General features: G+C 64.2%; 55 protein-coding genes, 2 tRNA genes and 4 pseudogenes (2 of these 61 only partly in view). 32 read left to right on the forward strand and 29 right to left on the reverse strand.

All coding sequences use genetic code 11. The features are described from left to right. Together ACQR07_RS02350 and ACQR07_RS02355 are read right to left on the reverse strand one after the other, a co-directional pair. Positions 1–847: pseudogene (locus tag ACQR07_RS02350) on the reverse strand (SDR family oxidoreductase) (it extends 166 nt beyond the left edge of the window). 151 nt (positions 848–998) lie between these two features. Beyond that, entirely contained in the window at positions 999–1,382 is a 384-nt protein-coding gene (locus ACQR07_RS02355) for a hypothetical protein (RefSeq protein ID WP_434900753.1), read from the reverse strand. A gap of 154 nt (positions 1,383–1,536) precedes the next feature. Between ACQR07_RS02355 and ACQR07_RS02360 the strand changes: the two are divergent. Further along, positions 1,537–1,913: pseudogene (locus ACQR07_RS02360) on the forward strand (PRC-barrel domain-containing protein). Between the two features lie 225 nt (positions 1,914–2,138). On the opposite strand, the gene ACQR07_RS02365 reads toward ACQR07_RS02360, so the two are convergent. Both ACQR07_RS02365 and ACQR07_RS02370 read right to left on the reverse strand, forming a co-directional pair. Beyond that, a complete protein-coding gene (locus tag ACQR07_RS02365) occupies positions 2,139–2,411 on the reverse strand; it encodes a hypothetical protein (protein ID WP_434900754.1) in 273 nt (90 codons plus the stop codon). Positions 2,412–2,679: 268 nt separating this feature from the next. Further along, positions 2,680–2,835: a hypothetical protein gene (locus ACQR07_RS02370; protein WP_434867175.1), complete on the reverse strand. Its 156-nt coding sequence runs from the start codon at positions 2,833–2,835 to the stop codon at positions 2,680–2,682. A 1,304-nt stretch (positions 2,836–4,139) separates the two neighbouring features. Between ACQR07_RS02370 and ACQR07_RS02375 the strand changes: the two genes are divergently transcribed. Further along, positions 4,140–4,541 (forward strand): 2'-5' RNA ligase family protein, encoded by a 402-nt coding sequence (locus ACQR07_RS02375; protein WP_434900755.1) that lies wholly within the window; start codon positions 4,140–4,142, stop codon positions 4,539–4,541. 37 nt (positions 4,542–4,578) lie between these two features. Here ACQR07_RS02375 and ACQR07_RS02380 read toward each other — a convergent pair whose 3' ends face one another. Next, the gene (locus ACQR07_RS02380; protein ID WP_434900756.1) at positions 4,579–4,974 is read right to left on the reverse strand and encodes a hypothetical protein; all 396 of its coding nucleotides are present in this window, start codon (positions 4,972–4,974) and stop codon (positions 4,579–4,581) included. Positions 4,975–5,923: 949 nt separating this feature from the next. On the opposite strand from ACQR07_RS02380, the gene ACQR07_RS02385 reads away from it, so the two are divergent. The 3 genes from ACQR07_RS02385 to ACQR07_RS02395 all read left to right on the forward strand — a co-directional run bounded on the left by ACQR07_RS02385 (position 5,924) and on the right by ACQR07_RS02395 (position 9,650). After that, a complete protein-coding gene (locus ACQR07_RS02385; RefSeq protein ID WP_434900757.1) occupies positions 5,924–6,310 on the forward strand; it encodes a DUF2946 family protein in 387 nt (128 codons plus the stop codon). A 98-nt stretch (positions 6,311–6,408) separates the two neighbouring features. Then, on the forward strand, positions 6,409–8,745 hold the full coding sequence (locus tag ACQR07_RS02390) for a TonB-dependent siderophore receptor (RefSeq protein ID WP_434900758.1): 2,337 nt from the start codon (positions 6,409–6,411) through the stop codon (positions 8,743–8,745). 74 nt (positions 8,746–8,819) lie between these two features. Continuing rightward, complete coding sequence (locus tag ACQR07_RS02395; protein WP_434900759.1) at positions 8,820–9,650, forward strand: DJ-1/PfpI family protein; 831 nt, start codon at positions 8,820–8,822, stop codon at positions 9,648–9,650. A gap of 785 nt (positions 9,651–10,435) precedes the next feature. Here ACQR07_RS02395 and ACQR07_RS02400 read toward each other — a convergent pair. From ACQR07_RS02400 to ACQR07_RS02410, 3 genes and pseudogenes are all read right to left on the reverse strand, one after another. Then, a complete protein-coding gene (locus tag ACQR07_RS02400) occupies positions 10,436–11,266 on the reverse strand; it encodes a cytochrome-c peroxidase (RefSeq protein WP_434900760.1) in 831 nt (276 codons plus the stop codon). Between the two features lie 147 nt (positions 11,267–11,413). Further along, positions 11,414–11,809, reverse strand: coding sequence for a DUF2946 family protein (locus tag ACQR07_RS02405; protein ID WP_434900761.1), 396 nt, complete (start codon positions 11,807–11,809; stop codon positions 11,414–11,416). A gap of 285 nt (positions 11,810–12,094) precedes the next feature. Further along, positions 12,095–12,535 (reverse strand): annotated as a pseudogene (locus tag ACQR07_RS02410) (TonB-dependent receptor domain-containing protein); the annotation flags it as partial. A 654-nt stretch (positions 12,536–13,189) separates the two neighbouring features. Between ACQR07_RS02410 and ACQR07_RS02415 the strand changes: the two are divergent. The 4 genes and pseudogenes from ACQR07_RS02415 to ACQR07_RS02430 all read left to right on the forward strand — a co-directional run bounded on the left by ACQR07_RS02415 (position 13,190) and on the right by ACQR07_RS02430 (position 17,089). Beyond that, positions 13,190–13,984 (forward strand): NYN domain-containing protein, encoded by a 795-nt coding sequence (locus tag ACQR07_RS02415; RefSeq protein WP_434900762.1) that lies wholly within the window; start codon positions 13,190–13,192, stop codon positions 13,982–13,984. Between the two features lie 444 nt (positions 13,985–14,428). Beyond that, positions 14,429–16,225, forward strand: a complete 1,797-nt coding sequence (locus ACQR07_RS02420) for a flavin-containing monooxygenase (RefSeq protein ID WP_434900763.1) — start codon at positions 14,429–14,431, stop codon at positions 16,223–16,225. 426 nt (positions 16,226–16,651) lie between these two features. Then, positions 16,652–16,795: pseudogene (locus tag ACQR07_RS02425) on the forward strand (hypothetical protein); the annotation flags it as partial. A 66-nt stretch (positions 16,796–16,861) separates the two neighbouring features. After that, positions 16,862–17,089, forward strand: coding sequence for a hypothetical protein (locus ACQR07_RS02430; protein WP_434901046.1), 228 nt, complete (start codon positions 16,862–16,864; stop codon positions 17,087–17,089). 217 nt (positions 17,090–17,306) lie between these two features. Here ACQR07_RS02430 and ACQR07_RS02435 read toward each other — a convergent pair whose 3' ends face one another. Both ACQR07_RS02435 and ACQR07_RS02440 read right to left on the reverse strand, forming a co-directional pair. Beyond that, positions 17,307–18,527, reverse strand: a complete 1,221-nt coding sequence (locus tag ACQR07_RS02435; protein ID WP_434900764.1) for a lytic murein transglycosylase — start codon at positions 18,525–18,527, stop codon at positions 17,307–17,309. A 50-nt stretch (positions 18,528–18,577) separates the two neighbouring features. Then, complete coding sequence (locus tag ACQR07_RS02440) at positions 18,578–19,150, reverse strand: MarR family winged helix-turn-helix transcriptional regulator (RefSeq protein ID WP_434900765.1); 573 nt, start codon at positions 19,148–19,150, stop codon at positions 18,578–18,580. Positions 19,151–19,203: 53 nt separating this feature from the next. On the opposite strand from ACQR07_RS02440, the gene ACQR07_RS02445 reads away from it, so the two are divergent. Beyond that, the gene (locus ACQR07_RS02445) at positions 19,204–19,671 is read left to right on the forward strand and encodes a carboxymuconolactone decarboxylase family protein (RefSeq protein ID WP_434900766.1); all 468 of its coding nucleotides are present in this window, start codon (positions 19,204–19,206) and stop codon (positions 19,669–19,671) included. A gap of 59 nt (positions 19,672–19,730) precedes the next feature. Then, complete coding sequence (locus tag ACQR07_RS02450) at positions 19,731–19,913, forward strand: hypothetical protein (RefSeq protein ID WP_434900767.1); 183 nt, start codon at positions 19,731–19,733, stop codon at positions 19,911–19,913. Between the two features lie 249 nt (positions 19,914–20,162). Here the strand turns inward: ACQR07_RS02450 and ACQR07_RS02455 are convergent, their stop codons facing one another. From ACQR07_RS02455 to efp, 3 genes are all read right to left on the reverse strand, one after another. Further along, positions 20,163–20,426 (reverse strand): hypothetical protein, encoded by a 264-nt coding sequence (locus ACQR07_RS02455; protein ID WP_434900768.1) that lies wholly within the window; start codon positions 20,424–20,426, stop codon positions 20,163–20,165. A 76-nt stretch (positions 20,427–20,502) separates the two neighbouring features. Then, the gene (locus ACQR07_RS02460) at positions 20,503–22,089 is read right to left on the reverse strand and encodes a M23 family peptidase (RefSeq protein ID WP_434901047.1); all 1,587 of its coding nucleotides are present in this window, start codon (positions 22,087–22,089) and stop codon (positions 20,503–20,505) included. Positions 22,090–22,197: 108 nt separating this feature from the next. Beyond that, positions 22,198–22,764 carry an elongation factor P gene (gene efp / locus ACQR07_RS02465; protein WP_015666849.1) on the reverse strand — a complete coding sequence of 189 codons (567 nt, stop codon included), beginning with the start codon at positions 22,762–22,764 and terminating at the stop codon, positions 22,198–22,200. 150 nt (positions 22,765–22,914) lie between these two features. Here efp and epmA point away from each other — a divergent pair, with 150 nt between their 5' ends. Genes epmA through ACQR07_RS02480 form a run of 3 tightly spaced genes read left to right on the forward strand, consistent with a single transcriptional unit; the run spans position 22,915 to position 25,331 of the window. Next, complete coding sequence (gene epmA / locus ACQR07_RS02470; protein WP_434900769.1) at positions 22,915–23,967, forward strand: EF-P lysine aminoacylase EpmA; 1,053 nt, start codon at positions 22,915–22,917, stop codon at positions 23,965–23,967. Beyond that, a complete protein-coding gene (locus ACQR07_RS02475; RefSeq protein WP_434900770.1) occupies positions 23,964–25,058 on the forward strand; it encodes a lysine-2,3-aminomutase-like protein in 1,095 nt (364 codons plus the stop codon). The genes epmA and ACQR07_RS02475 overlap by 4 nt, the downstream gene beginning before the upstream one ends. 36 nt (positions 25,059–25,094) lie before the next feature. Continuing rightward, positions 25,095–25,331 carry a hypothetical protein gene (locus tag ACQR07_RS02480; RefSeq protein ID WP_434867189.1) on the forward strand — a complete coding sequence of 79 codons (237 nt, stop codon included), beginning with the start codon at positions 25,095–25,097 and terminating at the stop codon, positions 25,329–25,331. 46 nt (positions 25,332–25,377) lie between these two features. Here ACQR07_RS02480 and ACQR07_RS02485 read toward each other — a convergent pair whose 3' ends face one another. The 3 genes from ACQR07_RS02485 to ACQR07_RS02495 form a co-directional block, all read right to left on the reverse strand. After that, positions 25,378–26,463, reverse strand: a complete 1,086-nt coding sequence (locus ACQR07_RS02485; RefSeq protein WP_434900771.1) for a 3-deoxy-7-phosphoheptulonate synthase — start codon at positions 26,461–26,463, stop codon at positions 25,378–25,380. 230 nt (positions 26,464–26,693) lie between these two features. Further along, positions 26,694–27,281, reverse strand: a complete 588-nt coding sequence (locus tag ACQR07_RS02490) for an HdeD family acid-resistance protein (RefSeq protein ID WP_434900772.1) — start codon at positions 27,279–27,281, stop codon at positions 26,694–26,696. A gap of 120 nt (positions 27,282–27,401) precedes the next feature. After that, a complete protein-coding gene (locus ACQR07_RS02495) occupies positions 27,402–28,430 on the reverse strand; it encodes a PrsW family intramembrane metalloprotease (RefSeq protein WP_434900773.1) in 1,029 nt (342 codons plus the stop codon). A gap of 865 nt (positions 28,431–29,295) precedes the next feature. Here ACQR07_RS02495 and hemA point away from each other — a divergent pair. The 3 genes from hemA (at position 29,296) to ACQR07_RS02510 (ending at position 31,569) form a co-directional block, all read left to right on the forward strand. Beyond that, a complete protein-coding gene (gene hemA, locus ACQR07_RS02500; RefSeq protein WP_434900774.1) occupies positions 29,296–30,525 on the forward strand; it encodes a 5-aminolevulinate synthase in 1,230 nt (409 codons plus the stop codon). A 147-nt stretch (positions 30,526–30,672) separates the two neighbouring features. Continuing rightward, the gene (locus ACQR07_RS02505; RefSeq protein ID WP_434867195.1) at positions 30,673–31,248 is read left to right on the forward strand and encodes a hemerythrin domain-containing protein; all 576 of its coding nucleotides are present in this window, start codon (positions 30,673–30,675) and stop codon (positions 31,246–31,248) included. Between the two features lie 105 nt (positions 31,249–31,353). Beyond that, on the forward strand, positions 31,354–31,569 hold the full coding sequence (locus ACQR07_RS02510; protein WP_434900775.1) for a hypothetical protein: 216 nt from the start codon (positions 31,354–31,356) through the stop codon (positions 31,567–31,569). A gap of 306 nt (positions 31,570–31,875) precedes the next feature. On the opposite strand, the gene ACQR07_RS02515 is transcribed toward ACQR07_RS02510, so the two are convergent. Next, positions 31,876–32,628: a hypothetical protein gene (locus ACQR07_RS02515; protein WP_434900776.1), complete on the reverse strand. Its 753-nt coding sequence runs from the start codon at positions 32,626–32,628 to the stop codon at positions 31,876–31,878. Between the two features lie 193 nt (positions 32,629–32,821). Here ACQR07_RS02515 and ACQR07_RS02520 point away from each other — a divergent pair, with 193 nt between their 5' ends. The 4 genes from ACQR07_RS02520 (at position 32,822) to ACQR07_RS02535 (ending at position 34,169) form a co-directional block, all read left to right on the forward strand. After that, positions 32,822–33,154 carry a Rieske 2Fe-2S domain-containing protein gene (locus ACQR07_RS02520; RefSeq protein ID WP_434900777.1) on the forward strand — a complete coding sequence of 111 codons (333 nt, stop codon included), beginning with the start codon at positions 32,822–32,824 and terminating at the stop codon, positions 33,152–33,154. 216 nt (positions 33,155–33,370) lie between these two features. After that, positions 33,371–33,445, forward strand: a tRNA-Glu gene (locus tag ACQR07_RS02525). Between the two features lie 133 nt (positions 33,446–33,578). Continuing rightward, entirely contained in the window at positions 33,579–33,836 is a 258-nt protein-coding gene (locus tag ACQR07_RS02530) for a PilZ domain-containing protein (protein ID WP_434867199.1), read from the forward strand. Positions 33,837–33,914: 78 nt separating this feature from the next. Then, a complete protein-coding gene (locus ACQR07_RS02535; RefSeq protein WP_434900778.1) occupies positions 33,915–34,169 on the forward strand; it encodes a porin in 255 nt (84 codons plus the stop codon). 13 nt (positions 34,170–34,182) lie between these two features. Here ACQR07_RS02535 and ACQR07_RS02540 read toward each other — a convergent pair whose 3' ends face one another. Next, positions 34,183–34,824, reverse strand: a complete 642-nt coding sequence (locus ACQR07_RS02540) for a glutathione S-transferase family protein (protein ID WP_434900779.1) — start codon at positions 34,822–34,824, stop codon at positions 34,183–34,185. Positions 34,825–35,142: 318 nt separating this feature from the next. Beyond that, the gene (locus ACQR07_RS02545; RefSeq protein WP_434900780.1) at positions 35,143–35,595 is read right to left on the reverse strand and encodes a VOC family protein; all 453 of its coding nucleotides are present in this window, start codon (positions 35,593–35,595) and stop codon (positions 35,143–35,145) included. Between the two features lie 1,595 nt (positions 35,596–37,190). Between ACQR07_RS02545 and ACQR07_RS02550 the strand changes: the two genes are divergently transcribed. Beyond that, a complete protein-coding gene (locus ACQR07_RS02550; RefSeq protein ID WP_006614754.1) occupies positions 37,191–37,493 on the forward strand; it encodes an HU family DNA-binding protein in 303 nt (100 codons plus the stop codon). A 500-nt stretch (positions 37,494–37,993) separates the two neighbouring features. Here the strand turns inward: ACQR07_RS02550 and ACQR07_RS02555 are convergent, their stop codons facing one another. Then, the gene (locus tag ACQR07_RS02555) at positions 37,994–38,137 is read right to left on the reverse strand and encodes a hypothetical protein (RefSeq protein WP_434900781.1); all 144 of its coding nucleotides are present in this window, start codon (positions 38,135–38,137) and stop codon (positions 37,994–37,996) included. Between the two features lie 151 nt (positions 38,138–38,288). On the opposite strand from ACQR07_RS02555, the gene ACQR07_RS02560 reads away from it, so the two are divergent. Continuing rightward, complete coding sequence (locus ACQR07_RS02560; RefSeq protein WP_434900782.1) at positions 38,289–38,564, forward strand: hypothetical protein; 276 nt, start codon at positions 38,289–38,291, stop codon at positions 38,562–38,564. 91 nt (positions 38,565–38,655) lie between these two features. On the opposite strand, the gene ACQR07_RS02565 is transcribed toward ACQR07_RS02560, so the two are convergent. Beyond that, on the reverse strand, positions 38,656–38,820 hold the full coding sequence (locus ACQR07_RS02565) for a hypothetical protein (RefSeq protein ID WP_434900783.1): 165 nt from the start codon (positions 38,818–38,820) through the stop codon (positions 38,656–38,658). Between the two features lie 305 nt (positions 38,821–39,125). Here ACQR07_RS02565 and ACQR07_RS02570 point away from each other — a divergent pair, with 305 nt between their 5' ends. The 5 genes from ACQR07_RS02570 to ACQR07_RS02590 all read left to right on the forward strand — a co-directional run bounded on the left by ACQR07_RS02570 (position 39,126) and on the right by ACQR07_RS02590 (position 42,575). Then, positions 39,126–39,887 carry an SIR2 family NAD-dependent protein deacylase gene (locus ACQR07_RS02570; protein WP_434901048.1) on the forward strand — a complete coding sequence of 254 codons (762 nt, stop codon included), beginning with the start codon at positions 39,126–39,128 and terminating at the stop codon, positions 39,885–39,887. A gap of 200 nt (positions 39,888–40,087) precedes the next feature. Further along, positions 40,088–40,741, forward strand: coding sequence for a cold-shock protein (locus ACQR07_RS02575; protein WP_434900784.1), 654 nt, complete (start codon positions 40,088–40,090; stop codon positions 40,739–40,741). Between the two features lie 224 nt (positions 40,742–40,965). Next, a tRNA-Pro gene (locus ACQR07_RS02580) sits at positions 40,966–41,042 on the forward strand. 325 nt (positions 41,043–41,367) lie between these two features. After that, positions 41,368–41,598, forward strand: coding sequence for a hypothetical protein (locus ACQR07_RS02585; RefSeq protein WP_434900785.1), 231 nt, complete (start codon positions 41,368–41,370; stop codon positions 41,596–41,598). Positions 41,599–41,822: 224 nt separating this feature from the next. Then, entirely contained in the window at positions 41,823–42,575 is a 753-nt protein-coding gene (locus ACQR07_RS02590) for a hypothetical protein (RefSeq protein ID WP_434900786.1), read from the forward strand. A 388-nt stretch (positions 42,576–42,963) separates the two neighbouring features. Here the strand turns inward: ACQR07_RS02590 and ACQR07_RS02595 are convergent, their stop codons facing one another. The 5 genes from ACQR07_RS02595 to ACQR07_RS02615 form a co-directional block, all read right to left on the reverse strand. Next, the gene (locus tag ACQR07_RS02595; protein ID WP_434900787.1) at positions 42,964–43,668 is read right to left on the reverse strand and encodes an ABC transporter ATP-binding protein; all 705 of its coding nucleotides are present in this window, start codon (positions 43,666–43,668) and stop codon (positions 42,964–42,966) included. Further along, positions 43,665–44,900 carry an ABC transporter permease gene (locus ACQR07_RS02600; RefSeq protein ID WP_434900788.1) on the reverse strand — a complete coding sequence of 412 codons (1,236 nt, stop codon included), beginning with the start codon at positions 44,898–44,900 and terminating at the stop codon, positions 43,665–43,667. The genes ACQR07_RS02595 and ACQR07_RS02600 overlap by 4 nt, the downstream gene beginning before the upstream one ends. Beyond that, positions 44,897–45,973 (reverse strand): efflux RND transporter periplasmic adaptor subunit, encoded by a 1,077-nt coding sequence (locus ACQR07_RS02605; protein WP_434900789.1) that lies wholly within the window; start codon positions 45,971–45,973, stop codon positions 44,897–44,899. Before ACQR07_RS02605 ends, ACQR07_RS02600 begins: the two co-directional genes overlap by 4 nt. 38 nt (positions 45,974–46,011) lie before the next feature. Beyond that, the gene (locus ACQR07_RS02610) at positions 46,012–46,416 is read right to left on the reverse strand and encodes a translational machinery protein (protein ID WP_434900790.1); all 405 of its coding nucleotides are present in this window, start codon (positions 46,414–46,416) and stop codon (positions 46,012–46,014) included. A gap of 169 nt (positions 46,417–46,585) precedes the next feature. Beyond that, positions 46,586–47,743 carry an OpgC domain-containing protein gene (locus ACQR07_RS02615; RefSeq protein WP_434900791.1) on the reverse strand — a complete coding sequence of 386 codons (1,158 nt, stop codon included), beginning with the start codon at positions 47,741–47,743 and terminating at the stop codon, positions 46,586–46,588. Between the two features lie 224 nt (positions 47,744–47,967). Here ACQR07_RS02615 and ACQR07_RS02620 point away from each other — a divergent pair, with 224 nt between their 5' ends. Next, on the forward strand, positions 47,968–48,273 hold the full coding sequence (locus tag ACQR07_RS02620; RefSeq protein WP_172236498.1) for an ETC complex I subunit: 306 nt from the start codon (positions 47,968–47,970) through the stop codon (positions 48,271–48,273). Between the two features lie 54 nt (positions 48,274–48,327). Here the strand turns inward: ACQR07_RS02620 and ACQR07_RS02625 are convergent, their stop codons facing one another. Next, positions 48,328–48,816, reverse strand: a complete 489-nt coding sequence (locus ACQR07_RS02625) for an Lrp/AsnC family transcriptional regulator (protein WP_434900792.1) — start codon at positions 48,814–48,816, stop codon at positions 48,328–48,330. Continuing rightward, a complete protein-coding gene (locus tag ACQR07_RS02630) occupies positions 48,813–49,460 on the reverse strand; it encodes a TetR/AcrR family transcriptional regulator (protein ID WP_434900793.1) in 648 nt (215 codons plus the stop codon). The genes ACQR07_RS02625 and ACQR07_RS02630 overlap by 4 nt, the downstream gene beginning before the upstream one ends. A 329-nt stretch (positions 49,461–49,789) precedes the next feature. On the opposite strand from ACQR07_RS02630, the gene ACQR07_RS02635 reads away from it, so the two are divergent. Genes ACQR07_RS02635 through ACQR07_RS02645 form a run of 3 tightly spaced genes read left to right on the forward strand, consistent with a single transcriptional unit; the run spans position 49,790 to position 54,342 of the window. Continuing rightward, positions 49,790–51,397 (forward strand): carboxyl transferase domain-containing protein, encoded by a 1,608-nt coding sequence (locus ACQR07_RS02635; RefSeq protein WP_434900794.1) that lies wholly within the window; start codon positions 49,790–49,792, stop codon positions 51,395–51,397. A 2-nt stretch (positions 51,398–51,399) separates the two neighbouring features. Next, the gene (locus tag ACQR07_RS02640) at positions 51,400–53,406 is read left to right on the forward strand and encodes an acetyl-CoA carboxylase biotin carboxylase subunit (protein WP_434900795.1); all 2,007 of its coding nucleotides are present in this window, start codon (positions 51,400–51,402) and stop codon (positions 53,404–53,406) included. A 24-nt stretch (positions 53,407–53,430) separates the two neighbouring features. After that, positions 53,431–54,342 (forward strand): hydroxymethylglutaryl-CoA lyase, encoded by a 912-nt coding sequence (locus ACQR07_RS02645; RefSeq protein ID WP_434900796.1) that lies wholly within the window; start codon positions 53,431–53,433, stop codon positions 54,340–54,342. 63 nt (positions 54,343–54,405) lie between these two features. Here ACQR07_RS02645 and ACQR07_RS02650 read toward each other — a convergent pair whose 3' ends face one another. Further along, positions 54,406–55,335, reverse strand: partial view of a TRAP transporter large permease gene (locus ACQR07_RS02650; protein ID WP_434900797.1) — the 3' portion only. It continues 429 nt past the right edge of the window; only the last 930 of its 1,359 coding nucleotides appear in the window; the start codon falls outside the window, past its right edge; it ends in the stop codon at positions 54,406–54,408.

The raw sequence follows: 55,335 nt of genomic DNA on the forward strand, positions 1-55,335 counted from the left end.
CGGACACCTGCAACGGGGTCCAGATCGGGCCGGGCGCGACCGCGTTGACGCGTATGCCCTTGGGTCCGAGCTGCTTGGCCAGCGACTTCACGTAGTTCATCGTGGCAGCCTTGGTCTGGGCGTAGTCGTACAGGTCAGGCGACGGATCGTAGGCCTGCTCCGACGAGGTGCCGATGATCGCTGAGCCTGGCTTGAGGTGAGGCAGGGCTGCCTTGATGATCCAGAACGGGGCATAGATGTTCGTCTTCATCGTCGCGTCGAAATCCTCCGAGGAGACGTCGAGGATGGACTTGCGCGTCTGCTGGCGCGCGGCATTGTTGACGACGATGTCCAATCCGCCCAGCGCATCGACCGCCTGCTGCACCAGCTGCTCGCAGAAGCGTTCGTCGCGGAGATCGCCCGGTAGAGCGATCGCCTTCCGGCCCTCCGCCTTGATCAGGGCGATCACTTCCTGCGCATCCGGCTCTTCGCTGGGCAAGTAGTTGATCGCGACGTCGGCGCCTTCGCGCGCATAGGCGATAGCTGCTGCGCGCCCCATGCCGGAGTCGCCGCCGGTGATCAGAGCCTTGCGCCCTGCGAGCCGTCCGGAACCCTTGTAGCTGGTCTCGCCGTGGTCTGGACGCGGTGACATCTTGCTCGCCAGGCCCGGCCATGGCTGCGATTGCTGTTCGAACGGCGGCTTGGGGTAATTGTCCGTCGGATCGACCAAGCCTGCGGTGTGTTCGGAATCGCCAACCATCGTCTCGCGTCCTTTTGCTGCTGCCGACGTCAATGAAGCCACTGCGAGTGTCGCAGTACCCCCGACCATCTGACGACGGGACATTGAGGACTTTTGATCGTCTGCCATGCAGTGCTCCCGTTGAGTGTGGTCACCAACCGGTAACGACTGCCAATGGTCCGTTATGCTGCAAATAAATGCTCATCAATGTCCCGTGACGCTGCGGCCGATTGGCTCTCCCTGATCTTCCGCGGAACGAAGGTCCCATGCGTGCGTCGTGTCAGAGCGCGATGATAAGCGCGTCGCGGCTTAATGCGCGTCGCAAGGCTCGAGCAGGATGATGCAGTTCTATCACTTTGATTTGACGAACAATGAGCCGATCGCGGCTGAGCGCTATGTCGAGCTGCCTGGCGACGTCGAGGCCATGGACTCGGCCGATGTGATCGCGCGGCAACTGATCGCAGATCATCCTGAGCTGCGCCACCGGAACTACGTCGTACTGGTCACAAACGAGGAGGGAGACGAGATCTGCCGTGTCCCGCTCGACGTGCTTCACTAGCAATGATGAGAGGAGAGGCGGATGACGAAGGACACTCAGGGTATCGTAAGGACGGAGCGCGGCGAGGAACAGCCGGCCGACAAGGAACGCGCGCAGCAGGTTCATCAGACGACGTCTCCCCAATCGCCCACCCACGAGGCGACGCGCCATCCGGAACGGGAGAGCGGTGACCGGTCCCGATCCGAGTGACCAACGGCCGCTGGCTGGGAACATCACGGCCGGGCAGCACGTTTCTTGCCCGGTAGAAATGGAGGCTGACATGACGCTCGACAGATCCATGCTCGACCGGCGCGAATACGGCAATCTGATCGGCAGCGACAAGGTCGAAGGAACAGCCGTCTACGGTGCCGACGACAACAAGATCGGCACCATCGAACGCGTCATGATCGACAAGCTGAGCGGGCGGGTCTCGTACGCGGTGCTGGCGTTCGGCGGCTTCCTTGGGCTCGGCAACGACCGTTATCCGCTGCCCTGGCAATCGCTGAAATACGACACCCGGCTCGGCGGCTATGTCACGGCGGTCACCGAGGACCAGCTTCGTGGCGCGCCGAAATATCCGACGAGCGCGAATGGGACTGGGGTGACCTCGCGACCGGACGCAAGGTCGACGACTATTACGGCGTGTCGATTGCATAGCCGCGCGAATTGAGTTCGCGCCCCGACAATCAACTATGGCTACGCGGCGCTGTCGCGGGTGATTCTTGGGGGGGCGGGCTGCCGTTCCTGTTTCTCCCGGTCACGACCGCGGCCTATGAGGGATGCGGCCTATGAGGGATGTTGGCGGACACGACGGGCCTCGGCGCCGACCAACGTCGCCCGCGACCTCGATGGGGATCGCGCTCGGCATGAGGTCGATGTGCCTCAGGCTGCAGGCTTCCGAATTCCGCCTTCGGGGCTAGCGGCCGCATGGTCCCGCCGGCTCGACAGCCAGATCGGAATCTCACGATAGCAGGTGCCCCTCTCGTTCATCTCGGCGACGGTCCAGCGGCTCGGATGGCGCTCCTTGCCAACGAAGATCCAGTCGTCGGCCGCGGGCGGCGGCTCGTTCGGCCGCGTCCTGAGCCAAGCCGACCGTGCTCCCTTGGGCAAACGGTCCTGCTTCATCTGATAGAGGTCGTACACTGGCGAACGCATGACGCTACTCGTCCTCAAGCAACCCACGTCTTCACACCCTCAGCGTGTCCAAACGTCGCGGCGGAATTGTGGGAGCGGTGCGGCCACGTTGTGCAAAAGCTGAAGCAAGCCCGTGGTGGCGGCAATCCACAAACGCCGTCGCGCGATACGCGTGCCGTTTGGAGAAGGCAACGCGCGGGGCCATTTCAAAGGCTCCCGCGCGCCGGGAGGACGCCATCGCGTCCACAAATGCGCGAGCCCGCCGGCAAAAACCGGTGGGCGCGGTCAATCAGAAGAACGCGTAGCTGAGATCGAGACCATACGTCGCGTGAAGGATGAAGCCGAACGCGGTTGCACCGCACAACATCAGGATCGTCCGAAGCTTGTCGGAGTCGATGCGGGTCTCTTCGAGATGGGTCGGGAGAGCCTTGGTCAGGGTTGTCATGTGTTGGACCTCTGTACGCAATACGAAGACGAAGAGTGAGCTCTGAAAGTATAGTCGAGGCGCTTAGAACCGTTTCTCGGACCGGTCACGATGTGGGGTCTGCGAAGAGTTCTAATTATGAATATGAGCCCAGCATCGTGCACAATTTGGGGCAAAGTTGAGGAAAGTAAATGATGTGTAAATTAAATCACAGGTTGATATAAGTTGTACCAAGTACTGCTGCACGTCTTAGCTGTTGAAGGAAATTGCCAGCGCATTTTTGCGAGCGGCGCACGTAGTTGAGCCTAATTCTGCAGGCATTTGCCTGGAGCAGGCAGGCGCGACCTGGGTCGCAAACACCGCCGCAGTCGAAGCACGGGCGGTTGCAAAAGCAACTCGAAGTATAGAGTCGGGATATGCCAACCACGGCCGTCATGTGGCGACAGGTTAACTCCTGTGGCCAACTGTGGCCGCAGAGCCGCCCTGATGACTGCAATGACCGGTATCATATGATGGCTGGCGATGGAAGCGCGCCGCCGCAGTCTCCCCGGAAATGCACGTGTCAAACAACAGCCGCACAATCATCCCCGCCTCATCGTGTTGCCGTCGCGACACGCCCCAACCTGAGACCGGACGTGACGCGTCGTGGGCAGCCGGTAATACTCTCGCAGCACGTCGTGCCCGAGTGATGCTGGAGAATGGCCCTCGTTGAAGGGAGAGGGCGCAGGGAATGCCGGGTGAAGGCCTCACCCATGGCCCGCCTGCAAACAAAAAGCAGGCGGCAGTCACCACAGGTCAAGCCGATCAACCGGCATTCCCTGCGCGATGGGCTTAACGCTTATACGCGATCTCCCCGGTGTCCGGCTTGGTAGCCACCGTCGCCCGGGAGATCATCATCACCCCCGGACTTGGCGCCAGCAACGGGGCGCCAGGACCACGCGATTTCACGTCCGCAACCTGCCGTTCGTCGGCGCGCCACGAGAGCACGCTGCGACAGATCGCGGCCACCGCATCTCCGCCCTCCACATCGTGACGATCGCGAAGCGTCCCTCTCACGAGGACAGGATGGCGCACTATTTCTGATTTTCAAAATCAAAGCAAGCAAAAAATTCGAGTATGCCGAAATAAACTTGCCAGCGCTGCAGGTCGCGCTAACATCCGCGCCGATCCCCAGGCCCGAAGCGAGTGCGGTCCGCCATGGCGATAGCCCTGAATCTCCGATCCGACCATGTGTCCGCGTCTCAGATCGAACGTCTGTGGGACGAGGTCGCTGCTTTCGAGGAAGGGTCCTCGATGCGCGATCTGGGCTACCGGCCGCACCTCTCGTGGCGATCTACGACACGCCCACGCTCGACCCCGGCACCGTCTGGGGAGCCATGCGCGAGGCCGTGTCGGGTGGCGCGGCTCTGCATGTTCGGTTCAGCCGGATCAGATGGTTCTCGCATCCGCGCTTCGTTCTGTGGGCCGAGCCCGAGGTGGATGCCGTGCTGCTCGGATGGCATGCGGCCATCGCGGCTTCGATCGCTCCCGCGCTTTGCCATGAGCACTATCGACCAGGAGCGTGGGTGCCTCACTGCACCTTGGGCACGCGGATCAGGGAGCAGCGTCGCGCTGACGCGATGACTTTCGCGCGCGCATTCGATCAGTCCTTCACCGTCGTTTTCGACGTCGTCGATTGCGTGATGTTTCCGCCTGTTGAGATCATCGCGCAGCAGAAACTGCCATGAGCCGTCCGCAACGGGTCAGGCCTGCAAATGCGTCGGCTCAGCGCCAGATCGGCTTCGGAAGTTGGACGGACGCGCTGGATCGCTGCGGACGTGGCGAGGGGACGGTTGCGTCGGTCTGCGAGAACAGCAGGATGGCCTCGAACGGCACGTCGGGCGCTTCGGCCGCATGGCCCCGGCACGTCACGGGCGAGCCCTTGCAGGACCCTTCGAGGCTGAGTGTCAGCTCGTCGGGGCCGAACAGCGACGGCTGTCCAGGGGCGTGACGTCTCGTCCTGAGCAGCGCAGTAAAGCGGTCGCCTTCGGCTTCATAGGTGCCGGTATAGCTCAAGAAGGCATCGCCGCCGCAGATCCGACCGCCCACCAGTTCCACGATGCCGGTCCCCTGGCCCATGGGGGTCTTGAACCAGGCGGAATAGGTGCCTTCCTTCATCATCTGCCGCAGATCCCCCATCGTTGGGTTTGGGTATCTTTGTACGACGCAACTTAAGGGAACGTGAAAGCCGCCACTCAAACTGGGCGGGAGCCCGGAGTCCAGTCCCATACGAAAGGAGGGGGCGTAGCAGAACGTCCTGCCGACGCGTCGGCAGGGCCCATTCTTGAGGATACGAAGCACGATCGTGAAGAGCAGTTTCGTCAAGAGGAAGCGCGCCGGCACGAAGCTCAACGATGGCAAGAACTCGAAAGCCGGCGTTGGACCAAGTTTCGCGAGTATGCAGCGGACTTGGATGAACGGACGAAGCTGTTAGGCTTTCTCAAAGAGATCGAAGATCGACTGCTTACCGAAGGCTACGTCATCATCTCAGACCGCCCAGCAAGCGCATGGGGTGAGGTGGGCTAAGGCGAAGATTGGCGTCACTTGATCCATTTAGTTCAGGCGCCGCCGGCTTGTTCGACGCCATCGTGAGCTTGTGATGGTAATCAAGCGTCATGCTAGGGGAGAGTGACCGCCCACTCCGCCGATCATCAGATTGATCTTATTAGCTTTTCTAGCGAAACCGCCAAAACACCGGCCTTCTTACCCATGGCTGGGACCATCGTAGGCGTTAGACGTCGAGCGTACCGGCCCAGGTCTGCCATACCGGTGTGATGGGCCGCATCCTGCACCCGATCGAGCCGCTGACATTCCGTGTGACGGCGGCGGGAACGTTCTAGCGGTCAACTAAATGGATAGACGCCGCCCTGCAAGAAGGCGTCGCGACTGAGTCCGACTGACCGGACGATCGATCCCGACGCTTCTAGCGGGCAGACGGCGTGATATTTGAGATACAGTTGGTAAGCCTTTTTGTCGGGTAGCTTCGTGTGCTGCCGAGCAAGAGTCCATCGCCGTCGACTCTCCTTTCGCCGCATGATTAGGTCCAAGCGCTCCAACGAGGCACTATACGGTGCGGCAACGGCTGCAGCTCCATCTTCCCGCTTTTCTATTGGCGCTGATGATGCAAATCATCGCGCCCATCGCGGCGTCGTGGGCAACGGCCTTGGCTGTCTCCGACCCGTTGGCCGCCTTCGGCGATATCACGATCTGCCATAGCGGTGCCGCGGAAGCCGGCGGGCAGCCTGACCAGACTGACCGCCGTATCCACGATGGTGTTTGCGCTCTGAGCTGCCTAGTGGCGCATGCCGGCGCATCGCTGGACACGCCCAAGATCGGGGTTGCCACACCCTCCAGGTCACCGTCGACCGTAATCTGGCAAAGCGTGGCCCTGGACCTGCCGGGCTCTCTGAGGGGCGAACACGCAAAGGCCCGCGCTCCTCCTTCATCGAACTCCTGACTTTTCCAAAAATCGCAAGATCGTTGCGGCCTGTTGGCCGCAGACGATGCTGTTGCTGACCGATGGCGGGCCCGTGCGCCCGAGTTAGAGAGATTCACATGTTTCGCTTTCGTGCTCTGGGGGGCGTGAGCTTCGTTACCCTCCTCACTGTCCCCGAAGTCGTCCTTGGCCAACCCCGAGAGTTGCCCAGCGTGACTGTCCAGGTACCGGGCCAGCCACGACCTGCTGCGCCGATCGTTGCCGGAAATAGGTCGGGCACCAAACAAGCCAAGCGCGCCAGTGCGAAGCCAACGGCACCACCCGCTGCGGACAAGCCACTCACAAATGCCCTCGGTACCTACAATCCAGCACTCGATTTGCCGGGTCTCAAACTCCCGCCGGGAACCACGCTGACGACCGCGGGGCCCGTCGATGGATATCGGGCGTTATCCGGGTTTTCCGCGACGAAGACCGCGACGCCGATCGAGCAGATTCCGCAATCGATCCAGGTGATCCCCAAGAGCCTGATCACGGACCAGAACAACGTCACGGTCAGCGAGGCCATCCAGAATGTCTCGAACACTCAAGGGACGAATACCCTCGCCATCGGGACAACGGGTCCAACCGGACTGATCAACGTTCGCGGGTTCAGCGCCCAGCAATATCTCGACGGCATGAACGTCATGTACAACGTCGGCGACCGCGACTCGCTGGTCAACGTCGAACGTATCGAGGTCTTGAAGGGGCCCAACGCGGTCCTGTACGGCGGCGGCGCGGGCAGCCCACTTGGTGGTGCCATCAACATCGTCTCGAAGCTGCCGACCGATAAAGCGAGCCTGGAAACGGGATTCACCTACGGGACGAAGACTTTCGTCCAGCCGTATTTTGACGTCAACCAGCCGCTTTCGGCAGACAAGACCGTGCTGTTCCGCTTCACGGGCGCCTACACGGCAAACAACACATTCGTCGATGTCGTGCATCAGGACCGCTACTCGCTGAATCCGACGCTGACGCTGACGAACAAGGAAGACACGACGCTGACGATCCAGGGGCGCCTCTCGCGGCTCGAGCAGCAGGCCTACCAGGGCTTGCCGGCCGTCGGTACTGTCGCGGGGAGTTTCCGCCTCAATCCCGATCTGTACATCGGCCCCTCGAACATTCCGAAGAGCTACAGCGAGGTCAAAAGCGTAACGGCGACCTTCGATCGCAAGCTTGATCCCATCTGGTCCTTCAACATCAAGGCACGTTGGGCTGACCAGATCTTCGACCAGAGAAGCCAGACGACACAAACTGCCGCGCCAGATGTCGGTCCAACGACGTGGAGCCTGCTGAATGTCGATCTCTTGCAGAAGCAGCGCGAGTTTTCGATCAACCCCAACCTGGAGGCGCGGTTCCGGCTTGGACCGACAAACAACGTCTGGCTCACGGGTGCCGACTACAGCCGCGTGACGGATCGGGGCCACATGAACACCGACCTCGGCATACCTCCTGTCGATCTGGTGAACAACCCTGTCTTTCCGACGCCGTACACCGATCCGACCGCGACATCGGCCGCCTTCTTCTTCCCGTTTTTCGACTACAGCAGCGTCTACACCACCAAAGGGGCTTACACACAGCTGCAGTCCACAATCTACGATCGTCTTCACATCCTTGCTGGCGTGAGATTCGCGAGCATCAACATCGATTATCTCGAAAACTTTCCGTTCAGTACTGGCGTCCTCTCGCCAACCCAGTTCGGCACTGAAACGTCCAAGGTTCTGCCCCGCTTTGGAGCCGTTTTGGATCTCATTCCCGGGCTGTCGGTTTACGGGAGCTACAGCGAAGGGATGCAAGCAAGCCCATTCGTCCAGGCCTTGAACACCAATATCGAACCCGAGACATCGAAGCAGGTCGAGGGAGGCTTCAAGTTCAACGTCAACGACCAGCTTTCCGGCACGATTGCCGTTTTCGACATCCAACGCCAGAACGTGCCGGTCACGATCGGCGTCGGTATCGGCGCACAATCGGCGCAGGAATCGAAGGGCTATGAGGCGGATCTGATCTGGCAGCCCACCCGTAGCTGGAAGCTCATCGCAAGCTACGGTCACACCGATGTCAGGTTCTCCGACTCGAACACCGGAGTCCCACAAGGGAACAGAGTCTCTGGCGTCCCCGAAGACTCGGGCCGGGTCTGGGTCAACTATATGTTCGACTCCCCGGCTCTCCGGGGTTGGAGCGTCGGCGCCGGTGTCTATGTCGCGTCATCGCAATATGTCGACAACCTCAATGTCTACAAGGCACCGGGCTACTTCACCGTCGACGCCAAGATTGCCTATGAGACCGAGCACTGGCGGGCGTCCATCAACGTCAAGAACCTGACGGGCGAGAAATACTTCGTAGCCTTCCCCTGGTTCGGCGGGCAGGTGGCGCCTGGAGACGGTCGAGCCGTCTACGGGACGATCGCCTATCGGTACTGACATTCTCGCGCATCGAGCCGCCAGGTCACGGCGGCTCGAACGCCGGGCTAGATCTAAGTCTCAGGAGTTTACGCATGATCACGAAACGAGACCTACTCCTCGCCTCCGCCGCGGGCCTCGCCGAGGTCGGCATGCGGTCCGCCCAGGCCACCGAGGTTGCGGCCGGGACGACGACCGGCCACGACATGTCGCAGGTGCCTGCGAGTTGGATGGGGAAGGAGCAGATTGCGTTCCTGATCTATCCGGAGTTCACGGCGCTCGACATGGTCGGACCTCACGCCATGCTGACCGGGCTTCTCGGCGCGACCACCCACATCGTCGGCAAAAGCAGGGATGTCGTGAAGAGCGATACGGGGCTCGCATTTCAGTCCAGCGCAAGCTTCGACGAGTGTCCGCTGGACCTGGACATCATCTGCGTCCCCGGTGGGGCGACCGGCACGCTTGCCGCGATGCGCGACGACAGCACGCTCCGCTTTCTCAAGGATCGCGGATCGCGTGCCAAGTTCGTCACCTCGGTCTGCACCGGTTCATTGCTGCTCGGCGCGGCCGGACTGCTCACCGGCTACAAGGCGACCTCGCATTGGGCGGCGGTTTCGCTGCTGCCGTTGTTCGGCGCGACGCCAAGCGACGACAGGATCGTCCGCGACCGCAACAGGATCACGGCCGGCGGTGTCACATCGGGAATCGATTTCGGCCTGTCGCTGGTCGGGCAGTTGCGCGACAGGCAATATGCGGAGTGCGTCCAACTGATGGCCCAGTACGCGCCGGAGCCACCGTACAACGCTGGCACGCCCGCAAGAGCTCCGGTCGAGGTCACGAAAATGATGACCGATATGTTCGTCGACTTCAACAAGCAGGCCGAAACGATCGGCCGAGAAGTTTATCCCAAATACCGCGATGGCTGACGCCGAGTGGAGGGCAGAGCCACTCCAGAAGCGCCGGTGCCTCGTGTGAGGATCGATGGAGAGAGATGGATTATTGGGTCCAAATCCTGAGCGGAAAACTCCCGTCACGACCACAATCCATGAAGCCGTGATACGACTCAGAGAAGACTCCCCTGTAGGTGCACTTGCTGCCTTCAAAATCCAACGTTGCGGTGATGCGGGAAGACCGCTTGTCGAGATCGACACGGATTTCGCTCACGGACTCTTTTGGGCCATCGCGCGTGCAGAGTCCGACATGCTTCACGGTCAGTGGACCAGAGAACGTCCTCGCTCCGTTCAAATCCTGGCGTGACGCAGTGCCGCTAAGCTCGTACTCGCCAGCGTATCCGGTGACGCCATGGATCTGCAGCGTCTCAGCATTCACAGGTAGTGCGAAAACGTTCGCAACAAGCAGTAGGCTGAACGCTCTCACGAAGACCTCGCTTCAGTTTGCCACTCTCGGAATTCAAGTCGTCAAGATGGATAGATTATGGCGGAGCTCATCAGAGGATAACTGTCCCTGAAGTGGTTGGTATAAGCGCTCGACGGCCAAGCAGGTCGCCGCAGACATCTCGTATTTTGTGGTTATGTCCTCGTCTGAGAGGCACTGGACATTTGGCCTCGCCTGGAGCCTCATTCGTACCCTCACACGAAAGAACGGAGTGAGGGGGACACACCCAGGATGGGGATCCGGGTAGTCCCCCTCTCCGCCGCACCGCGACGGTTGCGGTGACGGCAAGGGCTGCATTGGCTCGTCACTCAGGCCATTAGAGCGCGCTCAAATAGGCCACGAGGTCATCGAGCTGGGCATCGGTCGGCACGAGGCCCGTGTCCATCTTTTTCGCATAGACCCCCCACATCAGCTTGACTGCGTCGCGCAGCGAAGCGGTCCGCCCATCGTGAAAATAGGGAGCGGTCGACGCCACGGCGCGAAGTGATGGCACCTTGAAAAGACCGCCGGTACCGATGTCGTCGCGACTGGATTTGTCGAGACTGGGCAGCACGTGGCAGGTGCCGCAGCCCCCGTCGCCAATGAACAGGTCAAAACCCCGTTTGACCGATTGTGTCGCAGCCGGCGACGGCGTGCCGTCGTCATTGAGCTGCCAGTTCTTCGGATAAGACAGCGAGCGCACGTAAGCCACGAGAGCCGACAGAGTCTCCTTGGACGGTTCGGCTCCCTTCATCCGATTGACGATGATCCCGCGGATGCTCTCTTCGAGCGTTGGCGCGGCGCCGCCCCATCCATAGACTGAGCGCTCGCCAGCCCCCCACAGGGTCGGGGTGCTACGGCCATTGGGATCGCCGTCGGCAACCACATCGAGACCGACATAAGTCTTGTTGTTGGTATGGCCCGTCGAAAAGTGGCAGGTCGCGCAGGAGACATCGCCTCCGCCCGACAGGCTCGTGTCATTGAATAGCTGCAGCCCCTTGGCGGCGAGCACCGGGTCTGGCGTCGCGGAATCCCCCGCGCCCATGGCGGGCGTCATGAGCAGACCAGCGAAAACGGCGAGGCAACGTAACGTGAAAGACATCATATTCTCCTGAAATGGCGCGCTCAGTTGATAGCGACCGCGCAGGCGGCGGGCACGGATGCGCATGACGCTTGGGAGCGACTTCCGAGGCGATGATCCGGGCCTGGACTGCCCTCTATCGGAACGGCAGCTTTCGTCAGGACGCAGTCGTGGTCGTCGACAATCAGTGGATGACCCGACGCGCGTCGTTCCCGGTCAATTTGGGTAAAGCGGTCAGACGACCGGCGGACCGCGGGGACTGCACAGCGATTGCGTGCGCCGAATATGGATGCGATCGCGCGCAAAAGGGCTGAAGGCGGCTGCTTGCGCAGACATCCGAGGGACCGCCAATGACAGGACCGGCGGCGGCGCGGCGCTCGCGCCGAACATTGCGCCGCCCGTCAAGCAACAGGTGGGAATATGCGTCTGGTGGTGCTGCCGCCCTGAGCCATCGTGACTGGTGGTGTTACCCTCGGAGCTGCAGATATCCAAAATCGCCAGCTCTGCGGAGCCAGCCATCGCCCCTGCCGCGTGACTGAACATCATAGCCTGGAATACGAGCAGATAGGCGAGACCGAGCGCTACGCAGGAACGCGCTTTTCTCCGCTTATTGCCGAACACACGGAACATCTTCCGACAGCTTTTCCAGCGGCAGGGGACTTCTTGGCCTGCCGATTTTGGGGCGAGACCCCGCGCCCGTTGTGGCTGAAGTTTCCGCCTGAGCTGTGGCCGAACTTAGGTAGCGCGTTGGCGCGCGCTCCATTTTCCATCGATTCTCATCCAACGCGATGACAATCGACAGCCTGCTCCGCCCTGCAGAACACAGCGGTTTTCGGCAGGCGGACGTTGCGACAATCAGAAGCTGAGGCCGAGGCGCAGATTGAAGGAGCGGCCGGGGCCCTTGACGCCATAGCCCTAAGCGGCGGATGACCCCATCATCGAGACGACGTTGTAGTCGACCAGATCGGCGCCTCCGAGCGGCAGATTGTAGGTCTGATTGAACAGATTATCGACGCCGACGTCGATCCGCCCATGCTCTCACTGATATCCGCTGCGCAGGTTGACGAGCGCGTAGGCAGACGTCTTAAGCTCGTTGCGAACCTGGCCGATTTGATCCTTGGCGCCGACGAGTTGCAGCTCGACGCTGTTGGTCCAGCTGCCTAGCCGGTGGTCCAGCGCCAGTTTCGCATTGATCGGCATGATGTGATAAAGATCGACCCCGTCGGTCCGCTGCCCGCGGACATAGCCGATCAGCGCGCGAACCTGGCCATGGCCGTAGGCCACATCGTCCCACAGCGCCAGCCGATCCTCGACATTGACGCCGTACAGCGTCGCGTCGTGATTGGCGAATTGCGCGGCAGACGTACCAGTCCGGCGAGGAACTCCTTCAACCGGGCAGGGTCGCCGTTCCAATGTCCGACATGCCAGATCCAGAGAATGGCACGGTCGCGCCGCGGCGGCGGGCCGAAGCGCAGGCCACTATAACGAGACGGCAGCTGGAGCGCGCATCTGACCTGCCAATCGAAATCGCCATCGGACATGCCGGTCATGGCAGTCCGCTCTTCCGAGTTGCGGCCGGGTGTCGGGCCGAGCGGCCACCGCGCTGCCTCATAGATCGCAACCTGCCGATCGAAGCGGAGATATTCATTGGAATCGACGAACTCGGATGACAACCAGACACGTACGTCGCCGTCGAACCGCGGTAGCGACGCAGGTGAATGAGCCGAGCCGGGGGCCACCGGATCACCGGAACGGGATCGCTCGACGATCTGGAAGTCGAACCGCTGATCGGAGGACGAGGACATCGGCCTCTGCCTGATTGCGAGGGAGACAGGGCCAGCCTAGCATATCCGGCTGCCGGTCTCCGTCCGGGTTGGCCTGTGCATGGGGGCAGCGGTTGCCGTGGTAAATGATGTGCATCCATGCGGCTGCGCGTTCCGAGAAGTTTGTCTGACGCGGCGACGGCGGGCGTGATAGGAACGAGACTAGGTATTTTTTGAGAGATCCGTGATGCCATCCGAACCCCGTTCGCCACGTCTCGCCGTGCTCATCGACGCCGACAATGCCTCCGCCAAGATCGTCGACGGGCTGTTCGAGGAGATTGCCAAGATCGGCGAGGCCAGCGTGCGCCGCATCTATGGCGATTTCTCCAGCCCGCGCTCGAGGCCGTGGGCCGATACGCTGGCCAGATATGCCATCGTGCCGCAGCAGCAGTTCGCCTATACGAGCGGCAAGAACGCGTCCGACATCACGCTGGTGATCGACGCCATGGACCTGCTGCACAGCGGCCGGTTCGACGGCTTCTGCCTGGTGTCGTCCGACAGCGACTTCACCCGGCTCGCCGCGCGCATCCGCGAGCAGGGCGTCGACGTGTTCGGCTTCGGCGAGCAGAAGACGCCGGAGAGTTTCCGACAGGCCTGCCGCCGCTTCGTCTACACCGAGAATTTGCGCAGCGACGCGGCGAGCAGCAAGGACAATGACAGCACGGCGGCGTCGAAGCCGCTGCAGCCGATCAGCGCGGCGACCCCCATGATCAAGAAGGTGATCACACAGATGGAGAGCGAGGACGGCTGGGTCGCGCTCGGCGAGGTCGGCAAGCAGCTCTCCAACCTCGTGTCCGACTTCGATCCGCGCACCTATGGCTGCCGCAAGCTGAGCGATCTCGTCCGCAAGACCGGCGCCTTCGAGATCGAGGAGCAGCCGAAGGGCGGCGGCTCGGTGAGGATCCGCGTGAAGGTGGCGAGTACGTCGCAGCCAAAGGCGCGGGCTGCGAGGGGCCACCGCGAGGCGGCGGCCAAGGCGTAGTTCAGCTTTGCGAGCATCGGGTAGGGTGGGCAAAGCGGCGCCGGAGGCGGCAGCGTGCCCGCCACCGTGCATCAGCAAGCTGCGCGGCGGGACGGTGGGCACGGCGCCACCACGATCTCGATCGTTGCGAGAGCACGGCTGCGCCTTTGCCCACCCCTGCGATCTCGGGTGAGCTGTATACCGATAAAATTAGCGGCGTCACGTGACTGGCGACTGCGTCTGATTTGCGCCGGTGGCGACCGAGTTCGTGCGCAAAAGTGTCGCGGTGGGCCACGTCCGGACTCATGCACCGCAGCAATCCATGGCACGCGCAGCATCGTTCTGGGGAATGCCGCGAAGAATTGAAAAGGGAATATGGGACGACGCGACTCTGGATTCGCTCGAGAGTTGCGATAAGCTTGTGCGAACCGCATAACAATCGAAAACGATCCCCGGGAGGACATCATGCTCGACACCACGGTTGCCGCTCGCGTCCAAGCTTTTCTCGACAAATTCGAAGCCGCGCTTGCGGCTGTTGATCTCGACGCCGCCGTGGCAATGTTCGCGCCTGAATGCTACTGGCGCGACCTCGTCGCGTTCACCTGGAACATCAAGACGATGGAAGGCCGAGATCAGGTCCGCGACATGCTCGGCTCCTGCCTGGCGCGCGTGAAGCCGCGCAACTGGAAAATCGCCGAGGGCGAAACGCCAACCGAAGCTGATGGCGTGACCGAGTCCTGGATCTCGTTCGAGACCGAGGTTGCGCGCGGATTTGGCCTGATCCGACTCCAGAACGGCCAGATCTGGACGCTCTTGACAACGATGGTCGAACTGAAAGGTCATGAGGAGAAGGCCGGCTTCACCCGGCCGCTCGGCGCCCGGCACGGCGTCAATCCCGGCGCCAAGACCTGGAAGGAATTGCGCGACGAGGAAACCGAGCAGCTCGGCTTCAAGACCCAGCCCTACGTGCTCATCATCGGCGGCGGCCAAGGCGGGATTGCGCTGGGGGCGCGGCTCCGTCAGCTCGGCGTGCCCACCATCATCATTGAGAAGAATGCGAAAGCCGGCGATTCCTGGCGCAACCGTTACAAGTCGCTCTGCCTGCACGACCCGGTCTGGTATGATCATCTGCCCTATATCGACTTCCCGAAGAACTGGCCGGTGTTTGCGCCGAAGGACAAGATCGGCGACTGGCTGGAGATGTACGCCAAGGTCATGGAGCTGAACTACTGGACCGGCACCACGGCCAAACACGCCGCATGGGACGACGCCACGAAGGAATGGACCGTCGTTGTCGAGCGCGACGGCAAGGAGATCACGCTCAAGCCGAAGCAGCTTGTCTTCGCGACCGGCATGTCGGCCAAGCCGAACATGCCGCAGTTCAAAGGCATGGACAGCTTCAAGGGTGAGCAGCACCATTCCTCGCGCCACCCGGGTCCCGACCGTTACAAGGGCAAGAAGGTGGTCGTGATCGGCTCGAACAATTCCGCGCATGACATCTGCGCCGCGCTTTACGAGGCGGGCGTCGACGTGACCATGGTGCAGCGCTCGACCACCCATATCGTGCGCTCGGATTCGCTGATGGAATCGCTGGGCGATCTGTATTCCGAGCGTGCGGTCCGTAGCGGCATGACGACGGCGAAGGCCGACCTGATCTTCGCCTCGCTGCCCTACAGGATCCTCAACCAGTTCCAGAAGCCGGTGTACGACAAGATCCGGAAGGACGACGCCGACTTCTACGCGGGGTTGGAGAAGGCCGGCTTCCGGGTCGACTTCGGCGACGACGATTCCGGGCTCTTCATGAAGTACCTGCGCCGCGGCTCGGGCTACTACATCGACGTCGGCGCCTCGCAGCTGATCATCGACGGCAAGATCAAGCTGGTCGCGGGCCAGGTCGAGGAAATCACGCCTGACGGCGTCAGGCTCGACAACGGCAAGGAGCTGCCGGCCGATGTGATCGTCTACGCCACCGGCTACAGCTCGATGAACGGCTTTGTCGCCGATCTCATCAGCCAGGACATGGCCGACAAGGTCGGCAAGGTCTGGGGCCTCGGCTCGAATACGACCAAGGACCCCGGCCCCTGGGAAGGCGAGCAGCGCAACATGTGGAAGCCGACGCAGCAGGAGGCCCTGTGGTTTCATGGCGGCAATCTGCACCAGTCGCGCCACTACTCGCAATTCCTGTCCCTGCAGTTGAAGGCGCGCTATGAGGGCCTGCCGACGCCGGTCTATGGCCTGCAGGCGGTCCATCATAAGGGATGAGATTGTGGCGGGCTCGCGGGGTTGCATGGCCTAGAAGGACACGAGCCTGGCGACCCTGGGCGCGCTTGGGATGGAGCGTTCTCTGGCCGGCTGTGCTCGGCGGAGATCCATCCCATTCGGCGTCGCAAACGATGAGCGCAATCAGCTCAGGGTGAGAAGCTGCCCTGAGGCACTTACCCGACCAACTTCCGGCCGGCCCCCGAGAGCATCTCAGAGCCGCTCCGAAAGGTTCGGAACGGGCCACAAGCGGAAATGCCGGGTCTGGAGAGAAGAATCGCGGTGTGCTAGTATTGGCAACGTCCCGCAACTAACCGGTCTCCGACATTGACAGAGCACCACCAAATCATTGGCGAACTCGCGGTCCCATACAAGGCACCTAACGCCTATCGGATATTGCTCGATCTCGGAATAAAGGCGCTTCCTTCCGTGCGCGCCGGCCTGCGGCATGACAATCCTGATGTCCGATTGCATTGTTGCAGGTTTCTCGATCGCTATCTGTCGCTGGATACTCTTTCCGATTTGATGGGTATGCTGAGCGATAGTGATCAGCGCGTCAGATGCTCCGCCTTGCACACGTTGGCGTGTGATCGGTGCAAGGAAGGGAGTTGCAGGCCCAAGGAAGCAGAAGTACTCCCGATGGCGATGAGTCTGCTTCAATGCGATCCCGACGCACATGTGCGCGCAATGGCGATTGAAGTGGTCGGACAGTTCGTTCATACCAATGCTCTTGCTGTTGCGGCAATCTCTGACGCCCGGCAACGTGATGAAAATCCAACGGTGCGCAAAAAAGCCGGATGGTATGGGCCCGGAGGTCCAATCCACCGGCGTACCAAGCCGAAGCTTAGTTCGATTTCGCCGAGCTAAATCGGCTACAGGTCAGAAGCAGACGTAGACAGATCTTATCACGGTTGCTCAAACGGGGCGCTTTGCTGACAAGTATGAATTGCGAAGCGTCCACCGCGAGGCGTGCCCGCCGCCGGGCGAGGTGACGAGCGGAGAGACGGTGGGCACGGCGCCACCACGATCTTGTGCTTGGAGGGAGCTGTGCTGCGCCTTTGCCCACCCTACATATCCCGAACGATCAGCCGCCCTGCCTGAGCTTTGCCAGCACCTTCAGGCCGCCATAACCGTCGGCGGGCGTGATCCCCGCCTTGGCCTGGAAGTCGCGGATCGCCTTCATGGTGTCGTTGCCGACGCGGCCGTCGGTGCCGCCGGTGTCGAAGCCTGATGCGGTGAGGCGCTTCTGCATCTCCTGCACTTCGGCGAGCGTCAGCGCGCGCTCCGAGCCGGGGAACGGCTGCAGGAACGGCGGGCCGCCCAGGATGCGGTCGCCGAGATGGCAGATCGCGAGCGCGTAGCTCATCGCGGGATTGTAGGATTTCACCGAGTAGAAGTTCGGACCCAACAGGAAGGCGGGGCCGCCGTCGACGGGGATCCAGAGTTGCGCCGAGGCATTCGGCTGCTGGAAGGGCTGGCCGTCGGCGCGGCTGACGCCGGCCGCCTGCCATGCCGCGTAGGTCTTGCTGCCTGAGATGTTGCCGGGCGCGCGCACCTCGTAGCCCCAGTGCTCGCCGCGATGATACTTGCCGCGGTTGACGAGATAGCGCGCGGTGGAGCCGAGCGCATCGTCCGGCTTGCCGAACGGCGAGATCTTGCCGTCACCGTCATAGTCGAAGCCGACATTGAGCCAGACCTCGGGCATCCATTGCGTGTGGCCCATCGCGCCGGCCCACGAGCCGCGCATCTCCTCCGGCGTGCTCCAGCCGCGGTCGACGATTTTCAGCGCATTGGTGAGCTCGGTCTCCCAATAGGCCTTGCGGCGCGGCTCGTTCCAGGCGAGCGCGGCGAGCGCGGGAAACACCGGGCGCATGTGGTTCTGCTGCACCAGCGGGTCGCCATAGGCCGACTCGACGCCCCACAGCGCCAGCAAGGTGCCGCGCTCGACGCCAAAATCCTTCTCGATGCGCGCGAACACCGCCTCGTTCTTTTGTAGCGCGACCTTGCCGTTGATGACGCGCCAGTCGGAGACCCGGCGGTTGATGTACTGCCAGAGCTGCTCCTTGAACTCCGGCTGATTGCGCATCTCCTTGAACACGCTCATGTCGGGCTCGAGCCGGGCCATGACGCGGGTCCAGGTCGCCTGCGAGATGCCCTTGGCGAGCGCGCGTCCGCGGAAGCCGTCGCGCCACGCCTCGAACTCGGCCGGCGCGGCGGTCGCGGGCAGGGCAGGGACGAGCAGGGCAGCGGCACTGAGGCCGGAGCGGAGCAGGGCGCGGCGGGTGGTGGAATCGGGCTGGGTCATGCCGCCCAGTCTAGCCGCTGAAGCCGACGGGTGGCAGGCCCCGGACGCAGTCAATCCGGATGGAACTCGGCCGCCACCCGCGCCAGCCAGCGGCGGATCGCGGCGAGGTCCCGCTTGCTCACGTCGCGAACGAGCCGGCGCTCCAGCGCCGTGGCCTGGCGCCGCGCCTTGGCCAGCAGCGCTTCGCCGCGGCGGGTCAGGGCCCATTGCAGTGCCCGGCCATGGACCGGATGCGGCGTCCGCTTGATGGCGCCGTCGCGCTCCAGATTGCCGATGATCACGTTCACCGTCTGCGGCGTCAGCAGCGCGACGCGGGCGCAGTCGGCGCCCGACAGCCCGGGATAGGCTTTCAGCATCGTCAGCACGACGAATTGCGGATGCGTCAGGCCGGTCGCGCCGAGCGCACGCTCGAGCGACAGCCGCGCGGCCGCCTGCGCCTGGCGCAAGAGATAAGCGAGGTGGCCGTCCTCGCCGCGCTTGCCCTGACCGGGCGCGGGTGGACGGAGCGGCGCGACGGCGCGATCGACGGCCGGCTTCGGCCGTTGCGCGGCCCGTGCCGGGCGCTGTTGCTCTCCTCGCTCTCGTCGCCCTCGCGAAGGTGATGACGTCCGTGCCTTGCGCATGAAATCAGAGCTCTGATATGTTGTCAGAACACTGATAACATGCGGAATCGATCATGTCACATGCGCGCAGCGAGTACACGGATTTCAGGCGTCAGGCGCCGGAGCTCTACGAGGCCTTCCTTGCGATCAGCCAGCAGGCGGCCAAGGCCGGCCTCGACAAGCAGTTGCTCGAGCTGATCAAGATCCGGGCGTCGCAGATCAACGGCTGTGCGTTCTGCGTGCAGCATCATGTGCTGCTGGCCGAGAAGCTCGGCGTCTCCGCCGACAAGATCAACCTCGTGGTGGTGTGGCGCGAGGCGCCGCAGTTCACCGCGCGCGAGCGTGCCGCGCTGGCCTTCACCGAGGCGTTGACGACGCTCGCGGGCGGGGTGAGCGATGAGGTGTACGCAAAGGCGCAGGCTGAATTCTCGGAGACCGAGCTGATCTTCCTGACCTCGGCGATTGGCGTCATCAACCTGTGGAATCGCTACGGCGTCGCGTTTCGCTGGACGCCGGCGGAGCGGCCGGCGCGATCCGCCTGATCGGTAGGGAACCGCGGCGGCGACCTGCGTGTTGTGCCTCAAAACGAGAGGAGGCGCTGATGCCGGAGACGAACGAGCCGCTCAAGCCGGACGATTTTCCGTTGGAGGCCGACAAGGACCGCGTGCGCTGCCAGGACGGCAAGCCGATCGCGAAGACCAAGGACGAGGCGATGGCCCATGACATCGCCGAGCGCCTCAACGCCGAGGAGCACCGCCGCGAAGAGGACAAGTGGTCGGCGTGAGGGACTGAGGACCGGCGTTCGAGATCGAAATGCCGGCAGTGAGTTTCTCCGTCATGCCCGGGCTTGTCCCGGGCATCCACGTGGTTCTCAGCGTGTTGAACGACGTGGATGGCCGGGACAAGCCCGGGCATGACGACGTGGAGACCGATGAGCACAGCACTCCGATCATCAACGCGATCGCACTGTGCGAGACAGCCCGGAGGCATAGTCGAGAGCCGGCTAGCGCGACCGATGGGATCAACTGCGTGCTCAGAACGGATTGGCTGGCTGCGCGCGCTTGGGTCCTTCCGGTTTCGGCTCCACCGCAAGGCTCGGATCGGTTGGCATGACCCGGGCGCCGGCGGCGCGGGCGACCTCGCCTGTTGTGGAGTGGCGCGCGGCTTCGGCGGACTTGATTTCCGGCGGATGCCAGCGGTCGCGCACCAGCATCGTCAGTGCGCCGATGCAGCATAGCGCAATCACCGCCGCAACGAGCGCCGGTCCGGTTCTGCGATGAGGCGTGTCTGTCACCATCCGTCATCCTCCATGCACCTGACAATTCGGAGCGGTGGAGGTCGGTTCCGGCCCTGCGTCAGTGGGCCCGGCGCAATCAGTTCCGGTCGCGGCCTGCGGCAGCGTCGGCGGCGGGGCCGAGCGGCGAGGCACCCAGCGCCGGCGACGTGATGCCGCCTGTGACCGCCGGCGGCGAGGCGGCCATCTCCTGCGGCCCGATCTCGCGGCCGCGGCCGCCGAGCAGGCGCTCATAGGCGGCGATCAAGGTGACGTACGGATTGACCCAGATCCAGCCGTCGCGCGTGAACAGCTGGACGTCGAAATGCAGGTGGCGCGTCGTGCCGTTGGGATGATCGAGATAGTTCGACACCACGCCGATCGGCTCGCCTTCGCGCAACGACCGGCCGTTGAGCAGACGGTCGTTGTCCATCGCGGTCGGGTTCATGTGCATGTAGCGGAAGCGGATGTGCTCGGTTCCGGTGTTGACCTGGATGATGGCGCCCTGCTGCTTGGCGCTCCGGATCACGACGCCGTCGCGCACCGCGAGCACGCGCTGCCGCCACGGATCGCAACCGTCGGGACCGTCGCGGCGCACGGGACAGATGCCGGGTCTGATGTCCTGCCCCTGGTGACCCAGGCCGCTGGCGCACTGGCCGACGTTGAAGTCGCGGGCCTCGCAGAAATTGTCGCGCCAGGGATATTGGCTCCAGGGCTGCTCGAACTTGTCGCTGGCGCGGCGGCGGCCGAATGATTGCGAATGCACATAGGCCGGGGCGTCGAGCGGAAAGCGGATCTGCGAATAGGCGGTGCGGTCGGCGCGGCCGGTCTGGCCGCGCGCGCCGGAATTGGCGACGATGTCGCCGGGCGGGCGGTAGCTGAAATCGGGGTCGGGCGCGGCGGGCCGCTCTGCGGCAACCGGAGCAATCTCCGGCGGGATGCGGAACGGCTGGCCGCCGGCGACTCGCAAGGCCCTCAGAAAGCGCTCGGCGATGGGATAGGCCTCGCGGCAAGCGAGGCGCTTCGGCCGCGGCGCGCTGTCGAGGCACTGGATCGACACCACATAGGGCACGCCGAAGCGGGTGAAGGCGTAGCGGACATAACCCTCGCGGATGAAGCGGCGCAGGTCCGGATATTGCGCGGCGAGCGCCTTGACGGCCTCGCCCTTGCCGCCGGCGGGATCGACGACGTCGTAGGTGATCAGTGAGCCGGTGATCTGGATCTCGACAGGCCTTGCGAAGATGCGCGACGGCAGGCCGGAGGTCATCTCGGTCGGCAGCGAGAACACGGCGTCGTAGCCGGACGGGCCGGCATCGAACAGGTCGGTGCGGAAATCGGCCTGGTAGCGCGACAGCGCCTGCGGATCGATCGCGCCGAGCCGGCGCGCGCCGAGATAGGCTGGCGTGTCGAACGGCAGCAAAACGGGGACCGGACTGCGCCCGATCCCCGTGAAGATTGCTGATGTCACGCCGTTGAGCTGGACCAGCGCCGGCCGCCTGCCGAAGTCGTCGGCGCTTGGGCTGCGGCGGCGCACCGACAGCGCGAAGTCGCCGGCGACCTCGGGCGCCGCGCTGAGTTCGGAGCGGAGCTGATCCATTGCCGCGCGCCAATCGGCGCGGTTCACGGTCACGGCAGGACTGGTGAACCCGTTGGCGGCGCGTCCGTTGGACGATCCCGCCAGCGTCATGATCGCCGCCACGACGGCAGCGACGATGGTGCCCCTTGCCCCGATCCTTGCCCCCAACCCCGAACGCCCCCCGGCGTCAGCTGCTCACGCGTCAGACCAACACGGTGGTCAGTCCTTGGCGCGCTCGCAGTATGAGCCGTCCTCGGTCATCACGACAATCCGGGTGCCGACGGTGATGTGCGCCGGCACGCCGGTGCGAACGCCGTTGGAGAGCACGGCCGGCTTGTAGGACGACGACGCGGTCTGGCCCTTGGTGACCGGCTCGGTCTCGACGACCTCGAGCGTGACACGCTGCGGCAGCGTGATCGAAACCGGCACCACGTCGTGCATCGACAGCTTGACGGTCATGTTCTCCTGGAGATAGGCCGCCTGATTGCCGACCACGTCCTTCGGCACCTGGACCTGATCGTAGCTCTCCGGGTTCATGAAGTGGAAGCCGTCGGCATCTTCGTACAGGAAGGTGAAGTTGCGCTCCTCGATCGTCGCCTTCTCGACCTGGTCGGTGGTCTTGTAGCGCTCGGAGATCTTCACGCCGTCGCTGATTCGGCGCATTTCGATCTGGCTGACCGGGGTGCCCTTGCCGGGATGGATGTTCTCGGCGGTCACGACGACATAGAGCTTTCCATCTTGCTCAATGACGTTACCCTTGCGAATAGAGCTGGCGATGACTTTCAAAGCTGTTTTCCTGACACTGAGGGACGGGCGCCGGGCAGGGCCGGGGCGCCATATGACGCGGGATGCGGTTTCGGGCGGCAACATACTGATTTTGTCCGGCGTTGCCAGTCTTTTGGCCAGCCTTTTGCGCCCCCAGCGGGCGATCGCCTGATGGCCAGCGAGCCTGCACCTTCCCCCTGGTGGTCGCCGCAGCGGCACGCCGACGTCAGGCCGTTCCTCCAGGCGCGGGCCGCCATCACCCGCGCGCTGCGGGCCTGGTTCGAGGAGCAGGGGTTTGCCGAGGTCGAAACCGGCATCCTGCAGGTATCGCCAGGCAACGAGACACATCTCCACGCGCCGGCCACGGAGCTGACCGCGGCGGATGGAACGCGGCATCGGCGGTATCTCAGGACCTCTCCTGAATTTGCCTGCAAGAAGTTGCTGGCGGCCGGCGAGCGGCGCATCTTCGAGTTTGCCCGCGTCTTCCGCGACCGCGAGCGCGGCGATCTGCATTTGCCCGAATTCACCATGCTGGAGTGGTATCGGGCTGAGACGCCTTACGACGCCATCATGGCCGACACCGTGGTGGTGATCGCCCATGCCGCCCAGGCGACCGGAATCCGCCAGTTCGCCTTCCGCGGCCGGACCGCGGATCCCTACGCCGAGCCGGAACTGCTGACGGTGGCCGGAGCCTTCGAACGCCACGCCCGGATCGACCTGCTGGCGACGATCCGCGACCGCACCGGCGATCGCGACGCGCTGGCGGCGGCGGTGCAGGGCAAGGTCCGGGTGAGCGACGACGACACCTGGTCGGACCTGTTCAGCAAGGTGCTGGTCGAGCATGTCGAGCCGCAGCTCGGCAATGGGCGGGTGACGGTATTGTATGAGTACCCGACGCCGGAGGCCGCGCTGGCGCGGGTGGCGGCCGCAGACCCCCGCGTCGCCGAGCGGTTCGAGGTCTATGCCTGCGGGGTCGAGCTCGCCAACGGTTTTGGCGAGCTCACGGACGCGGCCGAGCAGCGCCGGCGGTTCGAGGCGGAGATGGCGGAGAAGCAGCGGCGCTATGGCGAGCGCTATCCGCTCGACGAGGATTTCCTCGCCGCTGTGGCCGAGATGCCGCAGGCGAGCGGCGTCGCGCTCGGCTTCGACCGGCTGGTGATGCTGGCGGCCGGCGCGCTCAGGATCGACCAGGTGGTGTGGACGCCGCCGGCAGGTGAGCGATGAACCGGATCGAGCGTCCGACGACCTTGCGCAGCACGGCAGATCTCGTCGCACAGGGCCTGGCTGCGCCGTCCGAGCAGGCGGTGCTTGAGCGCGTCGCGGAGCGTTATGCGGTCGCGGTGACAACACATCTCGCCGACCTGATCGACAGCGACGATCCCAATGATCCGATCGCGCGCCAGTTCGTGCCGTCGGCGGACGAGCTGATCGCGGCCCCTGGCGAGCGCGGCGATCCCATCGGCGACGACGCGCATGCGCCAGTGCCGGGCATCGTGCACCGCTATCCCGACCGGGTGCTGCTCAAGCTCGTCCATGTCTGCGCGGTGTATTGCCGGTTCTGCTTCCGCCGCGAGATGGTCGGTCCCGGCAAGGACAATGCGCTGTCGGAGACTGCGTATCGCGGCGCGCTGGACTACATCCGCGCCCATAGCGAGATCTGGGAGGTGATCCTGACCGGCGGCGATCCGCTGATGCTGTCGCTGCGCCGGCTGAAGGAGATCATGGCCGAGCTCGCGGCGATCGACCACGTCAAGATCATCCGAATCCATACGCGGCTGCCGGTCGCCGATCCCCAGCGCATCACACAGGCTCTGGTCGATGCGTTGAAGGTACAGGGCGCGGCGACCTGGGTGGCGCTGCACGCCAATCATCCGCGCGAACTGACCCCGTCGGTGCGCGCCGCCTGTGCACGGCTGGTCGACGCGGGCATCCCGATGGTCAGCCAGTCGGTGCTGCTGCGCGGGATCAATGACGATGTCGCCGTCCTGGAGGCACTGATGCGGGCCTTTGTCGAGGCGCGGATCAAGCCGTATTATCTGCATCACGGCGACCTCGCGCCGGGCACCGCGCATCTGCGCACGACGCTCGCGGCGGGCCAGCAGCTGATTCGGGCGTTGCGCGGCCGCGTGTCCGGGCTGTGCCAGCCGGACTACGTGCTCGACATTCCCGGCGGTTACGGCAAGGCCCCGGTCGGGCCGCAATACATCACTGCCGAGGATTCTGTTGCGCAGGATCATGCCGCAGCTGCGCAACGGCGCTATCGTGTGGTTGACTATTGCGGCGAGGCGCACCTCTATCCGCCCGCTGGGGAATGAAGTGATTGGCCGATTCCGCTGACACGGAGGAGCAACATGAAGAAACTTGCGATCGCGATGGGGCTCCTGATCCTGGTGGCCGACGGCGCGGTGCTGGCGCAGAGCAGCGGCATGAGCGGCGATTCCACGACGCAGGCCGGCAAGAAGCGCCGCCAGCCGCGCCCGGCCGATCTGCCCCAGGCCGAACAGGCCGAGGACAATTCGATGAGCGGCAAGACCAAGGAAGACCGCGAGCTCGACCGCAAGATCAAGAGCATCTGCCGCGGCTGCTGAGCCGCCGGGCGGCGCGCCCGAAAGCGCGCCGCTTGTTTGATGCTGATCAGGCCGAGCGCTCGCACAGCGCATCGCGCCGCAGAGCGCGCCGCGCGGCCACCGCATCGGCAAGCTGCTCCAGCACCTCGACCGTCGTGTCCCAGCCGATGCAGCCGTCGGTGATGCTCTGGCCATAGGTCAGCGGCACGCCGGGCTTGACGTCCTGGCGCCCGGCGACGAGATGGCTTTCGATCATCACGCCCATGATGCGCTCCTCGCCCTTGGCCAGCTGGCCGGCGATGTCGGCGGCCACCAGCGGCTGGTTCTCCGGCTTCTTGCTCGAATTGGCGTGGCTGGTGTCGATCATCAGCCGTGCCGGCAGGCCGGATTTGACCAGCTCGGCCGAGGCCTGCTCGACGTGAGCGGCGTCGTAGTTCGGGCCCGAGCCGCCGCGCAGGATGATGTGGCAGTCCTCGTTGCCGGTGGTCGCCGCAATGCCGGAGCGCCCGCCTTTGGTCACCGCCATGAAATGATGCGGATGCGCCGCCGACTTCACCGCGTCGGTGGCGATGCGGATGTTGCCGTCGGTGCCGTTCTTGAAGCCGACCGGGCAGGACAGGCCGGAGGCGAGCTCGCGGTGGATCTGGCTTTCGGTCGTGCGCGCGCCGATCGCCGCCCAGGCGACGAGGTCGGCGATGTATTGCGGTGTCGTCATGTCGAGGAATTCGCATCCGGCGGGCAGGCCGAGATTGTTGACCGCCGACAGCACGTTGCGCGCCAGCCGCAGACCCTTGTTGATGTCGAACGAATTGTCGAGATCGGGATCGTTGATCAGACCCTTCCAGCCGACGGTGGTGCGCGGCTTCTCGAAATACACCCGCATCACGATCTCGAGTCGGTCGCTCAGGCGCTCGCGCAAGGCGGCGAGGCGGCTGGCGTAGTCGAGCGCCGCCTTGGGGTCATGGATCGAGCAAGGACCGACGATGACCAGCAGGCGGTCGTCGCCGCCGGTCAGGATGGCGTGGATCGCGTTGCGCGCGGCCATCACGACGCGGGTGGCGGTGAGGGTGCGCGGAATCTCGTCCATCACCTCCACCGGCAGGCTCAGTTCCTTGATTTCCTTGATGCGAAGATCGTCTGTCGTACTCAGCACGGCGGGCTCCTGTGTCACTTGAAGGGCACCTGCCGGCACAAAAAAAGCCGCCAGGTCTGGCGGCTCGTTCGGATATCTTGCTGCAATGTGTCAGATTGAGCGCGATCCTCCCGCCGCCAGCGAGCTGTCGTAGCTAAAGTACCAATAATAGCTGGTGGCGACGTTGATCATGTTGTCCCTATAGCGGCCGCGGGGCCGCTTGTCATCTTGAAAGTTCGCGGACGTCGGGCTCAGGCGTTTCGGGCCGCGAGCGCCATGCCGATCATCGACAGGCCGCCGAACAACAGATTGATGCCGACCAGGAGGCCGATCGCCCAGGCCGCCGTGCCCGGCAGGCCGGAAATGATGATGCCGGCGATGCCGATGTCGACGATGCCGGAGATCGCCAGCCACGACCAGCGCCCGGACAATTCGCGCCGATGCTCCAGCGCGTACATGATGGTGGCGACGCCCTCGGCGAGGAAATAGACGCCGACCACGACGGTCAGCGTCAGCGTGCCCTGGACCGGCTGCGCGACCAGGATGAGGCCGGCGACGATGGCGAGAACGGCCGACAGCAGCGACCACCAGAACCCGGGCATGCCGCGCGCCCAGAAGGTCAGCGCGAGCCCTGCGACTCCGGCGACCAGGAACATCCAACCGAGGAAGATCGTGACCGCAAGGCTCGCCAGCGGCGTGAGGATCATGGCGAGCAGCCCGAGCACCGCGAGCAGGATGCCCTCGATCAGAAAGGCCTTCCAATGCGCGCGCACGGCCGCGCTCATCTGCGACCTCATGCGTTCGAGCTCGGGCGGAATCGTATCCTGGGGAAGGGTCATTGATCATCACTCCGACGACGGCACGCCGTGCCCGTCTGCCCACGCAAATGGGGAGCACCGACGGCGGGAACAAGCGCGCGACCCTCGTTTCGTTGCAATCGAGTTCCGTGGAAATTGCGCCTACGCGGTCGTCCGCATCCGGTTGCGGCCGAAAACATAGATCGTGGTCGTGACAATCAGGAGAGCCACGCCGAGCAGGATCGCCGTCAGCCCGAGCGGAACCAGGACGCCGGCGAGGTTGCGATCCGGGTTGAACAGCCAGTGCCGGACCGAGGTCAGCACGAAGCCCAGACCGACGAAGCCGGCCGCGCCGCCGAGCAGCAGCAAAGCCCACATCCGGCGCAGCTGGCTCAGCCGCGCCCGCGCCAGCTCGGTGCGCGGCGTGTGGTGATGGGTGACCCGCCGCACCAGCCGCACGGCAAAGCCGATCGACGAGAACCCGATCAGCACGCTGGCGCCGCCGAGCCACAGACGCGACGTCGAATCCAGATTGGACGCGCGTTGCAGCAGCAGCAACGGATAGTCGAAGGCCGCATGCAGGAGCACGGGAGCGGCCAGCACCAGCGCCCAGCTCGACATCCGCGCCCAGTCGCGATTGTGCCGGTTGGCACCGAGCGCCGTTCCGGTGCGCGCGATCGCGAGATAGGCGCCGGCGATGATGCCGAGTGCGCCGTGGAAGGGCACGGTGAGCACGCTGCGCAGGATCGCCAGCGAGCGCCACATCTCGGCATGCTGGACGAGATAAGCGAGGTTCTCATAGGCCGCGAAGCCGAGGCCGACCGCCGCGCCATAGAACACGGTGTCCATGGCATTGCCGACTTGCCGGCGCCGCGACCAGAGGGCTGCGATCACCGCGACCTTGGCGATTTCCTCCGGCAGGGCGACGCTGAACAGCGCCCTGACCAGCTGCGCGACCCAGGGATTTTCGATCGACAATCCGATGTGCTGGAACGGCGCGCGGATGATGCCGAGCAGCAGCACGCTGGCTGCACCGAGCAGGAACGCCGTCCAGATCTTGAGCGGCGGCCCCGAATTGTCACCCGCTGCGACCACCAGCCAGAGGATGAGCAGGGCAGGCGCGATCGCGGCGGTTCCGACCACGGTCGCGAGCGCCTCGAGCAGGCTCATTTGTGACGGCAGGTAGGCCATGGTCTCCAATCATTCGATGCCCGTCTGGCGGCACCGGCCGTTCATTCATGCGGCGGTCGCAAGCCGGGCGCCGCTCCATCGTCGCGCGGCAAGACACCTAACATGTCGGCAAAAACAGCCGCTCATCAAGGCATGATCACGCAGGGCGTCGTTCCGCGGCTTCCTGTGTCCGCGCCGCACGCCTGCCCATCTCCTCAGCGGATACGGGAGCTTCTCGGCGCGACACCATCGCCGTCCCGGACCGGAGCTTGCGGCCGCGGGTCAGACGGCGTCCAGCCGTCGGTTCGGCCCGGCGCCGGGGCCTGGGCGGTCGTCGGCGTCTCGACGCAGCTCAGCCGGGGAGTCGGATCGGCGACGCGACGGCACTCCAGCCCCTCGGCATGGGCGGCCTGGCTGATGACAAGCGTCGCAAGGACAAGCGGAAGACCTCTCATGATGCCCCTCATATGCGGCCGGCGGCGGTGCACGATGCAGTTCTGACCCCGGTCTGGGTGGTCGGCTCGCGCCAGCGATGCCTGCCATAGTTCGCCGCGAAAGGGTGCAAATGTTTGGCCAATCTCGCCCAGATTCAAGTTTCTTGGCGAGGGTGAGGCTGCGAATGCGGCGCATTGCTCGTAGGACGGGAGCACGTCTCCAGCGCACGACATGCGTTTGGCACCGAGAGCACCAACCCAACTTGCCGCTGCTCCATCGCTTCCTGGCCCAGAGCAGGCGGCGATGCCCGGCAACCTGCCTGATGGCTGATCTGGATCAACGAACGCTGCGCAGAACCGGTCTTTGGTAGCGGGGCAACAGACCCTCGAGGGCCGGCTGGAACCCCGGTGGCGGGCCGCCGCGCAGGGCAGGGGAAGGACGAAGTGAGATCATGAACTACGACAGCTATTTCGACCGCGCCCTTGATCAGCTGCACCAGGAGCGCCGCTATCGCGTGTTCGCCGATCTCGAACGCCTTGCCGGTCGCTTCCCGCGCGCGATCTGGCATTCGCCTGACGGCCCGAAGGACGTCGTCATCTGGTGCTCCAACGATTATCTCGGCATGGGCCAGCACCCGAAGGTGATCGGCGCCATGGTCGACGTCGCCGCGCGCATGGGCACCGGCGCCGGAGGCACCCGCAACATTGCCGGAACCAACCATCCGCTGATCGAGCTCGAGCGCGAGCTCGCCGATCTCCACGGCAAGCAGGCGGCGCTGGTGTTCACCTCGGGCTACGTCTCCAACGAGACCGGCATCTCGACCATCGCAAAACTGTTGCCGAACTGCCTGTTGCTGTCGGATGCGCTGAACCACAATTCGATGATCGAGGGCGTCCGCAAGTCCGGCGCCGAGAAGCAGGTCTGGCGGCACAACGACCTGGCCCATCTCGAGGAGCTGCTGCGCGCGGCCGATCCGGACCGGCCCAAGCTGATCGTCTGCGAAAGCCTGTATTCAATGGATGGCGACGTCGCGCCGCTGCATCGCATCTGCGACCTCGCCGAGCGCTACAACGCGCTGACCTATGTCGACGAGGTTCACGCCGTCGGCATGTACGGTCCGCGCGGCGGCGGCATTGCCGAGCGCGATGGCGCGATGGCCCGCATCGACATTCTCGAAGGCACGCTCGCCAAGGCCTACGGCTGCCTCGGTGGCTACATTGCCGCCAATGCCAATTTGATCGATGCGGTCAGGTCCTACGCGCCGGGCTTCATCTTCACCACCGCGCTGCCGCCGCCGGTGTGCGCCGCCGCCACTGCTGCAATCCGCCATTTGAAGACCTCGCAATGGGAGCGTGACCGGCACCAGGACCGGGCTGCCCGGCTCAAGGCGGTGCTGAACGCCGCCGGCTTGCCGGTGATGCCGTCCGACACCCACATCGTGCCGGTGCATGTCGGCGATCCCGAGAAGTGCAAGATGGCGTCCGACCTGCTGCTGTCCGAGCACGGCATCTACATCCAGCCGATCAACTATCCGACCGTGCCGCGCGGCCTGGAGCGGCTGCGCATCACGCCGTCGCCCTACCATGATGATGGCCTGATCGATGCGCTCGCCGAGGCGCTGGTCGACGTCTGGGACCGGCTCGGGCTCACCCGAAAACCGCAGGCGCTGGCCGCTGAGTAGGCAGTCCGGCTGTCCCGCCAACCTGTCAGATCATCCTGTCAGTTTGATCTGCCGCAATGCCGCCCGCGCTCGCGCGGGCGTAGTCTTTTGGCATCAAGGAACAAGCCGGTTCGGCCGGGCCCGGCCGGCACACAGGCGAGGGCAGCCATGGCCAAGATCATCGAAGCGCTGCTGGAAGAGCATGGAAACATCGAGAGGCTGCTCGTGGTGCTCGAGCACGAGCTCGACCTGTTCGATCACAACCGGCGGCCCGACTACGACATTCTCCAGAGCATCATCGCCTATTTCGAGGACTATCCGCAGAGCTGTCATCATCCCAAGGAGGAGATGATCTTCGGCAAGCTGCGCGAGCGCGATCCGGCGGCAGCCGCCACCTATGGCGACGTCGACGACGAGCATGAGAGCGAGGCACAGCGGCTGCGCGGCTTCGCCGAGGCCGTCAATGCCGTGCTGGCCGACCAGGAGATCCTGCGCGAAAGCTTCCACGCCGCCGTGCACGAGTTCATCGACAGCCAGCGCGAGCATTTGCGCAAGGAGGAGACGTTGCTGTTTCCGGCGGCCCTGCACGCGCTGCGTCCCGAAGACTGGGCCGATATCGACGCGCGCATGTCAGACCGCAAGGACCCGCTGTTCGCGGGCGAGGTCGCGGAGAAGTTCCACAATCTCGAGCGCACCATCCTGCGCTGGGAGCAGGAGGCCGAGCTGGCCCGGGCCGCAAGCTGAAGAAAGCTCAGTTTCGCCTCCGATGGCGTTTTGTCTCAATTGCGCCGAGCCTGCAGCGGACTATAGTTCCGTCCGGGGGGCAGGCACTCTTTCACGGAGTTGGCTATGGCCGTTTCAAATACTGGGCTCGAGCCGGTCAGGGGCGCACTGACCGACCGCGCCGGACGTCCGGGTGACCGCCCAGCGCAGACGCCGATGGCACAGCAGAATGCGTTTGGCAGTCACGGCTACGACATGTATCCGCAGGAGTTCGTACGTCTGGCCGGCTGCCAGGAGCTCAGGCTTCGTCGCGACAAGAAGCGCGCGCTGCTGTTGAGCTGAGCCAACGACACGCCCGCCGCCGCATATCTCGCCCCGCGCCCGGTCTCCACGGGGCCGACGCCTGGGTGTGAGGGCTGAGATTTGGGTATTGTGATGGTTGTAAATTAACTGATCGTTAACCAGCCGGCGCGACCCTGTTCGCATGCTCCCCCAGGAGTGCGACGGAATCGGACAGCCGGAGCCGACAGTCGCGACAAGGGGCCGGCGGCGTAACGCCCGCCGGCCTTTTTGCGTGGTGACCATTTCGCGCTCGCCTGATCGGGCGTCGACTAGGCTGCTTCGTTAGCCCCGTAGCGGTCGCTTCGTTCAGTTGCGCCGCGCCAGCGAGCGCAGGAAACCCTGGTATTCCTCGTCGAGCTCCATATCGACCGCAGGCGCGAGCCTCAGCAGGACGTTGGCAATGAACGCCTGGTCGTTGCGCGGCTCCTCCAGCACCTCGCGCAGCACCGGCACATTGTCCTCGATGTGATGCAGGAAGGCGACGCCCTTCTCGGCGGTCTCGGTCCAGCGGGCCCGCGTCCATTTCGCCAGCGGATACATGATCTCGTGGACGAAGTTGGACTTGCGCGCCTTCTCGAAGAAGCGCAGGCTCGCGCTCCAGTTCTCCTTGGCGCGCAGCGGCGGCGGCGGCAGGTCGCCCGTCAGCATCTTCTTGCCGGCCTGGCCGACGAAGTCGTCCAGCGTGGTCGGCGCATCGATCGCAGCACGGAAGTGCCACAGTGCGAACGAGCCGGGAAAATCCTTGCCCATCTGATCGAGCAGAGCGGCCTCGACCTTGTCGACCGCCGCCTTGTCGCCTTTCAACGCGGCCGTCATCGCGAAGGCGAACAGCGCATCGTTGCCGACCTCGTGGACGCCGCCGTTCTTCAACTGCGCCGCCGACAGAGCGGGCGTCCTGCCGTCGGCGGGTACGCTGGCCTCGCTCGCGCGCTGCGCCTTGATGAAGGCGGTGATCTCGAGCCAGCCCACGAGGTTTGCGATGAAGGCGTCGGGATCGACATGAACGATCGCGAGATTGAGCGGCTCCTTGCGCGTCCTCAGCTCCGTCATGTCGGTCATGTCGCACTCCGCCGCAGCTTGCCGCCGGATCGCGCGCTCTGTCGCTTTCACGACATTGCGGTGATCTCAACGCGGTCTCTGCGATGCGGCAGCAAGAAGGGTGCCAGCGCTTTTCGATGTTTTGTTTCGCTCTGTCTCGCCGGGGAACGAGTCTTGCTACGCGCTTGATCTCGGGACAGGGAGGAGGGCGTTCATGTTCACCCGCGTCTGCAAGGTCGACACGATCGACGAAGGCGGCATGCGCCTTGTCATCGCGGATGCCCAGCTCATCATGCTCGCCTGGCCGGACAACGGGACGCTCAAGGCCTATCAGGGCATCTGTCCGCACACCGCGGCGCCGTTGGAGGACGCTGGGTTCGACGGCAAGCTGCTCAGCTGCCCCGTCCATAATTGGACCTGGGACGCCCTGACCGGCATGCCCGTTCATCCGCAGGAGAGCGCATTGGCGGAATACAAGGTGAAGGTCGAGGACGGCGCGGTGTACATTGACACCGAGGGCGTCTCGCCGCTGTTCGCGGCGCGCTAACGGGGCGCGGCGGGGCGAAGACACCGCCACGGGCGGCTTGCCCGGCCAGGAAAACGCCTCTATACGTTCGGCGCGCGCGGCACGGAATCACCCTGGTGGTTCAGCCGACCTCGCAAATCATCGTCTCAAGCCGCTGATTTGACGTAGGTTTTGCCAAGAGCGTGCAAACGGCGATGGCGCCGGCGGCCTTCTGGCCTCCGCGACATCGGACGTCTTGCTCCCTTCGTCTATCGGTTAGGACGCCACCCTTTCACGGTGGAGAGAGCGGTTCGATTCCGCTAGGGAGCGCCACTTTGCCTGGCGCGATTTCTTCCCAGAGTTGAAGCCATCATTGCCCGCGCCGAACGGCGGACGAGGTTGTTCGCCCCGGTCAACCGTCCATTAGGGTCCTTGCCGTACTGCAGCAGTGAGCAGGAGCAGGATGATGGCCGCGCCAAAGAAGCGAGAAGCCCGCAAATCGATGAAGCAGCCGGCGTGGATCACGCTGGATGGCGGATTTGCCGTGCGCCATTGTCTCGTTCAGGACATCTCGAGTTCCGGCGCCAAGCTGACTTTGGAGGATGCTGCGGCGCTGCCTGCGACCATCCGGCTCGCGTTTGCCCGGGACGCCCGGACCGGGCGGCTGTGCCAGGTGATGTGGCGCCGCGGCGCGTCGGTCGGCGTGAAGTTCATCGGCCGATAAGGCCGAGCCTGCGCTCTGTCGGAACAGGCGCCGGACGTTTTGGCGAGCGCCTTCGCACCGGATGCGTTAACAAGGGTGATGTTCAGATCCCTCGTTGTCGGCACGATCGTCTGGCTCGTCACCGTTCCCGCGGCGTCCGCCGGTTCCGAAGGCATGTCGCTGCGGCTGCCAAAGGCTGCGGTCACGAGTCGCTCCACGCCAAGTCCCGGCGCGGTCAAGACCAATCCCTGTTCGTCCTACGGCGCCAACTTCGTACGCGTCGAGGGCACCGACACCTGCGTCAAGGTGGGCGGCGAGTTGCGAGTCGGGACCGGTGGCTCGCTCGGCCGCTGAGCGCTCTGAATGATCAGGACAGCGGCGGCGCGATGTGGCGGATGAAGGCCGGCCGCTGCGATATCAATTGATACCAGCGGCTTATGTTGGGCAGATCCGGCTTGACCACGCCTTCAACGCCGAACCAGCGCCGCGCATAGGCGCCGAGCGCGATGTCTGCGAGCGTGAATGTTTCCGCTTCGACGAACGTTCGCCCGGCGAGATGCGCATCCAGGATGCGCCACATCGCTGCGGCCTCGTCAGCGGCCTTCTGCAGCGCAGCCATGTCGCGCTGCTCGGCTGGGGTGCGCACGAGACCCCAGAACAAGGGACGTTCGATCGGCTGCACTGTCGACAGCGTCCAATCCAGCCAGCGCTCGAGCGCCGCGCGCCGTCGCGGCGCCGATGGATAGAGCGGGGTGTTCCCGCCATGGGCGAGGCACAGATAGCGCATGATCGCGTTGCTCTCCCACAGCACGAAATCACCCTCGACCAGCGTCGGGATGCGGCCGTTCGGGTTCATCGCGAGATAGTCCGGTTCATTGTTGCGGCCGAACTGCATGCCGGCATCGATGCGCGCGTAGGCGATGTCGAGCTCGTCCAGACACCACAGCACCTTCTGCACGTTCACCGAATTGCGGCGTCCCCAGATCGTCAGTTGCGTTGCGGCGGGCACGTTCGGCTCCTGTCATGGCTTGAGGGCTATCGCAGTCTTGATAGCGCATCTCACGCAAAAAGCCCCGCATCTCGCGGGGCTTTTCGGTTGAACGTGTCGCGTCGCTTGAACGCATCGCGCGATCAGTCGTGCTAGCGGTCGTTTCCGGCCATCAGCGGCCGAAGAACAGCCACAGCAGAATGATCACCGGGATCGGCACGCCCAACAACCACAGCAAGATTCCTCGACCCATCTCGGCCTCCTCGTATCTCTCCGTCAATCGGAGCGACAACGCGAGGGGGGCGGTGATGTTCCGGGCACTGTGCGGGAAGGCTGATCTCACCAATGTCCGGTGTTCGGCATCGACAGCCAGGGCTCGGCCGGAGCCTTCGGCTCGCCCTTCTGCAACAGCTCGATCGAATGCAGGTCGGGCGAACGGACGAAGGCCATGTTGCCGTCGCGCGGCGGCCGGTTGATGGTGATGCCGAGCTTCATCAGGTGGTCGCAGGTCGCGTAGATGTCGTCGACCTCATAGGCGAGATGACCGAAGAAGCGGTCCTCGCCATAGCTCTCCTCGTCCCAATTGTAGGTGAGCTCGACCAGCGGCGCGCCGCGCGTCGACGGCAGGCTCTTCAGCAGGTGTTCATCTTCGGGTGCGCAGAGAAACACCAGCGTGAAGCGCCCCTTGTCGTTGTCGATCCGCCGTACCTCCTTGAGGCCGAGCGCGTCGGAATAGAATTTCAGCGCAGCGTCGAGATTGCGCACGCGCAGCATGGTGTGGAGATAGCGCATTTTGGAGAACTCCTTGGCAACACTCGCGGGTTTTCAGCGGCTGGGAGGCGTTGGAAAGCCCTGAATAGCAGCAAAACGCAACAGGGGGCAGGGCGTTGCGTGTCCTTAGCGTGTCATTCGTTTCCCTGCTGTTCCGAGGTAGGCTAGTGCAGAATCTGACCCGGATGACGAGGTTGCTGAAGCCCCGTGTCTTCACCCACGAGCCTCTGGCAACGCCCATAGGCGGGCGGCGCTTGGGAAGGTGAGCGAAGCGAACGGGCGTCCGATCAAAAGCTTATGAGAGCAGCGAAAAATATTTCCCGGATGTTCTGGATGCCCGGCCTAGTGGGTTCCGAAGCCGGTAGCTAGGATCGCCCTGTTTCATCACAGGGTATTACCATGAAGCGACTCGCCTTGATTACGATTGCTCTCCTGACATCTGCATCTCCGACCCTTGCCAAGGATTACGGCCTGCGGGCGGAATGCCAACGCTCGGTCGGCTACGTGCCGAACAGCCACGTGAAGGCCACCCCGGCTCAGGAGGTGGGCTTTAAATCCTGCATGCGAAGCGGTCTCGCGTCCGGCCGGAAGGATGCGAACGCTCATGACCTTAACACGTATGGGCGGTGACATGATGCGCCTGTCTCTAACGGTTCTGGCCCTGCTCGTGGGTGTTACTGCAGCATCCGCACAGGACACAAAAGCCAACAGTTGCACGGTTGCCAAATGCATCGTCAATCAGACTTCAAACCGCGTCGACCCGAAAACCGGCAAGCACTACACTGAGGCGCAGGCCCGGAATTGGTGTCCGTCACACCTGAGCAAGTCTACGGCTTGTAACTGAGAAAAAGCGCGGTGGCTCAGGCTGCCGCGCTTTTGTCTTGGTTGTCGTTCGCCGGTGGAGAGGGCCCCTTGGCATTGGGCGGACAGACTCGGCCCCTAAGCTTCTTTCATGTTATCGCTCTGATAGAATTTGGGCGCAGCGTCGAGATTGCGCACGCGCAGCATGGTGTGGAGATAGCGCATCGTTTGGGTCTCCCTGAAGCTTGAGGCGGACGTTCAACGACCGCCCTTGGACGTCGATCCATAGCAGCAAATCTTTCCCGGGGGCATCAGGGCTGATGATCGGCATGGCATGCAACCGCATCGAATCCTGCGGCCTCGGCCGCGGGGCGCGCTCGCCCGCTGACCCTTCGATCAGCCGCGCACCGCCTGCGAATCCCTATTTCAGCAGTGATTCGCGACGTCCCTGCGCGCGCACAATGCCGCTCTCATTCGGGTTTTTCAGCGCTTTCCGGCGGTCATGTGCGGCCAAAATCACGCAAGAAGGTCGAAAATGCCTAGAAATATAGGGGAAAATGAATCGCCTGGTCGCTTCGAGCGCCATCGCAGCTTGACTTCTTGGCGCTGCGTTGGAATTTTGCTGCCGCTATGGGTGCTTCGGGGCCCCTTGAAATGCAGGAGAATCCCGAAAAAGCGCGGGGTGATACGTCCACCAGACGACTGAAGTCACGGCTGTGCAATGCAGCCAGAAAGCCCCGACCCGTCTGCGCAGCAATGCGCTGATAGCCGCGCAGTCGTCTCGTCATTCACGCTACCAATCCTAAGGAGATACGATGGCTACCCAACTGTCCAAGTCGCAGCTGATCGAGAAGATTGCGACCACCACCGAACTGTCCAAGCGTGACGTCAAGAACGTCATGGAGACGCTGACCGACGTCGGCCACAAGGAGCTGAAGAAGAACGGCGTGTTCCTGGTGCCGGGCTTCGCCAAGTTCGTCGTCGTCAAGAAGCCGGCCGTGAAGGCGCGCAAGGGTACCAACCCCTTCACCGGCGAAGAGATGATGTTCAAGGCCAAGCCGGCCCGCAAGATCGTGCGCGCGCGCCCGGTCAAGGCCGCCAAGGACGCGGTCGCCTGATTCAGATCGGCGATTGTCTCGATCGAGACACAGAGGCCCCCTGCAAAGGGGGCCTTTTCTGTTGGGCGCAGCATTGAGCGCGGCATCGCCAAGCCGTCGTGCTGGATGCGTTGAAATCGATGCGCGCCGTGCGCGCTGCCGTCCGGGCGCAGCCGAGCCGAATACGCTGGCATACACCGCACCTAGGAGCCGCTCTGGTCCGGTAAGCGGCGGCTCAAACGACAGCAGCGCCAGCGCGACGGAGTATCATCGTCGCCTGGCGCCACCCTCGAAGACTGGGCCCTGAAATCCCCAGTACTGATGTGTCTTGGCTTGCCGTCGAAAGGTTCAACGGCTTTTCGAGGATCTGGCGGCGGCCGGTGATACCGGTCTGGCAATGGCGGAGGAGGCTGTGTGGGGACAGCCGCGCGGATGTTGCGCGCAAGTCGTTGGTCTGCAGGACGAAGCGTCTGGGAAGCGGCCTGTGGATATGCTGGGGATGGCCGGTGGATGGTGACCTGTCAGACCCGTTCGGAAAGATCCGTCTCGTCGAGCACGCGCTTCTGGCCGGGATCAGCGACCGCATGCGCGGGATGATGCGAGGCGAGTACGACGAAGCCGCCATAGCCGATGATGTTGAACAGAAGTTCCAGCCAAGATGCCATCAGATATCCCCCCGCTTGGCCGACCATGGACGGCCGCGTCACTTGATGAACCGGCTGACAACCATCGGGTTCCGGTGCTCACGACGGTGTGCGGACTGCAACCAAAGCCCCGCTGTCCGCGTTGTCTTGTCGCATCGGAATGGAGGACATGATGAGAAAAACATTGGCAGTTCTGGCGACCGCAGGCGCCATCGCCGCGACGGCGATTGCTGCGCCGGCGCAGGCACGCGGCATCGGTCCCGGTCTCGCGTTCGGTCTGGCTGCGGGCGCGCTGACCGCGGGCGCCGTCGCCGCATCGGGCCCGTACTACTATGGTCCGGGCTACGGCTATTACGGCGGGCCGCGCTACGTGTACGGGCCTGGTCCGTATGCTTATTACGGCGGCCCCTATTATCACCGCTACCACCATTGGCGTCGCCACTGGTAACCGATGAACGAAAGAGCCCGGAGGTCATCCTCCGGGCTCTTTTCATGGGTCGAGCTCAGCGCGTCCGCTGGGGATCGTGGCGATTGCTGCGCTACTCCGCCGCTTCGCCGAGCTGCGCCTTCCGCCACGCCTGGCTTGCATATTCCTCGCGTTCGCGTGCGAACCGCTCCTGGGTCGATCTGAATTGCGCGATCCTTGCCGTGATCTCGGCGCGCTCCCTTGCGCGCCGGTCGTCCTGCGTCTCTTTCTTTCCCACGGATCCTCTCTGCTCCGGTACGATAGGGCGAGCCTCGCCTCGAGACGCGTGACCAACTACTTGGCGAATCGCTGGCGCGATGTGGGCGGGCGATTGAGGCGCGATTGCGGACAGCGCCGGCAACGTGGTCGGGACTCGTCCGTAGTCTGGGGACAGCGACGATGGCGGGCATAGCTCCGGTGGAATTCCGTGCAGCGACTCGTTCCGCTTGTGTCGAACGTGCACCATGGGGTGACGACACCTGCTGGCGTCGTTGTGGTATCGTCGCGGTGGCGAACGCGTGTCGTGTCTCGGGTAGGCCGTCGATGATCCGATCTCATGCGCAAGGTGGTGTGGACCGGTTGGGCGAGATGATCGCTGCCGCCAAGATCATTGTGCCATTTACCGGCGCCGGCATCTCGACCGAAACGGGCATTCCCGACTTCCGCTCGCCGGGCGGACTATGGACCCGCAACCAGCCGATTCATTTCGACGAGTTCGTCGCCAGCCAGGATGCACGCGATGAGGCATGGCGACGGCGCTTTGCGATGCAGGAGACATTTGCGGCGGCGCATCCGGGACGCGGCCACCGCGCGCTCGCCTCGCTCTACCGGGCCGGCAAGATCCCGGCCGTGATCACCCAGAACATCGACAATCTGCATCAGGACTCCGGCTTCGCCGCCGATCACGTCATCGAGCTGCACGGCAACACCACCTATGCGCGCTGCATCGGCTGCGGGCAGCGCTACGAGCTCGACTGGGTGCAGCAGCGTTTCGCGCAGCATAAGGCTGCGCCCGACTGTCCCGCCTGCGATGAGCCGGTGAAAACCGCGACAGTCTCGTTCGGCCAGGCGATGCCGGAAGCGGAGATGCAACGCGCGACCGAGCTTGCGCAGCATTGCGATCTATTCCTCGCGATCGGATCATCGCTGGTCGTATGGCCGGCAGCGGGCTTTCCGCTGATGGCGAAGCGGGCAGGTGCGCGACTGGTGATCATCAATCGGGAACCAACTGATCAGGATGACGTTGCCGACCTCGTCATCCACGATGACATTGGTGAGGTCCTCGGACCTTTCATCCGTAATTGAACGGAAGTTGATGCATTTTTGCCCGCAACTCTGTTCATATGCCTCACTGAATCCGATTTTTGTCTATGCGAGGCACAAGGGAATGTTATCTTTTGATTCGAGAGATTCGCGTGACTCGTCTGGGTACAATCGATGAGTGCATGCTGAAGGCGCCGTTGCAGGGGTGGCGGCTCATTAATTGATCTGTGGGGTCCGGGGTTATGGGGTCGGACGGATTTGAGTCCAAGAAGCTCGGGTTACCGGTTACGGGTGTGGCTGCACCCAGCCGGCTCGGGGCAGACTATCAAGGCGGGGTGGCGCGCGACGCTTCGATCGATGCGCTCGCCGGTCTGGGCGAGGAGCTCGTCGAGATCAGCGGCGTGATCAAGTGGTTCGACGCGTCCAAGGGATACGGCTTCATCGTTCCCGACAATGGTTGGCCGGACGTGCTGCTGCACGTCACGGTGCTCAGGCGTGACGGCTATCAGACCGCCTATGAAGGCGCTCGGCTGGTGGTCGAGTGCGTGCAGCGCGCCAAGGGCTACCAGGCCTTCCGAATCGTCTCGATGGACGAGTCGACGGCGATCCATCCGGCGCAGATGCTGCCGCCGCGCACCCATGTCACGGTCACGCCGACCAGCGGGCTGGAGCGGGCGCAGGTCAAGTGGTTCAACCGGCTGCGCGGCTTCGGCTTCGTGACCTGCGGCGAGGGCACGCCGGACATCTTCGTCCACATGGAGACCCTGCGCCGGTTCGGCATGACCGAGCTGCGGCCGGGCCAGTGGGTGCTGGTCCGCTTTGGGCCGGGCTCCAAGGGCATGATGGCGGCCGAGATCCATCCCGAGACCGGATCGCCAGCGCTGTCGTCGCACTGAACGCGTCAGGCGGATATCGAACGCTGATGGCTCCGGGGAGCTCCCTCCCTGGGGCCATATCGCTTTGAGGGACGTGCCGCGGCGGGGGCGGGGCGTGTGGGCGGTGTCCTGTACCGCGCGCATCGTTGTGGCCACGCGGGAACCAGGCAGCCCGCGGCCTTGCTGCGGGGCCCGCGACCGTGTAGTGACGTGCCTTCCCAGGACAATGGTCCTGCAGGGGATATCGGGGTATAGCGCAGCCTGGTAGCGCGGCAGTTTTGGGTACTGCAGGTCGTTGGTTCGAATCCAGCTGCCCCGACCAAACAAAATCAATCACTTAGAAGACGATCCGCCGTCACCAATCTTCCCAAGAAAACGATCCGGGAAGACCATGGGAAAGTTGGCGATTTCGAAGGTGCAGGGCGGGCCGTGGAGTCGCCTGCTTGGCAGGCCGTCGTCGGGCCTGGCATGTTCGTCCTGCTGCTGATGCACCGGCCGAGGCCGAGATCCGGGACTACGTCGAAGGCGAGGCATGGTAAGAACCGGTGCCATGAGGAGGAGGTCATGACCCATTGGGCTGCGCAGACTATGTTCGACGCAATTGGCCCTGGAACGAGTCTGCTGATTTTCGAAGAGACGACGCGGGGGTGCAGGTCAACAATCTGAGCGCGGGCAATACGATCGGCATGACGCTCGGCGGAGCCTCAAATCTGCTGGTCCGAGGCACTATTGAAGAAGCGGACGACCGAACGGTTATTCTGGTGCTCCACAATGGCAATCAATGGGTGATGCTGCCACGGCGCTCCGACGAGCCCGTCGTCGGCATAATCTGGGCCTCAACGCCCACCCAAGACTGGGTGACTAGATCGGCTGCATAGTCCGAGGTAGATCGACGTTCCCAGCCTCGGAGCTTGGGAAGATCATGGGAAGAGAGGATCGTCCGCAGGGCAGGGCTTTCGCAACCGCCACCGACGGGCCATCACTGTGCCCGAGGCGACAGTCCGTATAGGAAAGTGCTCGTGGCTGGCTACAAATAGGTGCTGGCTTTAGACTCTAGACGAAGCGAGACGCCACGTCAGCGGGCGTCGGCGGGAATTCCGGAATGACAAAATTCGAGAAGCCCCAAAAGGGAAACCCTCATCAGCTCGTCGTCAACCAGCACACGTTTCCTGCGAGGAGTATAGCGAGGTTCGCGAATTCTTCCGGAACGGTTCAATTGCGTTTGAAAGCGGATAGTTCGGTGAGGGAAGCCAGGCCTACTGACAGCATGTTTTGTGCGCGGCGGGTGTGGGACCAAAGTTCGGAAGCGCTGTTCTGCAAAAAGATCGAGGATGACTTTCAGCGCCTGGCCGATCTGATAGTCAGCGGCTTGATCGTGAGCCTTAATAAGGAGCGGATGCACGCTATCAGCTCCTTCTACGCGCTGTGGGTAGCCCGCACTCAGCTTCGTGATCAACCGGAGAAGGACCTAAACATGCCGGGCATCTGGCCAGATGAAACTAGGTCAAAAGAACAAGAAGAAGCGCTAGAGAAAGCAGGCTACACTTTTACAAGAGGTAATCTTCTTCCGGCCCGAATGGTAAACGGCTTGGCCATTCGCGCGTGGGTAATGCGACATCTTCGCCAAGTTAGTCCAACGGCGCATTGGGGCATCATTTATGCGTCAGGCGGTGAGTTCATCGTTCCCGATTGCTCTTTGGATCATTCATTCGTGCCCATCAGCCCGCACATAGCATTGGCGAACAATGCCTCGAATCAGCGGCTCGATAATAGCGCAGTCAGACTAGTAAACGAGCAACTGCGATCAACCAGCATACGCTACTTTTTCGCACGAGATTTTGCTGCATGCCCGTGAGTGACCTATACGAGTCTTCGTGATACGCTGCCCGTAATATTTGCATACCTTGCCCATGCCCGCCACTAGCTCGGTGTGGTGGACTTCGCGCATGAGGTTAAGTCGGGCCGGTCAGCTCGACCGGCTGCGCCCGGCTCTCGACGGCTTCTTCGCCGGCACTCTGGACGCTTCCGAAGAACCCCCACTAGTCGGCGCTGCCGAACATACAAAAAAATTCGGATGCCCCCGCAGCGGCAAAACCCGGGAGCATCCGAAGTGGAGCGGGTGAATCCGGGGAAGGAACATCCGCCAAGCCGCACAACAGCGGAATCGACGTCGGGCGTCTTTGCGCTAAATCAATTACATGCGGGCTTGCTGCGCGCCGTCCGGCCCCATTGCTGGTGACACGTCACGGCGTTGCAGGCGGCGCCTCGGCATCGTCGGCGAGCCGGCCATCGATGATGTGCACGCGCCGCTGCATCTGCGCGGCGAGGTTGAGGTCATGCGTGACCGCGACCACCGTCTTGCCCCTGACCATCACGAGATCGCGCAGGATGCCGAACACCTGGGCCGTGGCCGCGGTATCGAGGCTGCCGGTCGGCTCGTCGGCGAGGATGACGGGCGGATCGTTGGCCAGGGCACGCGCGACCGCCACGCGCTGACGCTGGCCGCCCGACAATTTGTCCGGCGTCTTGCGCAGATGATCGGCGAGCCCGAGCGAGGCAAGCAGCTCCTCGGCGCGTTGCGCGATCGCGCGCGGCGACAGCCGGCCCAGCGCGCGCATCGGCAGCGCCACGTTCTCGGTGATCGAGAACTCCGGTAGCAGGAAATGAAACTGGAAGACGAAGCCGAGCCGCGACAGCCGGACCTCGGCGCGCTCATCTTCGCTCATCGCCGAGGTCGAGCGCCCGTCGATCAGCACGTCGCCCCGGCTCGGCAGGTCGAGCAGGCCGAGCAGATAGAGCAGCGACGACTTGCCCGAGCCGGAGGGGCCGGTGATCGCGATGAACTCGCGCGCATGGATCGCCAGATCGATGTCGGCGACCAGCGTCACCGGCACCTCGCCCGGCAGGATCTTGGTCACCTGCCGCGCCTCGATCAGCGGCGGGCTCACGTCGCGCCCCGGATGATGTCGACGGGATGCAGCCGGGCGGCGGCACGCGCCGGGAAGTAGCCGGCCACCAGGCTGGAGACCAGCGCGACGGCCGTGGCGAGCAGGTAATGCTTGACCGAATACAGCACCGGCAGATGATTGTAGTCGGAGAACGGCGTCTTGAACTCGAGCGAGGCGAGACCCCGCGTCAGCAGATAGCCCGCCACCCAGCCCAGCGCGGCGCCGGTCATGCCGATGAACAGCGCCTCGATGATGAAGATGGCGCGAATGGTCCGGTCGCGGAAGCCGAGCGATTTCAGGATCGCGATGTCGCGGGTCTTCTCATGGGTGATGGTGGAGATGATGTTGTAGGTGCCGAAGCTCGCGACCAGCAGGATGGCGCCGACGATGGTGTACATCAGCACGTTGCGCAGCGTGATCGCTGCGAGCAGATCCTCCTGCGCCTCCTGCCAGGAGATCGCCTTGTAGCCGGTCTGCTCGCCGATGCGCTCGCTGATCAGCCGCGCCTGCATCGGGTCGTTGGTGCGTACCCGGATCTCGTTGATGACGCCGGTCTGGCGCTGGAGGATCTGCGCCGTGCGCAGCAGCACGTAGCCGGTGGTCTCGTCGGTGACGCGGAAGCCGGAATGGAAGGTACCGACCACGGTGGCGTTCATGCTCGTGCCCTCGGCCGAGGCGAGCGTGATGTTGGAATTGACCCGCGCGCCGATCTTGGCGGCGAGCCGGTCGCCGAGCAGGATAGCGTGCGAGGAGCGATACAGCGAATTCAGGCTGCCTTGCCGCATGTGGCTGGCGAGCGTCGAGACGTCGCCCTCGGTATGCGGATCGATGCCGATGATCGAGACCGTCAGGTTGCGGCCGGCGAAGCGCAGCACGGCCTTGGACTGCACCGATGCCGTGAGCGCGCCCGGCACCCAGGCTTGCAGCGAGGCGATGGTCGCCATCGGGTTCTTGATGCCCGGCCTTCGCACATTCGGGGTCAGGCCGTGGAATTCCGCCGCCGCATAGAGCTGGTCGGCCGGCTGCCGGCTCGGCTCGCGCAACTCGTCGGTGATCGAGATGTGCGGCAGCGCGTCGACCAGCGTGCGGATGAAGTCATCCTGCGAGCCCTCCATCATCGCCGCCATCATCACCGAGAAGGCGACGCCGGTCATGACGCCGGCGATCGCGACCAGCGTCTGACGGGCGCGGTGCCTCACATGGGTCCATGCGATGGTGAGCACGAGGCTCATGGCGGCGACGGCTCGCCGTCAAGCGGCCGGACGCGAGCGCCGTCCTTGATGTCGGCGGTGGCGGGCGCGGCGACACGCTCGCCTTCCTGGGCGCCATCGAGGATCTCGACGGCCGCCGAACCACGAATGCCGATCCGCACCTTGCGCCGGTGGACGCGGCCGTTCTCGATCACCAGCAGGCTGTTGTTGACGACGGCATTGGCCGGCGCGAGCACCGCATCCGCCGCCTCGCGGCTGACGATGTTGGCCTCGACGCTCATGCCGACGCGCAGCGGCGTATCATCGGGCAGGCCGATCCGGACCCGGAACGTCTTGGCGATGGGATCGCCGGCGGGCGTGATCTGCTTGACGGTGCCGGGCAGGGCGTGGTTGCCGAACGCGTCGGCGCGCAGCAGGGCCTTCTGGCCGACCTGGACGCGCGGGATGTCCTCCTCGTTGACGTCGGCCACCACCCACAGCGGCTTCTCCAGGCCGACGCGGTAGAGGATGGTGCCGGGGTCGACCATGTCGCCGACTTCGCCATCCTCCTTGAGCACGATGCCGTCCATCGGCGCGACCAACTTGAAATAGTCGAGCCGCTGGCTCTGTGCCGCGATCTGGGCGCGGATGCGCGCCAGGTCGCTCTCGGCCCGTTGATAGGTCTGTGACGTCGCCACGCCGCGGGCGAGCAACTGCGACTGCCGCTCGAACTCGCGTTGCTGGAATTCTTCCTGGGCGCGCAGATCGTTCAGCGTAGCCAGCGCTTCCTTGTCGTCGAGCAGTGCCAGCACGTCACCGGCCTTCACGGCCTTGCCTTCGCAGCGGCAGCGTTCGACGATGCGGCCGCGCACCAGCGGCGTGGTCCGCGACCATGTCTCCGGCTCGACCGCACCGGTCGCGTAGACGATCTCCGCCGCGACGCCGCGGGTGATGCGGGCGGTCGTGACCTCCGGGCCACGCAGCCACCACGCCGCGAGCCCCGCCACGGCCAGAACGGCTACGACGATCGCGAGCAGTCCGGACCAGGGAACACGACGCCGGTCGCGATCGACGACCGGCGTCACAGCAATGGAACGCGATTGATCCGTCTGCATGTCCATGGTCGAGCGGACCCTGCGACGGGACGGCCGGTTCAGCCCGCGGTGCCCGTCGCGACGCGAGGCGGCGCCATCTTGACGTGCTGCTTCGCGTAGGCCACGATCTGGCGATCGGTCGGATGATCGGCGGCCTCGACCGCGACGACGCGCTTCCCGATCGCAGGATGCTTCTCGCGCAGATGCTTCGCAAGCTCGGTCTTGGCGCCGGCCGGTCCGATGATCAGGATCTCGCCGGCATCGTTGAGCGCCGCCGCGATCTCCTCGAGGAAATGCTTGTCCGTCGCCGCGTGGCCGCTGCCGGTCACGTTCGCCTTGTGGTGCAGATGCTTGGTCTGCAGATGCGGATGCAGCGTCACCTCGTCGGCACCGGTCAGGCCGATATGGAACAGCTTGGCCTGGCTGTGATCGAGCCACACGATGGCGTGAAAATGGGTCGACATGATCTGGTCCTTGTCAGCAAGTCGCCGCATGCGGCTTGCGCTCGCCACGGAGCGAGCGCGCCGCGGGCGCGGCATTCCGTGTGATCAGGACCTTAGCGAGACCCCGACCAGACCCCTTGATGCAGGTCAACGGGCGAGCCGCTCATCGGCTCGGCCCGTCGGCGCCGGTTCAATTCGACACGGCCGGCTTTGCTGCGGCTGGCTTCGGCAGCGGCTTGTCCTGCCGCTTCGACCACGAAATGTAGTAGGCGACCGTCGTCATGATGGCGATGCCGGCCGCGCTGACCAGGATCTGGGCGAGCAGCGAACCCGAGCTCAGCATCAGCGTGAAGTGCCCGATGAAAGACAGGAACACGCCGACGCAAAACACGGCGAGCGACTGCTGGCCGCATACCACCAGCGGATCGAACCCCTTCCACTCCAGCCCCGGCCACTCCTTGGGCACGAAGCGGATGACGAGGATCACGATCACAACGAAATGCAGGAAGCGATAGGGCGCGAGATTGGTCTTGTCGTTCGGGTTGAAGGCCGCATAGAGCCAGTGCGGAAACGTTGCCCCGAGATCTGGGAAGCGGCCGGCCATCGTCATGATCAGCGCGAGCAGCATATAGGCGATGCAGAAATAGAGTGTCGCCGGCGCCATGATGATGCGCATCGAGCGGCGGGCGCCGCCGAGCGCGCACCACGAGCCGAACACGAACAGCACCTGCCAGCAATACGGATTGAAGTACCAGGTGCCGGCCGGATAGGCGGCAAAATTCCAGCCCATCTGGCGCGCCACGAGCCACAGCACGATCGAGACGATCATCGTCAGGTCCGGCTGGCGCAGCATCATCCACAGCACCGGCGGGAAGAAGCCCATCAGCACGATATAGAGCGGCAGCACGTCGAGATTGACCGGCTTGAACTTCAGGATCAGGCCCTGCGCCAGCGTGTCGCTGGCGTGATCGACGAGGCCGGCGACGTTGAACTCGTCGATGATATCCGAGGCGCCGAACCGGGTCGCCAGAAAGCTGATCGCGACGATGTAGATCACGAACAGCACGATGTGGGCGACGTAGAGCTGCCACACCCGCTTGGTCAGGCGCGTCGCTCCGACGATGAAGCCGCGGTCGATCATCATCCGAGCGTAGACGAAGGACGCCGTGTAGCCGGAGATGAACACGAACAGGTCGGCGGCGTCGCTGAAGCCGTAATTCCTGGTCGTGATCCAGTTCACGACATTGTCGGGGATGTGGTCGAGATAGATCGCCCAGTTGGCGATCCCGCGAAACAGGTCGAGCCGAAGGTCGCGCCCCTTCTCGGGCAGCGTCGCATTGATTTTCATGGCCGCTTCAACGCACTGTTTTGAAAGAGGAAGGTTCGGGGAGCGGGGAGGTGCCGTGGCAGTCGACCGAGATTGTCACGGGACGGCAGAATGACTATACGGGCACGATAAACGGTCATGTCCAGGATGGGAATCACCGTTCCGTGCTGACGTCTGCGTGTACCCCATCCCGGCCGTTTCCGCCAAACACACGACCACCGCTGCTTCGAGGGGCTCTTCCCGCCATGACCGCACGCATTTTCAAGCCGGCCAAGAACGCGATGCAATCCGGCAAGGCCAAGACCCGGGACTGGCAGCTGGATTACGAGCCGGAGCAGCCCCGCGCGGTCGAGCCGCTGATGGGCTGGACGTCCTCCTCGGACATGAAGCAGCAGGTCACCTTGCGCTTCGACAGCAAGGAGGAGGCGATCGCCTATTGCGAGCGCAAGGGTATTCCGTACCAGGTGATCGAGCCGAAAGAGCCGGTGAAGCGGCAGATCGCCTATGCCGACAATTTCTCCTTCCGCCGCGGCGAGCCCTGGACGCACTGATCTGGGTCCCATTGATCGGCACCGTGCCCGACCACCTAGCGGTATCTCCCAGCCCTACTCGGGCGTGCCATCGAGTCCTGGGATCGGCAGAAGCCCGTCCTTCGACTGGCCGAGCGACGGCAGGCTTCTGATCGTGCGAACCCCGGGCAGGGCAGCAAATTGCCGCAGCTGCCGGCTCATGCCCTCGACCCCGGTGGAGACGCACTTCAGCAGGAAGTCCGCGTCCCCCGACAGCCGCCAGCATTGCTGCACCCAGGGCAGCGGCATGATCGCCGCCTCGAACGCCCCCAGCGCCGTCTGGTTCTGGCTCTCGAGCTGGATCGTCACGAACGCGACCACCTCATAGCCCAGCGCCCGTTCGTCGATCGTCGCTCGGATCGCCTTGATCACCCCGCTGCCGCGCAGCGCACGAACCCGCCGCAGGCAGTTCGGATGCGAGATGCCGACCCGGTCGGCGAGCTCGTTGATGCGGATGCGACCGTCGGCCTGGAGCTCCGCGAGGATCCTGCGGTCGATCGCGTCGAGGTCGGGGCGCTGCGTCATCTCTCGGTAGTGCCCGGTCCGTCCTGCCGTGGCGCGGCGTCGGCCGCCACGCTCCGCGGCATGACGCCGGACAGCACGAGCTTCTCATGCGCCGCGATGATTGCGTCCCTGGTCAGCCGGCCGCCCGGTCGATACCAGCTGCACAGGCCGGTCAGCAGCGCGATGATGGCGAAGGTTGCGACCTGGACATCGTCCACGTCGAACACGCCTTGCGCAACGCCATCGGTCAGGATGTCGGCGAGTCGGCGCTCATAGGCGCCGCGCAGTGCGACCACCGCGTCATAGTTGCGCGGCTCGAGGCTGCGCAGCTCGGAATTGGCGATGAACACCTCGCGCTTCCGGGTCATGTGATAGGTGACGTGGAAGGCTACGAACGCCCGGAGACGTTCGACCGGCCCCTGCTTGTCCTGGAGCGCCAACTCCAGCTCGCCCAGCAGGTCGTTGATGTGGTCCTGGATCAGCTCGGACAGCAGCTCCTGCTTGGTGCTGATGTGATTATAGAGAGAGCCCGGCTGTATGCCGACCTCGGCGGCGAGCTGGCGCAGGCTCATCGCCTCATAGCCATGCTCGAAGATCAGCCGCAGGCCGGCCTTGCGGATGGCCTCCATCGTCGTCGGACCATGCGACCCGATCGTGCGTGCCATGTCAGCCTCGCCGGATCGGGATGGAGGTGCCGGTGCCGGCAACCCGATCCGATCCGCATCCTGGGTTGGGATACAAAAACACTCGTCGTCTCAAACGGCTGAAGTTTAGGTCGAAACTCTACAACAATCCGCTTGAGAATAGAATTTAAAAACGTATGATCGTTTAATTCGAGAATGAGGGACGGCCCGCAGTCGGCCGCCGGGGACGGGAGGACAGCATGCCGCCAGAGATGGTACACCGGCCCTGGCAGCGGCCGGCACGGCCGCGCGCAGTCTGACGCGTGCTCTCAACCGCTTCCCATCCGGTCCAAGCCACGAAGACGCCGATCATGACGCTGCATTCCACCATCGATCCCTCATCGTCAGATTTTGCGCGCAACGCCGAGGCGATGCGCGGTCTGGTCGCCGACCTCAGAGCCAAGCTGGCGCAGGTCGCCGAGGGCGGCGGCGAGGCCTCGCGCAAGCGGCATCTGTCGCGCGGCAAGATGCTGGCACGGCAACGCGTCGACCTGCTGCTCGATCCCGGCACCGCATTCCTGGAGCTGTCGCCGCTGGCGGCGCACGGGCTGTATGACGGCGATGTTCACTCAGCGAGCATCGTTACGGGCATCGGCCGGATTGCGGGCCGCGAATGCGTCGTCGTCGCCAACGACGCCACCATCAAGGGCGGCACCTATTATCCGATGACGGTGAAGAAGCATCTGCGCGCCCAGGACATCGCGCGGCAGAACAATCTGCCCTGCGTCTACATGGTCGATTCCGGCGGCGCCTTCCTGCCGCTGCAGGACGAGATCTTCCCGGACGAACGGCATTTCGGCCGTATCTTCTTCAACCAGGCGCAGATGTCGGCGGCCGGCATTCCGCAGCTCGCGATCGTGATGGGCTCGTGCACGGCCGGCGGCGCCTATGTGCCGGCGATGTCCGACGAGAGCATCATCGTGCGCAACCAGGGCACCATCTTCCTCGGCGGCCCGCCGCTGGTGAAGGCCGCGACCGGCGAAGTCGTCAGCGCCGAGGAGCTCGGCGGCGCCGACGTGCATTCGCGGCAATCGGGCGTGACCGATCACTACGCGCAGAACGATGCCCATGCGATCGGCATCGCCCGGCGCATCGTCGGCACCCTGAAGCCGCCGGGCGTCCGCACCGTGCTGAACATGCGCGAGGTCCGCGAGCCACGCTATGCCGCCGAGGAGATCTACGGCGTCGTGCCGGTCGACGGCCGCAAGCCGTTCGACGTGCGCGACATCATCGCACGTGTTGTCGACGGCTCGGAGTTCGACGAGTTCAAGAAGCTCTACGGCCAGACGCTGGTGTGCGGCTTTGCCCACATCTGGGGTCATCCGGTCGGCATCATCGCCAACAATGGCATCCTGTTCAGCGAGAGCTCGCTGAAGGGCGCGCACTTCATCGAATTGTGCTGCCAGCGCAACATTCCGCTGGTGTTCCTGCAGAACATCACCGGCTTCATGGTCGGCAAGAAATACGAGGCCGGCGGCATCGCCCGCGACGGCGCCAAGCTGGTGACGGCGGTCGCGACCGCGTCGGTGCCGAAATTCACCGTCGTGATCGGCGGCTCCTATGGCGCCGGCAATTACGGCATGTGCGGCCGCGCCTACGCGCCGCGCTTCCTCTGGATGTGGCCGAACGCGCGCATCTCTGTCATGGGCGGCGAGCAGGCGGCGATGGTGCTGAGCCAGGTGCGTCGTGATGGCATCGAGGCCAAGGGCGACAGCTGGTCCGCGGAAGAGGAAGAGAAGTTTCGCAGCCCCATCCGTGCGCAATACGAAGCGCAGGGCAATCCATACTATGCGACCGCGCGGCTGTGGGACGATGGCGTGATCGATCCCGCCGACACCCGCCTGGTGCTCGGGCTCGGACTATCAGCTGCCGCCAATGCCCCGGTCGAGCCGACCAGGTTCGGCCTGTTCAGGATGTGATCATGGCTCGTCCCGGATTGTATCGTCGCTTTCGCAAGCTCCTGATCGCCAATCGCGGCGAGATCGCCGTGCGCGTCATCCGCACCGCGCGCGCAATGGGATTGAAGACCGTTGCGGTCTATTCCGAAGCCGATCGCAACGCGCTGCATGTCGCGCTGGCCGACGAGGCGGTGCTGCTCGGCCCCGCACGCGCCCGCGACTCCTATCTCAACATCGAGCGGCTGATCGAGGCCGCGAAGCAGACCGGCGCCGAAGCGGTCCATCCTGGCTATGGCTTCCTGTCGGAGAGCGCCGAATTCGCGCAGGCGTGTCTCGATGCCGGGCTGGTGTTCGTCGGGCCGACCGCGGCGATGATCACGGCGATGGGCTCCAAGTCCGGCTCCAAATTCCTGATGGAGCAGGCCGGCGTGCCCTTGGTGCCGGGCTATCACGGCGAAGCGCAGGACGACGCGACGCTCGCCAACGAGGCGGCGCGGATCGGCTTCCCCGTGCTGATCAAGGCCTCGGCCGGCGGCGGCGGCCGCGGCATGCGCGTGGTCCATGCGGCGGGCGATCTCGCCGATGCCGTGACCAGCGCCAAGCGCGAGGCCAAGGCAGCCTTTAGCGATGATCGCGTGCTGATCGAGAAGTATGTCGAGAACCCGCGCCATATCGAGGTGCAGATCGTCGGCGACATCAACGGCAACCTCGTCTCGCTGTTCGAGCGCGAATGCACGCTGCAGCGTCGGCATCAGAAGGTGATCGAGGAGGCGCCGTCGCCGACGCTGTCACCGGCCCAGCGCGAGACCGTGTGCGCCGCGGCGCGGCGGGCGGCCGGCGCGGTCAGCTATGTCGGGGCGGGCACGATCGAGTTCGTGTCCGATGGGCGCGACGTGTTCTTCATCGAGATGAACACGCGGCTGCAGGTCGAGCATCCCGTCACCGAGCTGATCACCGGCGTCGACCTCGTCGAATGGCAGCTCCGCGTTGCGTTCGGCGAACAGCTGCCGCTGAAGCAGGACCAGATCCGGCTGCACGGCCATGCGATCGAGGCGCGCGTCTACGCCGAGAACCCGGCCAAGAACTTCATGCCTTCGGTCGGGACCATCAAGACCTGGCGGCTACCGGCGGAAGCCGGCGGCCTGCGCATCGATGCCGGCTATCGCGAGGGCGATACCGTCTCGCCCTATTACGACGCGATGCTCGCCAAGATGATCGCCTGGGCGCCGACGCGCGAAGTCGCGATCGAGCGGCTCAACCGCGGCCTCGAAGAGACGGATGTCCGCGGCATCGTCAGCAACATTCCGTTCCTGTCGGCGCTGCTGACGCATCCCGACGTCGTCGTAAATGCGATCGACACCGGCTTCATCGAACGCCACCTGGCGCATCTGACCCAGGCAGGCGCGGCGGCCGGAGATCTCGATCTGTGCGCGGCCGTCGCGGCCATACTGATCGATGAGCAAAGAGCGGCGGCGAAGGAACAGGGATCGCCTTGGCGCTCCTCCGGCTGGATGCCGGTCGGTCTCCGCCAGCGCGTGTTCTCGTTCCGGCAGGGCGTCGGAGCCGACCCGCAAACCGTCACGTTGTCGTATGGTCCGGGTGTGCAGACGCTTTCAGTGGATGGCCGTGAGAACTCGTTCTCGGCAATTCCGACCGATGATGGCGGCTTCGACCTTGTGCGCGACGGTGTCAAATCCCATGTGGTGGCCGTCACCGAGGGGCACGAGCTGTATCTGCGCACCCGCAATGGCCGGTTCGACCTCCACTGGATCGATCCGTTCGGCGGCGACGACGAGGAGCAGGGCGGCGAGGACAAGATCGTGGCGCCCTTGCCGGGCACGGTGGTGGCGTTGCTGGCGCAGGAGGGAGCCGTGCTGGAGAAGGGCGCGGCGATCCTGACGCTGGAGGTGATGAAGATGGAGCAGACCTTGCGCGCGCCGTTCGCAGGGACGCTCAAGGCCATCAAGTGCAAGGTCGGCGACATCGTGCAGGAAGGCGTCGAGCTGGCGGAAGTCGAACCCTCCGCCTGATCCTCCAACCCCAGAGAGGTCAGCATGAGCGAGAGCGTGCGCATCATCGAAATGGGCCCGCGCGACGGCCTGCAGAACGAGAAGACGCAGGTCAGCGTGGCCGATCGCATCGCTTTCGTCCGCGCGCTGGTCGCTGCCGGACTGCGCACCGTCGAGGTCGGCGCGTTCGTCTCGCCCAAAGCTATCCCGCAGATGGTGGGATCGGACGAGGTGATGCGCAGCGTCGCGGCGCTGCCCGGCGAATTCCACGTGCTGGTGCCCAACGTGAAGGGCTATGAGGCCGCGCACGCGGCCGGCGCCAAGGTGATCTCGGTGTTCACAGCGGCGTCCGAGAGCTTCTCCCGCGCCAACATCAACTGCGGAATCGAGGAATCGCTCGAGCGATTCAAGCCGGTCGTCGCCCACGCCAAGACCGACGGCATCAAGGTGCGCGGCTACGTCTCCTGCGTGCTGGGTTGTCCCTACGAGGGCGAGATCAAGCCGCAGGCGGTGGCCGACGTTGCCAAGGCGCTGTGGGACCTCGGCTGCTACGAGGTCTCGCTGGGCGACACCATCGGCGTCGGCACGCCTGTGAAGGCCAAGCAGATGCTGCGCGCCGTCTGCGACGACGTGCCGGTCTCGCATCTCGCGATGCATTTCCACGACACCTACGGCCAGGCGCTGGCCAATCTCTATGCCGGCATGGAGGAGGGCGTCCGCGTCATCGACGCCGCCGCCGGCGGCCTCGGCGGCTGTCCGTTCGCGCCGGGCGCGACCGGCAATGTCGCGACCGAGGACGTCGTCTACATGCTCGAAGGCATGGGCATCCGGACCGGCGTCGACATGACGAAGCTCTTGGCGGCGACCAACGAGATGAGCCGCCTGCTCGGCCGTCCGCCCGTCAGCCGCGTCGCCGCGGCGCTGAATGCGAAGGCGAAGCGGGCGAGTAGCGAGTAGGGGAAGGAGACTTGGCTGGTCTTCGATCCCTATTCGCTACTCCCTATTCGCCAGTCGCATTCTTCACCGGCTCAGATCCGGCCCCATCACGATGTCCGGCAGCGCGGTCGAGATCTGCGGCACGAAGCAGAGCAGCAGCACGGCCGCCATCATCAGCAGCACGAACGGCAGGGTGCCCCAGATCACCTCGCGCAGCGGAATGTCGGGTGCCACGTTGCGGATGACGAAGATGTTCAAGCCGACCGGCGGGTGGATCAGGCCCATTTCCATCACGATCGTCATGACGACGCCGAACCAGATGATGTCGAAATTCGCCGCCCGCAGCGGCGGCAGGATGATCGGCGCCGTCATCAGGATGATCGAGACCGGCGGCAGGAAGAAGCCGAGCACGACCACCATCAAGAGGATCGCGAACAGCAGCTCCCATCGCGGCAGGTGCATCGCCACGATCGACTCCGCGACCGACTGCGAGATGTGCAGATAGCTCATCACGTAGGAGTACAGCAGCGACATGCCGATGATCAGCATCAGCATGGTCGACTCGCGCAAGGTCGCCTTCATGATCGGCGCGAGATCGGTCGGGCTCCAGACCCGGTAGATGATCGCAATCAGCACCAGCGCGAGGATGCCGCCGAGGCCCGCAGTCTCCGACGGCGTGGCCAGACCGCCATAGAGCGCCACCATCACGCCGGTCAGCAGCAGCACGAACGGGATCACCCGCGGCAGCACCGAGAAGCGCTGCGCCATGGTGTACTCGTCCTTGGTCAGGATGTCCGACCAGGTGCCGGATTTCTCGTAGACCGCTTTCGCCCGCGCATATTCCTGCCGGAAGCGCACGACGGCATAGACGCCGAACAGCGTGACCAGCAGCAGTCCCGGGCCGATGCCGGCCAGGAACAGCCGTCCGAGCGACTTCTCGGCGGCGATCGCGAACAGGATCATGGTGATCGACGGCGGCAGGAGGATGCCGAGCGTGCCGCCGGCGGCGATGAT

Origin of the sequence: Bradyrhizobium sp. HKCCYLS20291 (assembly GCF_051167715.1) — a bacterium.
GTDB lineage: Bacteria > Pseudomonadota > Alphaproteobacteria > Rhizobiales > Xanthobacteraceae > Bradyrhizobium.

Coding starts and splice junctions, on each gene's coding strand:
- ACQR07_RS02355 (WP_434900753.1), bottom strand. CDS start 1,382: ATGAACCTGCTGCGCGCGTTCCTTGTCGGCCGGCTGTTCCTCGCCGCG.
- ACQR07_RS02365 (WP_434900754.1), bottom strand. CDS start 2,411: ATGCGTTCGCCAGTGTACGACCTCTATCAGATGAAGCAGGACCGTTTG.
- ACQR07_RS02370 (WP_434867175.1), bottom strand. CDS start 2,835: ATGACAACCCTGACCAAGGCTCTCCCGACCCATCTCGAAGAGACCCGC.
- ACQR07_RS02380 (WP_434900756.1), bottom strand. CDS start 4,974: ATGATGAAGGAAGGCACCTATTCCGCCTGGTTCAAGACCCCCATGGGC.
- ACQR07_RS02390 (WP_434900758.1), top strand. CDS start 6,409: ATGTTTCGCTTTCGTGCTCTGGGGGGCGTGAGCTTCGTTACCCTCCTC.
- ACQR07_RS02395 (WP_434900759.1), top strand. CDS start 8,820: ATGATCACGAAACGAGACCTACTCCTCGCCTCCGCCGCGGGCCTCGCC.
- ACQR07_RS02400 (WP_434900760.1), bottom strand. CDS start 11,266: ATGCGCATCCGTGCCCGCCGCCTGCGCGGTCGCTATCAACTGAGCGCG.
- ACQR07_RS02405 (WP_434900761.1), bottom strand. CDS start 11,809: ATGTTCCGTGTGTTCGGCAATAAGCGGAGAAAAGCGCGTTCCTGCGTA.
- ACQR07_RS02415 (WP_434900762.1), top strand. CDS start 13,190: ATGCCATCCGAACCCCGTTCGCCACGTCTCGCCGTGCTCATCGACGCC.
- ACQR07_RS02420 (WP_434900763.1), top strand. CDS start 14,429: ATGCTCGACACCACGGTTGCCGCTCGCGTCCAAGCTTTTCTCGACAAA.
- ACQR07_RS02430 (WP_434901046.1), top strand. CDS start 16,862: ATGGCGATGAGTCTGCTTCAATGCGATCCCGACGCACATGTGCGCGCA.
- ACQR07_RS02435 (WP_434900764.1), bottom strand. CDS start 18,527: ATGACCCAGCCCGATTCCACCACCCGCCGCGCCCTGCTCCGCTCCGGC.
- ACQR07_RS02440 (WP_434900765.1), bottom strand. CDS start 19,150: ATGCGCAAGGCACGGACGTCATCACCTTCGCGAGGGCGACGAGAGCGA.
- ACQR07_RS02445 (WP_434900766.1), top strand. CDS start 19,204: ATGTCACATGCGCGCAGCGAGTACACGGATTTCAGGCGTCAGGCGCCG.
- ACQR07_RS02450 (WP_434900767.1), top strand. CDS start 19,731: ATGCCGGAGACGAACGAGCCGCTCAAGCCGGACGATTTTCCGTTGGAG.
- ACQR07_RS02455 (WP_434900768.1), bottom strand. CDS start 20,426: ATGGTGACAGACACGCCTCATCGCAGAACCGGACCGGCGCTCGTTGCG.
- ACQR07_RS02460 (WP_434901047.1), bottom strand. CDS start 22,089: ATGACGCTGGCGGGATCGTCCAACGGACGCGCCGCCAACGGGTTCACC.
- epmA (WP_434900769.1), top strand. CDS start 22,915: ATGGCCAGCGAGCCTGCACCTTCCCCCTGGTGGTCGCCGCAGCGGCAC.
- ACQR07_RS02475 (WP_434900770.1), top strand. CDS start 23,964: ATGAACCGGATCGAGCGTCCGACGACCTTGCGCAGCACGGCAGATCTC.
- ACQR07_RS02480 (WP_434867189.1), top strand. CDS start 25,095: ATGAAGAAACTTGCGATCGCGATGGGGCTCCTGATCCTGGTGGCCGAC.
- ACQR07_RS02490 (WP_434900772.1), bottom strand. CDS start 27,281: ATGACCCTTCCCCAGGATACGATTCCGCCCGAGCTCGAACGCATGAGG.
- ACQR07_RS02495 (WP_434900773.1), bottom strand. CDS start 28,430: ATGGCCTACCTGCCGTCACAAATGAGCCTGCTCGAGGCGCTCGCGACC.
- hemA (WP_434900774.1), top strand. CDS start 29,296: ATGAACTACGACAGCTATTTCGACCGCGCCCTTGATCAGCTGCACCAG.
- ACQR07_RS02505 (WP_434867195.1), top strand. CDS start 30,673: ATGGCCAAGATCATCGAAGCGCTGCTGGAAGAGCATGGAAACATCGAG.
- ACQR07_RS02510 (WP_434900775.1), top strand. CDS start 31,354: ATGGCCGTTTCAAATACTGGGCTCGAGCCGGTCAGGGGCGCACTGACC.
- ACQR07_RS02515 (WP_434900776.1), bottom strand. CDS start 32,628: ATGACCGACATGACGGAGCTGAGGACGCGCAAGGAGCCGCTCAATCTC.
- ACQR07_RS02520 (WP_434900777.1), top strand. CDS start 32,822: ATGTTCACCCGCGTCTGCAAGGTCGACACGATCGACGAAGGCGGCATG.
- ACQR07_RS02530 (WP_434867199.1), top strand. CDS start 33,579: ATGGCCGCGCCAAAGAAGCGAGAAGCCCGCAAATCGATGAAGCAGCCG.
- ACQR07_RS02535 (WP_434900778.1), top strand. CDS start 33,915: ATGTTCAGATCCCTCGTTGTCGGCACGATCGTCTGGCTCGTCACCGTT.
- ACQR07_RS02545 (WP_434900780.1), bottom strand. CDS start 35,595: ATGCGCTATCTCCACACCATGCTGCGCGTGCGCAATCTCGACGCTGCG.
- ACQR07_RS02550 (WP_006614754.1), top strand. CDS start 37,191: ATGGCTACCCAACTGTCCAAGTCGCAGCTGATCGAGAAGATTGCGACC.
- ACQR07_RS02555 (WP_434900781.1), bottom strand. CDS start 38,137: ATGGCATCTTGGCTGGAACTTCTGTTCAACATCATCGGCTATGGCGGC.
- ACQR07_RS02560 (WP_434900782.1), top strand. CDS start 38,289: ATGAGAAAAACATTGGCAGTTCTGGCGACCGCAGGCGCCATCGCCGCG.
- ACQR07_RS02570 (WP_434901048.1), top strand. CDS start 39,126: ATGATCCGATCTCATGCGCAAGGTGGTGTGGACCGGTTGGGCGAGATG.
- ACQR07_RS02575 (WP_434900784.1), top strand. CDS start 40,088: ATGGGGTCGGACGGATTTGAGTCCAAGAAGCTCGGGTTACCGGTTACG.
- ACQR07_RS02590 (WP_434900786.1), top strand. CDS start 41,823: ATGACAAAATTCGAGAAGCCCCAAAAGGGAAACCCTCATCAGCTCGTC.
- ACQR07_RS02600 (WP_434900788.1), bottom strand. CDS start 44,900: ATGAGCCTCGTGCTCACCATCGCATGGACCCATGTGAGGCACCGCGCC.
- ACQR07_RS02605 (WP_434900789.1), bottom strand. CDS start 45,973: ATGCAGACGGATCAATCGCGTTCCATTGCTGTGACGCCGGTCGTCGAT.
- ACQR07_RS02610 (WP_434900790.1), bottom strand. CDS start 46,416: ATGTCGACCCATTTTCACGCCATCGTGTGGCTCGATCACAGCCAGGCC.
- ACQR07_RS02615 (WP_434900791.1), bottom strand. CDS start 47,743: ATGAAAATCAATGCGACGCTGCCCGAGAAGGGGCGCGACCTTCGGCTC.
- ACQR07_RS02620 (WP_172236498.1), top strand. CDS start 47,968: ATGACCGCACGCATTTTCAAGCCGGCCAAGAACGCGATGCAATCCGGC.
- ACQR07_RS02625 (WP_434900792.1), bottom strand. CDS start 48,816: ATGACGCAGCGCCCCGACCTCGACGCGATCGACCGCAGGATCCTCGCG.
- ACQR07_RS02630 (WP_434900793.1), bottom strand. CDS start 49,460: ATGGCACGCACGATCGGGTCGCATGGTCCGACGACGATGGAGGCCATC.
- ACQR07_RS02635 (WP_434900794.1), top strand. CDS start 49,790: ATGACGCTGCATTCCACCATCGATCCCTCATCGTCAGATTTTGCGCGC.
- ACQR07_RS02640 (WP_434900795.1), top strand. CDS start 51,400: ATGGCTCGTCCCGGATTGTATCGTCGCTTTCGCAAGCTCCTGATCGCC.
- ACQR07_RS02645 (WP_434900796.1), top strand. CDS start 53,431: ATGAGCGAGAGCGTGCGCATCATCGAAATGGGCCCGCGCGACGGCCTG.